4 protein-coding genes and 3 pseudogenes (1 of these 7 running past the window's edge) are annotated in these 57,671 nt (G+C 74.0%); all 7 read right to left on the bottom strand.

Annotation, left to right across the window (positions count from 1 at the left end; genetic code table 11):
* Positions 1-3,561 (bottom strand): annotated as a pseudogene (locus ACIBSV_RS42020) (acyltransferase domain-containing protein) (its annotated part extends 1,545 nt beyond the left edge of the window); the annotation flags it as partial.
* Between the two features lie 141 nt (positions 3,562-3,702).
* Positions 3,703-8,382: pseudogene (locus ACIBSV_RS42015) on the bottom strand (type I polyketide synthase); the annotation flags it as partial.
* Positions 8,379-18,536, bottom strand: a complete 10,158-nt coding sequence (locus ACIBSV_RS42010; RefSeq protein ID WP_395872828.1) for a type I polyketide synthase — start codon at positions 18,534-18,536, stop codon at positions 8,379-8,381. The gene ACIBSV_RS42010 and the pseudogene ACIBSV_RS42015, both read right to left, overlap by 4 nt.
* A 102-nt stretch (positions 18,537-18,638) precedes the next feature.
* Positions 18,639-25,256 (bottom strand): annotated as a pseudogene (locus ACIBSV_RS42005) (SDR family NAD(P)-dependent oxidoreductase); the annotation flags it as partial.
* An 81-nt stretch (positions 25,257-25,337) separates the two neighbouring features.
* Positions 25,338-40,640, bottom strand: a complete 15,303-nt coding sequence (locus ACIBSV_RS42000) for a type I polyketide synthase (protein ID WP_395872762.1) — start codon at positions 40,638-40,640, stop codon at positions 25,338-25,340.
* Positions 40,641-40,697: 57 nt separating this feature from the next.
* Positions 40,698-50,240, bottom strand: a complete 9,543-nt coding sequence (locus ACIBSV_RS41995; RefSeq protein WP_395872761.1) for a type I polyketide synthase — start codon at positions 50,238-50,240, stop codon at positions 40,698-40,700.
* Between the two features lie 70 nt (positions 50,241-50,310).
* Positions 50,311-57,671 (bottom strand): SDR family NAD(P)-dependent oxidoreductase (locus tag ACIBSV_RS41990; protein WP_395872760.1); only part of this gene is annotated, 7,361 nt, incomplete at its 5' end.

Raw genomic sequence — 57,671 nt, 5'->3', positions numbered from 1 at the left:
CTTCCATTCGACGGTGAACAACGCGTCGCGGGTGGCGTCCCGGCCGCCGATGATCTGGTCGACGGCCACGGGGCGCAACACGAGGGATTCGGCGCGCAGGACGGGGGCGCCTTCGCGGTCGGCGACCAGCACGGTGACCGTGTCGGTGCCTTCGGGGATCAGCCGTACGCGCAGCCGTTGGGCGCCCGAGGCGTGCAGCGAGACGCCGTTCCAGGCGAACGGCAACAGGATTCTGGCATCTCGGCCGCCGGAGCCGGCCAAGCCGTACGCCTGGAGCGCGGCGTCCAGTAGCGCCGGGTGCAGGCCGTACCGTCCGGCCTCGTCGCGCTCGCGTTCGCCGAGCGCGACCTCCGCGTACACCTCGGTACCGACCCGCCAGACCTGTTCCAGGCCCTGGAAGGCGGGCCCGTACGCGTACCCGGAGGCGCGGGCCTGCTCGTAGAAGTCGGCGGTGTCCAGCGGGACGGCGTCGGCGGGGGGCCATGCGGTCAGGTCGAAGCCGGCGGCCGGGGTGGTGGGGGCCAGGACGGCCCCGGCGTGGCGCACCCAGCCGCCGCCGTCCTCGGCCCGGTCGGCGGCAGGGCGGGAATGGATGGTGAGGGTGCGCCGGTCGGTCTCGTCGGGCGGGCCGACCACGATCTGGATCCGTACTCCGCCGGTCGGCGGCAGGATCAGCGGGGCTTCGAGCGTCAGCTCGTCGAGTCGACCGCAGCCCGCCTCGTCGGCGGCGCGGACCGCCAGGTCCACGAAGGCGGTGCCGGGCAGCAGCACGGTGCCGGCGACGGCGTGGTCGTTGAGCCAGGGATGCGTGCGCAGCGAGATCAGGCCGGTCAGGATCAGGTGGCCGAGTTCGGACAGGGTGGTGCCGGCGAGCAGCAGCGGGTGGTCGAGGGGGGCGAGCCCCAGTTCGGCGGCGTCGCCGGCGCCGGCTCGGCCGGTACCGGACTCCAGCCAGTAGCGCCGGTGCTGGAACGCGTAGGTCGGCAGTGGGACGCGCACGCCGAAGTCGGCGCCGAGGACCGCGGTCCAGTCGACCGGCAGGCCGTGTACGTGCGCTTCGGCGAGCGAGCCGAGGAAGCGGTCGACGTCCTGTTCGTCGCGGCGCAGGGTGCCCAGTGCCACGGCGTGCCCGCCCGTCTCGTCCAGCACCTCCTCGATGCCGGCGACCAGCACGGGGTGCGGGCTGACCTCGACGAAGGCGGTGTGTCCGGCTTCGACGAGGGCGCGCACGGTCTCCTCGAATCGCACGGTCTGCCGCAGGTTGCGGTACCAGTAGTCGGCGTCGAGGTCGGTGGTGTCCTGCCGGCCCGCGGTGACCGTCGAGTGGAAGGGGATGCGGGCCGGGCCCGGCTCGATGCCGCCGAGGACGTCGGCGAGCCGGTTGCGGATCTCCTCCACGTGGGCGCTGTGCGAGGCGTAGTCGACCGGGATGCGCCAGTGCCGTACGCCTTCGGCCGCGCAGTCGGCGGTCAGTTCGTCCAGCGCGGCGGTATCGCCGGAGACGACGGTGGAGCCGGGCCCGTTGATCGCGGCGACCGACAACCGTCCGATCCAGTGTGCCAGGCGGGCGGCGACTCGTTCGGCCGGTTCGCCGACGGAGAGCATGCCGCCGCGCCCGGACAGCGCGGTGATCGCCTGGCTGCGCAGGGCGACGACCTTGGCGGAGTCCGCCAGGCTGAGCGCGCCCGCGACGTAGGCGGCGGCGATCTCGCCCTGTGAGTGCCCGACCACGGCGGCGGGTTCGACGCCGCAGGCACGCCACAGCTCGGCCAGCGCGATCATCACGGCCCACAGCACCGGTTGGAGGACGTCGACCCGGGCGAACCAGCTCTGCGAGGCGTCCGCGTCTGCGCGCAGCACCTCTTCGAGGGACCAGTCCACGTACGGGTCGAGTGCCTGTTGGCAGGCGGCGATTTGCGCCGCGAACACCGGCGCGCTGTCGAGCAGTCCGACCGCCATCCGGACCCACTGCGAGCCCTGGCCGGGGAAGACCAGGACGACGCGTTCGCCGTGCCGGGCCTGACCTTGGACGACCTGGGCGGCCGGGGTGCCGGCGGCCAGGCCGGCCAGCCCGTGCAGCAGTTCGGCGCGGTCGGCGGCCCGCACGACGGCGCGGTGGTGCAGGGCCGAGCGGGTGGAGTGCAGCGAGTGGGCCAGGTCGACCGGGGAGACGCCGTGGCCGGCGTCGTTCTCCAGGTGGTCGGCCAGTCGCGCGGCCTGCGCACGCAGTCCCTCGGGGCTTTTCGCGGAGACGAGAAAGGGCAGCACGGTGACGTCGGGCAGCGCCGGCGCGTCCTGCTCGGGCGCCGGCGCCGCAGCGTCCGCGGCGGTCGCCTCGGGGGCCTGCTCCAGGATCACGTGCGCGTTGGTTCCGCTGATCCCGAAGGACGAGATCCCGGCGCGGCGCGGTTGTGCGCCGCCCGTCCAACTCCGGGCCTCGGTCAGCAGTTCGACGGTGCCCGCGGACCAGTCCACGTGCGGGGTCGGCTCGTCCGCGTGCAGCGTCTTGGGCAGCACGCCGTGGCGCATCGCCATCACCATCTTGATGATCCCGGCCGCGGCGGCTGCCGAGGTGGTGTGGCCGATGTTGGACTTCACCGAGCCGATCCACAGCGGCCGTTCGGGGTCGCGACCCCTGCCGTAGGTGGCGATCAGTGCCTGGGCCTCGATCGGGTCGCCGAGGGTGGTGCCGGTGCCGTGCGCCTCGACCGCGTCGATCTGGTCGGCGGCGAGGCCCGCGTCGGCGAGGGCGGCCCGGATCACCCGCTGCTGGGCGGGGCCGTTGGGCGCGGTCAGGCCGTTGCTGGCGCCGTCCTGGTTGATCGCGCTGCCGCGGATGACGGCGAGCACGGGGTGGCCGTTGCGGCGGGCCTCGTCGAGTCGTTCCACCAGCAGGATGCCGACGCCCTCGGACCAGCCCATGCCGTCCGCCGAGGCGGCGAACGGCTTGCAGCGTCCGTCCCCCGCCAGTGCCCGCTGGCGGCTGAACTCCACGAAGCCGCCCGGGGTCGAGGTCACCGACACGCCGCCGGCCAGGGCCAGCGAGCATTCGCCGCGCCGCAGCGCCTGGACGGCCAGGTGCAGCGCCACCAGCGAGGAGGAGCAGCCGGTGTCCACGGTCAGTGCCGGGCCTTCGAGGCCGAACAGGTAGGACAGTCGTCCGGAGATCACGCTGCCCGCGTTGCCGGTGAGCACGTAGCCCTCGACGCCTTCGGGCATCCGCGCCACGTCGGTGCCATAGCCGGTGGGGGTGCCGCCGACGAAGACGCCGGTGGGGCTGCCGTGCAACGAGTCGGGGGCGATGCCCGCCCGCTCGAACAACTCCCAGGTGGTCTCCAGGAGGAGGCGTTGCTGCGGGTCCATGGCGAGTGCCTCGCGCGGGCTGATGCCGAAGAAGTCGGCGTCGAAGTCCCCTGCGGCGTCCAGGAATCCGGCTTCGTTGGTGTAGAAGGTGCCGGGCCGATCCGGGTCGGGGTGGTAGAGCCCTTCGACGTCCCAGCCGCGGTCGGCGGGGAAGCCGCCGATGGCGTCGGTGCCGGCCGCGACCAGGTCCCAGAACTCCTCCGGGTTGGTCACGCCGCCGGGGAAGCGGCATGCCATCGCGACGATCGCGATCGGCTCGTCGTCACGGCCGGCCGCCTGCGGTACGGGCAGGGCCGCGTGGTCCTCCTCGCCGCTGAGCGCGGCCAGGATGTGTTTGGCGAGCACCTGCGAGGTGGGGTAGTCGAAGACCAGGGTGGTCGGCAGCGCCAGGCCGGTCTCGGCGTTGAGCCGGTTGCGCAGATCCACGGCGGTGAGCGAGTCGAAGCCGAGTTCGCGAAAGGCCCGGTCGGCGGGCACGGCCGCGGGGGCGGTGTGGCCGAGCACCTTGGCGACCTGGGCGCGTACGGTCTCCAGGACGATCGCGTCGCGTTCGGCGGCGGTGACCTCGGCGAGTCGGCGGGCCAACCCGCTGGTCGCCGCGGCGGCGGTGTCCGGTACCAGGGCTGCGCTCAACACGCGCTGTGCGTCCGGGAGTTCGCTGAACAGCGGGCTGGGGCGCAGGGCGGTGAAGCCGGTGATGAACCGTTCCCAGTCGATGTCGGCGGCCACGACGACGGTGTCGTCCAGCTCCAGCGCGCGGTCCATCGCGGCGAGGGCCGTGCGCGGGTCGATCATCCGGACGCCGCGGCTGGCCAGGATCTCGTGGGCTCGCTCGTCGTCGGCCATGCCCGCGCCGGCCCACGGGCCCCAGACCATGGAGGTGGCGGTCGCACCCCGGGCGCGGCGGTGCTCGGCGAGCGCGTCCAGGTAGGCGTTGGAGGACGCGTACACGCCCTGCATGCCGCTGCCCCACAGGCCGGAGATCGAGGAGAACAGCACGAACGCGTCGAGCGGACGGTCGCCCAGGACGCGGTCGAGCACCGCCGCGCCGGCCACCTTGCCCGCGGCGAGCCGGGCGCTCTCGGTCAGGTCGGTGTCGGCCAGCGCACTGGCCTGGCCCAGGCCGGCCGCGTGCACGACGACCCGCAGCGGCGGGCCGTCGGCGTCGATCTCGGCGACCAGCCGGACCACCGCGTCCTCATCGGCCATGTCGCAGGCCGCGACGGTGACCTGTGGGCCCAACGCGCGTAGCCGCTCGGCGAGTTCGTGGGCGCCGGGCGCCGCCGGTCCGGCCCTGCTGGTCAGCACGAGCCGCTCGGCGCCCTTCTCGGCGGCCCACTGCGCGACCTGCGCACCCAGACCGCCGGTGCCGCCGGTCACCAGCACGGTCCCGGTGGGTCGCGGGTCGCGGATCGGTGCCCGGTCGGCCGCCGAGGCGCGGATCAGCCGCCGGACCAGGACGCCGGAGTCGCGGATGGCGAGCTGGTCCTCGCCCGAGGTGCCGGGCAGCATGCCGACGGCGCGGGCCCAGGCCCGCGCGTCGGGCCGGGCGGGCAGGTCGATCAGGCCGCCCCACAGCCGGGGGAACTCCAGGCCGACGACTCGGCCGATGCCCCAGACCCGACCCTGGGCCGGGTGGGTCAGCGCGTCCCGACTCGCGACGGAGACCGCGCCCCGGGTCAGGCACCACAGCGGGCCACCCGATTCGGTGTCGGTGAGGGCCTGGGCGAGCGCGATCGTGGCGGCCATCCCCCGCGAGAGCGCGGGATGATCTTCTCGGGCCTGTTCCTCCAGGCCCAACAGGGAGATCACGCCGGTGAAGTCGGCGTCCGGCAGCCCCGCCCGCACCCGGGCGATCTGCTCGGCCAGCGGCCCGCGCTCGACGTCGGCCGCGGTGACCGGCAACCGCGCCACCCGCGCGCCGTGCGTGGTCAGCGCCTGGACGCACTGCGCCTCGAAGTCCGGGTCGTGCGCGTCCTCGGCGGACACCACGAGCCAGGTGCCGGTCAGGCTCGGGGTGGGGGCGCCGGTCAGCGGTCGCCAGACCACGCGATAGCGCCACTCGTCGACGGTGGCGTCCAGGCGGCGCCCGTCGCGCCACCCCGCCAGCGCGTCGATCGACGCCTCCAGCGCGGCGCGTCCGGATGCGCCGGTCGTCCCGAGCATCGCGGTAAGGGCGTCGATGTCGCGGCCTTCGACCGCTTCCCAAAAGCGCGCCTCACCCGGCTGCGCGGACCCGGCGGCGGGCGCGGCTTCCTCGGCGGGCGCGTCCGCCAGCCAGAACCGTTCGCGTTGGAAGGCGTAGGTGGGCAGGTCGGTACGGACCGCGCCCCGGTGGGCGAGCAGCGGACGCCAGTCCACGTCGACGCCGTTCGCGTACGCCTGGGCGAGCGCGGCGCAAAAGCCCGCCGTGCTGTCCCGGTCACGGTGCAGGGTGGCGAGCGAGAGCGCCGCGCCCTCGGCGGACTCGATCGTGCCCAGCAAGGCCGTGGTCAGTACGGGGTGGGCGCTGGCCTCGATGAAGGCGTCGTGACCCCGCCGGAGCAGCAGCCGGATCGTCTCCTCGAAGCGGACGGTTCGGCGAAGGTTGGTGTACCAGTACTGCGCGTCCAGGGCGGTGGTCTCCAGCAGGTCGGCGGTCACCGCGGAGTAGAACGGCACCGCGGCCGCGACCGGTCGGATGTCGGCCAGCTCGGTCAGCAGCCGCGCGCGGATCGACTCGACCTGGACCGAGTGCGAGGCGTAGTCCACCGGGACCCGCCGCGCCCATACGTCCGACCGTGCGCAACTCGCGAGCAGTTCGTCCAGGGCGGCCGACTCTCCCGACACCGTCACCGACGCCGGGCCGTTCACCGCGGCGACCGATATCCGGCCGTCGTATCCCGCGATCAGTTCGCGCACCCGCTCCACCGGAGCGGCGACCGAGGCCATGCCCCCGTCGCCGGGCAGATCCAGGATGGCCTTGCTCCGCAGCGCCACCACCTTCGCGCCGTCCGCCGCCGTCAGCGCGCCCGCGACACAGGCGGCGGCGATCTCGCCCTGGGAGTGGCCCACCACCGCGGCGGGCCGTACGCCGAAGGAGCGCCACAGCTCGGCCAGGGACACCATCACCGCCCACAGGACGGGTTGTACGACATCGACGCGGTCCAACCACTCCTCGGACTCCGACCGCAGCATCGACGTCACGGACCAGTCGACGAACGGCGCCAACGCGTCCTCGCACGCGGCGATTTGCTCGGCGAAGACCGGTGCGGAGTCCAGCAGGTCGGCCGCCATCCCCAGCCATTGCGATCCCTGACCGGGGAAGACCAGCACCGGGCGCGTCACCGGGCGCGCCACGCCCTGCACCACGCCCGCCACCGGCTCCCCCGCGACCAGCGACTCCAAGCCCGTGACCAACTCCGCGCGCTCCGCGGCCAGTACCACCGCGCGGTCGTCGAGCGCGGAGCGGTGCACGGCGAGGGTGAGCGCGATGTCCGCGAGCGGGGTCGCGGTCTCGACCCGCGCGTGGCGGGCCAGTTGTGCGGCGTGGGCGCGCAGGCCGGCTTCGCCGCGGGCGGACACGACGAAGGGCAGCGGGCCCGACCAGGCGCGGGACGCCGCACCGTCTTGGTCCGCCGGTTGCGCCGGGGCGGCGGCCGCCTCCTCGAGGATCACGTGCGCGTTCGTGCCGCTGGCCCCGAACGCGGAAACCCCGGCCCGGCGCGGTTCGCCCGCCGCGGGCGGCCAGGCGAGGCTGTCGGTCAGCAGTTCCACCGCGCCGGACGACCAGTCCACGCCCGGTGTCGGCGCGTCCACGTGCAGGGTCTTGGGCAGCGTGCCGTGGCGCATCGCCATGACCATCTTGATCACGCCGGCCACGCCGGCCGCGGCCTGGGTGTGCCCGAGGTTGGACTTCAGCGCGCCCAGCCGCAGCGGCCGATCCGGCGAGCGGCCGGGCCCGTAGGTGGCGATCAGCGCCTGGGCCTCGATGGGGTCGCCCAGCCGGGTGCCGGTGCCGTGCGCCTCCACCGCGTCGATGTCCGCCGGTGCCAGGCCCGCGTTGGCCAGCGCCTGTTCGATCACCCGTTGCTGTGAGGGGCCGTTGGGCGCGGTGAGGCCGTTGCTCGCGCCGTCCTGGTTGACCGCGGTGCCCCGCACGACGGCGAGTACGGGGTGGCCCTTGCGGCGCGCGTCGGAGAGCCGTTCGACCAGGAGCATGCCGACGCCCTCGGCCCAGCCGGTGCCGTCGGCCGCGGCTGCGAACGGCTTGCACCGACCGTCGGCGGACAGACCGCGCTGCCGGCTGAACTCGATGAACGCGGCCGGAGTGGCCATCACGGTCACCCCGCCGGCCAGTGCCATCGTGCATTCGCCGCCGCGCAGCGCCTGGACGGCCAGGTGCAGCGCCACCAGCGAGGACGAGCACGCGGTGTCCACGGTCACCGCGGGGCCTTCCAGGCCCAGCGCGTAGGAGACGCGGCCCGACAGCACGCTGCCGACGCTGCCGGTGAGGGCGTATCCCTCGACCCCCTCGGGCATCCGCTGCACACCGGCGCCGTAGCCGGTGGGGGTGCCGCCGACGAACACGCCGGTCGGGCTGCCCTTCAGGGTGCGCCGGTCGACCCCGGCGCGTTCGAACGCCTCCCAGGAAGTCTCCAGGAGCAGCCGCTGTTGCGGGTCCATCGCCAGCGCCTCGCGCGGCGAGATCCCGAAGAACGCCGGGTCGAACTCACCCGCGCCGTCCAGGAATCCGCCCTCGTGCGCATAACTGGTGCCGAGGTGGTCGGGGTCGGGGTGGTAGAGGTCGTCGACCTGCCAGCCCCGGTCGAGGGGGAAGCCGCTCACCGCGTCCACCTCGTCGGCGACCACCCGCCACAGGTCCTCGGGCGAACGAATGCCGCCGGGGTAACGGCAGGACATGCCGATCACGGCGATCGGCTCGGGGCGCTCCAGTTCCGCGATGCGAGCTCGGGCCCGCTGCAGGTCGACCGTCGCGCGCTTGAGATAGTCCCGCAGCCTGTCTTCGCTGCCGCTCATGAGTGGTCACCTTTCGGGGCCTGCCCGGGGGCTTCGAGATGGTGGTCGAGCAGGGCGAACAGTTCGTCGTCGGAGGCGGTCTCGACGCCCGCCCCGTTCGCGGTCGCGGTGTCCTCGCGGTCGAGGGAGCCGAGTCGATCCAAAAAGCGCCGCATGCGCAGCGCGACCCGGGCGCGAAGCTGCGGGTCCTCCTCCGCCACGCGACCGAACGCGTTTTCCAGGCCGTCGAGTTCGGCGAGCACCGGGGCCAGGACGGATGCGTCGCCGCCGGTCAGTTCGGTTCGCAGTCGAGCGGCCAGTTCGATGGGGGTCGGGTAGTCGAACACCAGCGTGCTCGGCAGTTCGACACCGGCCGCGCGGCTGAGCCGGTCCCGCAGGTCCACGGCGGTCAGCGAGTCGAACCCCAGGTCGCGGAAGGCCTGGTCGGCCTGTACCTGACCGGCCGAGGCATGGCCGAGTACGGCCGCCACCTCGCCGCGCACCAATTCCAGCAGGATCGTCTCGCGTTCCGCGGCTCCGGCGGTCGCCAGTCGGCCGGCCAGGTCGGGGTCCGCCGGGCGGGCACCGGCGCCCGGAGCGGCCCGCGCGGCGAGGACGGCGGCTACCTCGGGCAGGCCGTCGAGCAGGGGGCTCGGGCGCATCGAGGTGAAGCGGGGAGCGAAGGTGCTCCAGTCCACGTCGGCGACGACCACGTCCGTGTCGCCCAGGCCCACCGCGCGGGCCATCGTGTCCACGGCGGCCCGCGGATGCATCGCCCGCAGGCCGCGCCGGGCCAGCTGGTCCCCGTCGTCCTGTTCGGCCATGCCGTCCCCGGCCCACGGTCCCCAGGCGATCGACGTGGCGGTCAGGCCGCGGGCCCGGCGGTCCCGGGCCAGCGCGTCGAGGTGCGCGTTGGCTGCTCCGTAGACGCCCTGGGCGCCGCTGCCCCAGACGCCGGCTATCGAGGAGAACAGCACGAACGCCGCCAGCGGCCGGTCGCCGAGCACGGCGTCCAGGAAGGCCGCGCCCGCGGCCTTGCCCGCGGTGATTCGCGCGGCCTCGACCGGATCGGTGTCCGTGATCAGAGCCGCCTGGGTCACCCCGGCGGCGTGCACCACCGCCCGCAGCGGCGGCCCGGCGGCGTCGATGCGTTCGATCAGGCGCTGTACCGCGGTTCGGTCGGCCACGTCGCAGGCCTCGATCAGGACGTCGACGCCGAGGCCGGTCAGTTCGGCCGTGAGGGCCTCGGCCCCCGGGGTCGCCGCGCCGCGGCGGCCGGCCAGGACCAGACGCTCCGCCCCCGCGCCGGCCGCCCAGCGCGCCACGTGCGCGCCCAGACCGCCGGTGCCGCCGGTGATCAGTACCGTGCCTTCGGGCTGCCAGGAAGGGTCGCCGGTCTCGGCGGGTACCGACGCGCGGGCCAGGCGCCGTACCCGGACGCCGGCAGGCCGGATCGCCACCTGGTCCTCGGCGCCGTGCGCGATCACGTCCGCGAGGCTGGTCCACAGGTCGGCGACATCATCGAGGGCCCGGGCTTCGGACCCGTCCGGTATCGAGCCGGCCGCGAAGGCATCGGTGATGTCCACGAGGCCGCCCCAGACGCCGGGCAGTTCGAGCGCGGCACCCCGGCCGAGCCCCCAGATCTGCGCCTGCTCGGCATGCGTGACCGGTTCGGACGCCGCCGTGGACACCGCGCCGAAGGTCAGGCACCACAGCCTGCCCTCCGGGTTCGTGTCGGCGAGTGCCTGAACGAGTGCGAGGGTGGCCGCCAGGCCGTGGGTGAGCCCGGGCAGGTCGGCGCGCTCCCCCGGCAGGTCGGACAGGAGCGAGACCACGCCGTCGAGGGGGCCGAGTTCGCGCAGGCGGTCGGCGAGAACGCTGCGATCGCACGTCGCCGGGTCGACGTGGAGTGCCATCACGTGCGCGCCGCGCTGTTCGAGCCCGCGCCCGCACGCGTCGGCGTGCCGGCTTGCCGGATGGCTCACCACCACCCAGGTGCCGGACAGTTCGGCGCCCGATGCCGCGGCCGCGGAGCTGCCCGCCTCCGCCCGGCCGGCCCAGGGCGTCCACTCAGCGTGGTAGCGCCAGGTGTTCGGGTCGTCCGAATTGCCGCCGGCGGCGGTTCGTGGGTCGGGCAGCGGGTCCAGCCAGTAGCGTTGCCGCTGGAACGGGTAGGTCGGCAGGTCGACCCGGTCGCCCCGGCCCACGAGGAAGACGGGCCAGTCCACGGCTATCCCGTGCACATGCAGCGCGCCCAACGCGGCGGCGAGCGTTGCCCGTTCCGGCCGATTTCGGCGAACCAGCGCAACGGCGAGCGTGTCGGCGGCCGGGCCGAGGCATTCGCGGGCCATCGCGGTCAGCACCCCGTCGGGCCCGACCTCCAGCAGTACGGACCCGCCCTGGGCGCCGGCGGCGGCGACGCAGTCGGCGAAACGGACCGGTTCACGGACCTGGCGCACCCAGTAGCCGGGGTCGGTCAGTTCCTCGGCCTCGGCGATTCGGCCGGTGAGGTTGGCGACCACCGGGATCCGCGGGGCCGCGTACGAAACGCCTTCGAGAACCCTGCGGAACTCCGCGAGCATCGGCTCCATGCGCGCCGAGTGGAAGGCGTGCCCCACCCGCAGCCGCCTGGTCCTGCCGCCCTGCTCCGCGAACTGCGCGGCGACCGCCAGAACGGCTTCCTCGTCGCCCGAAATCACCACCGAGGTCGGCCCGTTGACGGCGGCGACGCCCACCGCCTCGGTACCTTCCAGCGCCGTCGTCACCTCGGCCTCGCCGGCCTGCACCGCGACCATCGCGCCACCCGCCGGGAGCGCCTGCATCAACCGGCCCCGCGCCGCAACGACCGCCGCCGCGTCCGCGAGCGACCACACGCCCGCCACGTGCGCGGCGACGAGTTCTCCGATCGAATGCCCGAGCAGGAAGTCAGGGCGTACTCCCAGGGATTCCACCAACCGGAACAGCGCCACCTCCACGGCGAACAACGCCGCCTGCGTGAACACCGTCTCGTCCAACAAACCCTCGGCACCCTCCGCACCGAACACCACATCCCGCACCGAATACGCGACATGCCCCACCAACCGACGATCCAACTCGACAACAGCGGCATCGAACGCCTCCGCGAACACCGGGAAGCGATCGTGCAGCTCACGCCCCATCCCGACCCGCTGACTTCCCTGCCCACCGAAGAGGAACACCGATCGGCGGTCCGCCCGCGCGACGCCGGCGGTCACTCCGGCGCCCCGGCCGTCCGCCGCGAGGGACGTGAGCCCGGCAAGCAGTTCGTCCCGGTCCGCGGCGGTGACCACGGCTCGGTGGTCCAGTGCGGTGCGGGTGCCGGCGAGCGCGGCGGCGAGGTCGGCGGGGGCGACGTCGGTTGCCTCAACGTACCCCCGCAGCCGCTCGGCCTGGGCCGCCAATGCCTGCGGGGTCTTGGCGGAGAGCAGGTACGGCAGCACGCCCGGCTCGGCCTGCGGCTGGGCGCGCGGGGCGTCGGCCGGCTCGGGTGCGCGGTATTCGAGCACGGTGTGCGCGTTGGTTCCGCTGATCCCGAACGCCGACACCGCGGCGCGGCGCGGCCGGCCGGTCTCCGGCCAGGGACGCGCCTCGGTCAGCAACTCGACCGCGCCCGCCGTCCAGTCCACATGCGGCGTCGGCGCGTCCACGTGCAACGTCCTGGGCAGCGTGCCGTGCCGCATCGCCATCACCATCTTGATCACCCCCGCGACACCCGCGGCGGCGGTGGTGTGCCCGATGTTGGACTTGAGCGCGCCCAACCACAGCGGCTGGTCCGCGGGTCGTTCCCGGCCGTACGTGGCCAGCAGCGCCTGCGCCTCGATCGGGTCGCCGAGCGCGGTGCCGGTGCCGTGTGCCTCGACGGCGTCCACGTCCGGCCCGCTCAACCGCGCGTTCGCGAGCGCCTGTCGGATCACCCGTTGCTGCGAGGGCCCGTTGGGCGCGGTCAGTCCGTTGCTGGCGCCGTCCTGGTTGACGGCCGAGCCGAGCACCGTCGCCAGCACGCGGTGACCATTGCGCCGCGCGTCGGAGAGCCGTTCGAGCAGCAGCATGCCGACACCCTCCGACCAGCCGGTGCCGTCGGCGGCGGCCGCGAAGGGCTTGCAGCGGCCGTCGGCGGAGAGCACCCGCTGTCGGCTGAAGTCCACGAAAAGGCCGGGGTTGGCCATCACCGTGACGCCGCCGGCCAGCGCCATGGAGCACTCGCCGGCTCGCAGCGCCTGGATCGCGAGGTGCAGCGAGACCAGGGATGAGGAGCAGGCCGTGTCGACCGTGACGGCGGGGCCCTCCAGGCCGAAGGTGTAGGCGAGCCGGCCGGACGCGACACTCGCGGCGTTCCCGGTGCCGAGGTAGCCGCCCAGTTCATCGGGCACCCGCATCCCGGCCAGGTAGCCGATGTTGGCGGCGCCGACGAACACGCCGGTGGCGGAACCGCGCAGGAGCGCCGGGTCGATGCCGGCCCGCTCGAACACCTCCCAGGAGACCTCCAGCAGCAGGCGCTGCTGCGGGTCCATCGCCAGTGCCTCGCGCGGCGAGATGCCGAAGAAGCCCGCGTCGAAGTCGGCCGCGTGCTCTACGAAGCCGCCCTCGCGTACGTAGCTGGTACCGGGGTGGTCGGGGTCGGGGTGGTAGAGCCCGTCCACGTGCCAGCCGCGGTCGGTGGGGAAGTCGGTCAGTCCGTCGCGCCCGTCGGCCAGCAGCTGCCACAGGTCCTCGGGCGACATCACGCCGCCGGGGAAGCGGCAGGCCATCGCGACGATGGCGATCGGTTCCCGGTCGGTGCCGGCCGTCGTCCCGGCGTGCGGTGCGCCCGTGGGCGTTGCGGTCTCGGCTCGGGTGCCCAGGAGTTCGGTGCGCAGGTATCCGGCGAGCGCGGTGGCGGTCGGGTAGTCGAAGACCAGGGTGGCCGGCAACCGCCGCCCGGTGAGCGCGGCCAGCCGGTTGCGCAGGTCGACCGCGATCAGCGAGTCGAAGCCGAGGCTCTTGAAGGCGCTGTCGACGTCGACGGCTTCGGCGTTGTCGTGGCCGAGCACCGCCGCGACCTGGGCCCGGACCAGTGCGGTCAGCGTCCGTTCCTGCTCGGGCGCGTCGAGGGCGAGCAGGTCGCGGACGAAGCGGTCGGCGACGCGGCCGCCGCTCGCGGCCGAGGCGGCCCGGCGCACGGGTCCGCGAACCAGGCCGCGCAGCAGTCCGGGCAGCACGCCGGCGTCGGCTTGGGCGCGCAGGGCGGTACGGTCCAGCCGGAGCGGCACCGCGAGTGGCTCGTCGGCGGCGGTCGCGCGGTCGAACAGGTCCAGGGCGGTCGCGGAGGACAGCGGGACGACGCCGGAGCGGGCCATCCGCCGCAGGTCTGCCTCGGCGAGCCGGCCGGTCATCCCGGTGGCCCGCTCCCAGAAGCCCCAGGCCAGCGAAAGTCCCGGTAGCCCCAATGAACGCCGGTGCTGGGCCAGGGAGTTGAGGAACGCGTTGGCGGCGACATAGTTGGCCTGGCCGGCGCTGCCGAGCACACTCGCGGCCGAGGAGAACAGCACGAACGCGGACAGGTCGCGATCGCGGGTCAGTTCGTGCAGATTGACCGCGCCGTCGACCTTGGGCCGCAGCACCGCGGCGAGTCGCTCGGGGGTCAGCGACTCGATCACGCCGTCGTCCAGGACGCCCGCAGCGTGCACGACCGCGCCGAGCGGTCGGGCTGCGGGGATCGCGGCGAGCAGCCGCTCCAGCGCGTCCCGGTCGGCGGCGTCGCAGCCGGCGATGTCCGCGGTGGCGCCCAACGCCGCCAATTCGGACCGCAGTTCGGCGCAGCCCTCGGCATCGGGGCCGGAGCGGCTGGTGAGCAGCAGGTGCCGTACGCCGTGTTCGGCGGCCAGGTGGGTGGCGATCAGTCGGCCCAGGGTGCCGGTGCCGCCGGTGATCAGGACGGTGCGGTCGGTGCGGAACGGCCGGGTCGCCGCGTCCGGGTCGCCTCGGTAGCCGGTGAGGCGGGCGGCGAGCAGGTCGCCGCCGCGTATGGCGACGGCCGGTTCGCCGCAGCCGGGGACTGCGGCCAGCGCCCGCCCCCGAGTCTCGGATGCCGAGGCGGCCGGGTCGGCCAGGTCGGCCAGGACGAACTGGTCGGGGTACTCGGTCTGCGCGGAGCGGACCAGGCCCCAGGCGGCGGCCGACGACAGGTCGGGCACGCCCTCACCGGGCGCGGCGGCCACCGCGCCGCCGGTCACCACGACCAGCCGGGACGTCTCGAAGCGGGGGGCGGTGGCCCAGGTACGCAGTACGGGCAGCAGGTCGGCGGCGGCCGCGTGCGCCGCCGCGGCCGGCGGCGCGTCGGGCGGTTGTACCGGGTACACCACCGCGTCCGGCACGGCGGCGCCGGAGTCCAGGGCGGCGCCCAGCGCGTCGAGGTCGGCGAACGCGCGCACGTCGGCGCCCGAGCCGCGCAGTGCGTCCGCCAGGCCGCGGGGGTCGGTGCCCAGCACGGCCCAGCCGACCTCGTCGGAGGCAGTGGCGTCGGCGGCGGAGCCGACGGACACCCACTCGACCCGGTACAGCGCTTCGTGCCGGCCCCGGTGGGCGGGGTCCGGCGCCGACGCGGCGCCACGGGTGGCCACGGTGTCGACGCGGGCCACCGGCTGCCCCGTGGGGTCGGCCAGCAGGAGGGCGTGGCGCGCGGTCCCCGCTGGGCCCTGGGTGCTGCGCAGCCGTACCCGCAGGGCAGCGGCCCCGGCCGCGTACAGCGTGATGCCGCCGAGCGTGTCGGGCGCGGGGGGTACGGCCAAGTCATCGTCGAACAGCCGCAGTCGCAGCGCGGCGTCGAGCAGCGCGGGGTGCAGGCCGTACTCGCCCGCGTCCTGCGCGTGCTCGTCGGGCAGGGCGACGTCGGCGAAGAGTTCCCCGTCCCGCCGCCAGACCGCGCGCAGCCCGCGAAAGGCCGGACCGAGAGTATGCCCGGCGGAGGCCAACCGGTCGTGGAGGCCGCTGAGTTCGACGGGCTCGGCGCCGGGCGGGGGCCAGGACTGCAAGCCGGCGTCCGGGGTGGGCCGACCCGGACGCAACAGGCCGGTGGCGTGCCGGGTCCAGGGCTCCTGGGCAGTTGCCTCGGACGGGCGGGAGAACACCGCGAGCGAGCGGCGGCCGTCCGGCTCGGGCGCGCCGACCGAGACCTGTAGGCGTACCGCGTCGGCGCCCGGTTCCAGAGGCGCCTCCAGGGACAGCTCGTCGATCCGGTCGCAGCCTGCCTCGTCGCCCGCGCGGATCGCCAGTTCGACCATGGCCGCGGCGGGCAGCCGTACGGTGCCGTCCACGGTGTGGTCGGCGGGCCAGGCCAGGGCGCGGGCGGACAGCCGTCCGGTCAGCAGCAGGCCGCCGCCGTCGGCCAGGGCCGCGGTGGCGCCGAGCAGTGGATGTCCGGCCGCCAGCAGGCCGAGTCCGGCGGCGTCGCGGGCGGTGTCGCTGGGGGCCTGGAGCCAGAAGCGGCGCCGCCGGAAGGGGTAGGTCGGCAGGTCGACGCGGCGCGGCGCGCCGGCGCGGCCGGCGAACAGGTGCCGCCAGTCGACGGTGAGCCCGTGCACATGCGCGGCGGCCAAAGCCTCGGCGAAGCGGGCGGGGCCGCCGGCGCCGCGCCTGAGGGTGTCCAGCGCGACCGCGACCGCGTCGGCGGCGCCGATGGTGTCCTCCAGCGCGACGGTGAGCACCGGATGTGCGCTGACCTCGACGAACGCGGTGTGGCCTGCGGCCAGCAGGGCGTCGACCGCGGTGTGGAAACGCACCTGTCGGCGCAGGTTGTCGTACCAGTAGCCGGCGTCCAGGGCGGCGGCGTCCAGCAGTGCGCCGGTCGTGGAGGAGTAGAACGGCACGGTGGAGGTGGTCGGCGCGATGCCGGCGAGCTCCTTGGCCAGCCGGTCGCGGATCGTCTCGACCTGCGCGGAGTGCGAGGCGTAGTCCACCGGTATCCGGCGGGCCCACACGCCCTGGCCCTCGCACACGGCGAGGAGTTCGTCGATCGCGGGCTGGTCGCCGGCGACCGTCACCGAGTGCGGGCCGTTGACCGCGGCGACGGTCAGTTCTCCGTCGAGCGGTCCGATCAGCCCGTGCGCGCGGGCGGCCGACAGCGAGACCGAGGCCATGCCGCCGGTGCCCGCCAGGTCCAGGATGGCCCGGCTTCGCAGGGCCACCACCTTGGCGCCGTCCGCCAGGCTCAGGCCGCCCGCGACGCAGGCCGCGGCGATTTCCCCCTGGGAGTGGCCCAGCACGGCGGCGGGTTGCACACCGTGTGCCTGCCAGAGCCGGGCGAGGGCGACCATCACGGCCCACAGCACGGGCTGCACGACGTCGACCCGCTCCAGCCAGTCCTCGTCCGGCGAGCGCAGCACGTCGGTGGTCGACCAGTCGACGTGCGGCGCGAGCGCGGCCTGGCAGTCCGCGATCGTTGCGGCGAACTCTGGTGAGGCGTCCAGCAGTTCCCGAGCCATGCCGGCCCATTGCGAGCCCTGGCCCGGGAACACGAAGACCGGGCGCCGGTCCGGTCCCGCCACGGCGCCGGCGCCCTCGCCGCCGGCCAGGGCGCGTAGCCGTTCGGCGAAGCCGTCGAGGTCCGCGGCGGTCACGGCGGCGCGGCACTCCAGCGCCGACCGGGTGGTGGCCAGTGCGTAGGCGACGTCGTCGGGAGCGAGGTCGGGTGCGGCGGCGACGAAGGACGCCAGCAGATCCGCCTGGGCGCGCAGTCCTTCGTCGTCGCGCGCCGACAGCACCCAGGGGGCGGGCGCCGCGCCCGGCCCGGGCGCGGACACCGACCCCGGCGCGGGCGTGAAATCGCGCTCGTCCGGCGCCTGTTCGAGCACGACATGCGCGTTGGTCCCGCTGATCCCGAAGGAGGAGACCCCGGCCCGCCGCGGCCGGTCCTCGGCATCGGGCCAGGGCTGCGGTTCGGTCAACAACCGTACGGTGCCCGCCGACCAATCCACGTGCGGCGACGGCTCGTCCACGTGCAGCGTGCTCGGCAGCAGGCCGTGCCGCAGGGCCATCACCGTCTTGATCACCCCGGCCACCCCCGCGGCCGCCTGGGTGTGGCCCAGGTTGGACTTGACCGCGCCGAGCCACAGCGGCCGCCGCGGGTCGCGGCCCTGCCCGTAGGTGGCGAGCAAGGCCTGCGCCTCGATCGGGTCGCCGAGCGTGGTGCCGGTGCCGTGCGCCTCGACCGCGTCGATGTCGTCCGCCGTCAGCCGGGCGTTGGCCAGGGCCCGCCGGATCACCCGGCGCTGCGAGGGGCCGTTGGGCGTGGTCAGGCCGCTGCTGGCGCCGTCCTGGTTGACCGCGCTGCCGCGCACCACCGCGAGCACCGGGTGACCGTCGCGCCGCGCGTCGGAGAGCTTTTGCAGCAGGAGCAGCCCGGCACCCTCGGACCAGCCGGTGCCGTCCGCGGCGGCGGCGAACGCCTTGCACCTGCCGTCGGGTGCCATCCCGCGCTGCCGGCTGAACTCGCTGAACATGCCGGTGTTGGACATCACCGTGACGCCACCGGCCAGCGCCATCGTGCACTCGCCGCCGCGCAGCGCCTGGACGGCGAGGTGCAGGGCGACCAGGGAGGACGAGCACGCCGTGTCGACCGTGACGGCGGGGCCTTCGAGCCCGAACACGAAGGAGAGCCGACCGGACAGGACGCTGATGATCGTCCCGGTGCCCAGGTAGCCGCCGACGCTCTCGGGCACCTGCCGAAAGCCGGTGCCGTATCCCGACGAGCCGGCGCCGACGAACACACCGGTACGGCTGCCGCGCAGCGCGGCGCGATCCAGGCCCGCGCGTTCGAACAGCTCCCAGCCCACTTCGAGCAGGACGCGTTGCTGCGGGTCCATCGCCAACGCCTCACGCGGACTGATGCCGAAGAACTCCGGGTCGAAGTCGGCCGCGTGGTCCAGGAAGCCGCCGTCGCGGGCGTAGCTCTTGCCGGGCGCGTCCGGGTCGGGGTCGTAGAGCCCTTCCAGGTCCCAGCCGCGGTCGTCCGGGAGCGGCCCGATCGCGTCGCCGCCGTCGGCCACCAGGCGCCACAGGTCCTCCGGCGAGGACACCCCGGCCGGGTAGCGGCAGGCCATCGCGACGATCGCGATCGGCTCGGTCTCCCGCTGCTCGGCGCGGCGCAGTTCCGCCTGGGTGTCGTGCAGTTCCGCGGCCACCCGCTTGAGGTAGCCGACCAGCTTGTCACTCTGCGGCGTGTCGCGGTCCGGCATCGTGGTGTCGGTCCTTCCTGAACTCGGCGAAGAGGGATCGAACGCAGGTCATGCCAAGCCGAGTTCGCGGTCGATGAAGTCGAGCACCTCGTCGGCGCTCGCCTCCTTGAGCTGCTCCGCGGCGGTTTGCGGTGCGCCGCCGGCCTGGGTCTCCTCCTGGTTGCGCCAGGCGGTCAGGAGCCGGTCGAGCCGGGTCGAGATCGCGGCCCGGTCGTATTCGTCCGCGCGCACCCCGGCGAGCCGGGCCGCCAGGCGGTCGAGTTCGTCGAGCACCGCGGGCACCGCTGCGGCGGAGGTGTCGGGAACGAGCTCCTCGAACAGGTGGTCGGCGAGGTCGGCCGGAGTCGGGTAGTCGAAGACGAGGGTGGCGGGCAGTCGCAGGTCGGTGGCGGCGTCGAGCCGGTTGCGCAGTTCGACGGCGGTCAGCGAGTCGAAGCCGATCTCGGTGAAGCCGCGTCGCGGGTCCACCGCGTCCGCGCCGCCCAGGGCGAGCACGGTGCCGGCGTGCCGGCAGACCAGGTCGGTGAGCAGCCTGCGCTGGTCGTCCTCGGTCAGCGCGGCCAGCCGCCGAACCAGGTCGACGGCGGGCTCCGGCCGGCCGGCGGCCTGCGCGCTGGGCCGCCCCGGGGCGCGGACCAGGCCGCGCAGCGCGGCGGGTACGGCGGCGCCGCCGGCGTCCCGTCGCAGGGCCGCGCCGTCGACGCGGACCGGCAGGACCAGGGGGTCGGGGAGGTCGGCGGCGGCGTCGAAGAGGGCCAGGCCCTGCGCCGCGGACAGCGGCAGCATCCCGGAGCGCGCCACCCGCGCCCGGTCGACCTGGTCCAGCCCGGCGGTGATCGCGCCGGCCTGGTCCCACAGCCCCCAGGCGAGCGAGGCGGCGGGTCGGCCCGCCGCCCGGCGGTGGTGGGCGAGGGCGTCGAGGAAGGTGTTGGCCGCCGCGTAGGCGCTCTGGCCCGCGCCGCCCAGGACGCCGGCCGCCGAGGAGTACAGGACGAACACGGCGAGGTCGGCGTCGGTGGTCAGCCGGTGCAGGTTCACCGCGCCGTCGATCTTCGGGCGCAGTACACGGCGGAGCTGATCGGCCGTCAGGGAGGTGATGACGCCGTCCTCGACCACGCCTGCGGCGTGCACGACGGCGGTCAGCGGGTGTTCGGCGGGGACCCGGGCCAGCACCTCGGCGAGCTGCGCCCGGTCGGCGACGTCGCAACCGGCGATCTCCACGTGGACGGCGCCGAGCCCGGTCAGTTCCTCGCGCAGTCGCGCGGCGCCGGGGGCCTGTTCGCCGGCGCGACTGGTGAGCACCAGATGCCGGGCGCCGTGCTCGGTCACCAGGTGCCGGGCCAGCAGTGCGCCGAGCGCGCCGGTGCCGCCGGTGATCAGCACCGTACCGTCGGGGTCGGGTGCGGCGGGGACGGTGAGCACGATCTTGCCGATGTGCTTGGCCTGGCTCATGTATCGGTACGCGTGTGCGGCCTCGCGGATGTCCCAACTGCGCACCGGGAGCAAGCGCAGGGCGCCGCTCTCGACGAGTTCGACGATCTCGGTGAGGATCCGGCCGATCCGCTCGGGGTCGGCGTCGGCGAACGGTTGGTAGCTCACCCCCGGGTACAGCACGGCCGTGTGACCTGGGTCGCGCAGGTCCGTCTTGCCGATCTCGATCAGCCGGCCGCCGGGTGCCAGCAGCCGCAGCGAGGCGTCCACGTAGTCGCGCGCCAGCGAGTTGAGCACCACGTCGACGCCTCGCCCGCCGCCCGCCGAGGCGAAGTCGTGCTCGAAGTCGAGCGACCGGGAGGAGGCGATGTGCGCGTCGTCCAGGCCCAGTTCGCGCAGGGTGTCCCACTTGCCGGGGCCGGCGGTGCCGTACACCTCGGCGCCGAAGTGCCGGGCCAGTTGTACGGCGGCCATGCCCACGCCGCCGGCCGCCGCGTGGATCAGCACGGACTCGCCGGGCTTGAGGCCGGCCAGGTCGAACAGGGCGCGGTAGGCGGTCAGGAAGGCGATCGGCATCCCGGCGGCCTCGGCGAAGGTCCAGTGCGCGGGGATGCGGACGACGGCCCGGTGGTCGGCGACCGCGACCGGGCCGAGCGAGGCGGGCAGCACGCCCATCACCCGGTCGCCGGACCGCCAGGCACCGGCCGCCGAACCGACCTCGGTGACCACCCCGGAGCCCTCGGTGCCCATGCCGACCTGGCCGGGCACCATGCCCAGACCGACCAGCACGTCGCGGAAGTTGAGGCCGGAGGCGCGCACGGCGATCCGGATCTCGTGCGGGGCGAGCGGTCGGGCGGCGGGCGGATAGGGCATCGGCGCGAGCCGGTCCAGGTCACCCGCGGAGGTGGTGTCGAGCAGCCAGGGTCCTTCCGGGGCGGCGGGCAGCAGCCGGTCGGTGTCGGCCCGGACGATCCGTGGGACCAGCGCCGCACCCGCGCGGACGGCCGTCTGCGGTTCGCCGGCGGTGAGCGCGGCGCGGATGGCGTCGGGCGGCGCGGTCGGCGAGCCGGCGTCCGCGTCCGCGTCGAGGTCGACGAGGAGGAACCGTTCCGGGTGCTCGGCCTGTACGGAGCGCAGCAGGCCCCAGACCGGCGCATGGGCCAGGTCGGTGACGCTCTCGCCGGCGCGGACCGCGACCGCGCCGCGGGTGAGCACGACCAAGCGGGTCGTCTCCCAGGCGGAGTGCGCCAACCAGCCCTGGACGGTGTGCAGCATCCGGTCGACGGCCCGGTCGGCAGCGGTCGGCAGCCCCGCCGGCGGTATCGGTGCGAGCGGGAGCAGGACGATGTCGGGGGCCGTGGACTCGTCGGCGAGCGCGGCGACATCGGGGTATGCGCGCGCCGTAATGCCTGCCTGCTCCAGCGCGTCGGACAGGCCGAAGGGGTCAGGGCCGAGTACGGCCCAGGGCCCCGTGGCCGGTTGCGGCTGCTCGGCCGGCGCCGGCGGGACCGGAACCCAGTCGAGCCGGAACAGCGAGCCGCCGACGGCCGCGGGGGCGGGGGCGGCGGGACGCATCACCAGTTCGCGTACCGAGACCACGGGGTTCCCCGAGCCGTCGGTGGCGGCCAGTTCGACCGTGTCGGGGCCGGTGATCGACATCCGCACGCGCAGCGCGGCCGCTCCGACGGCGTGCACGCTCACCCCGCCCCAGGAGAACACCAGCCGCGCCTGCCCGGTGTCCTGGCCGAGTCCGGTCAGGCCACTGGCGTGCAGGGCGGCGTCGAAGAGCGCGGGGTGCAGGAGGAAGTCCGCGGCGGCGGAGGCGTGTTCGTCGGGCAGGGTCACCTCCGCGTAGACCGACCCGTCGAGTCGCCAGGCGGCGCGCAGGCCCCGGAACGACGGGCCGTACCCGAATCCGCCGGCCGCGAGGTCGGCGTAGAAGTCGGCGACGTCGACCGGCTCGGCTCCGGGCGGCGGCCAGGCCGGCGAAGCGTCGGGAGCCGTGTCGGCGTCGGCCTCGGGCGTGAGCACGCCGGCCGCGTGCCGAGTCCACCCGGTGTCGTCCGCCGCGTCCTCGCGCCGGGAGTGCACCTCCACCCGGCGGCGGCCGTCCTCCTCGACCGGTCCCACCACGACCTGCAGGCGCACGGCGGTGTCCGGGGGAATGGCGAGGGGTGTTTCCAGCATGAGTTCGGCCAGGTGCGGGCAGCCCGCACGGTCGCCGGCCTGGACGGCGACCTCCACGAACGCGGTACCGGGGAAGAGGACACTGTCGCCCACCGCGTGGTCGGCCAGCCACGGGTGGGTGTGCAGGGACAGTCGTCCGGTGAGGACCAGTCCGCCGCTGCCCGCAAGGCGCAACTCGGCGCCCAGCAGCGGGTGGCCGGTTGCGGCCAAACCCAGACCGGCGGCGTCGGGCGCCGCCGCGCCGCCGTCGAGCCAGTAGCGCTTGCGTTGGAAGGCGTAGGTGGGCAGTTCGACGCGGCGGGCGTCGGTGCCGGCGAAGAACCGCTCGCCGTCGATCCGGCCACCGGACAGGTGGAGCGCGCCGAGGGCGTGTACCGCGGTGATCGGTTCCGGCCGGTCGCGGCGCAGGGCCGGGACGCACACCGGGGTCGGGCCGGCCGAGGTCCGGCGGGCGGCCAGGCAGTCCCGGGCGAGTGCGCTCAGCACCCCGTCGGGGCCCAGTTCGATCAGGGCGGTGGCGCCCGCGTCGGCGAGCGCGGCGACGCCGTCGGCGAATCGGACCGTCTCGCGGACGTGCCGGGCCCAGTAGTCCGCGCTGCCCAGTTCCTCGACGCCGGCGGGGCGGCCGGTCAGGTTGGAGATCACCGGGATCCGGGCGGGCGCGGCCGTGATGTTCCGCGCCACGGCGCGGAACCGGTCGAGCATGCCGTCCATGTCCGCGCTGTGAAAGGCGTGACTGGTTCGCAACCGCCGGGTCTTGCGGCCCTGCGCCTCGAACTGCCGGGCTACCGCGAGCACCTGCTCGGCGGCGCCGGAAAGCACCACCGCGGACGGGCCGTTGACCGCCGCGACGGCGACGGCACCGGCGTGTTCGGCGATCGCGGCGCCGACCTCTTCCTCGCTCGCGGCGACCGCGATCATCGTGCCCGCGGACGGCAGTTCCTGCATCAGGGCGGCCCGGGCCGCGACCAGCGCCGTCGCGTCGGGCAGCGACCACACTCCGGCAAGGTGCGCGGCGCTCAGCTCGCCGATCGAGTGGCCCAGGAGCAGGTCCGGGCGCACCCCCCAGGATTCGTACAGGCGGAACAGGGCGACCTGGAGCGCGAACAGGCCGGTCTGTGCGTAGACGGTCTGCCCGAGCAGTTTCCCGGTGCTCGGGTCGTCGGGGGTCAACACCACCTCGGCCACCGGCCGGCTGACCTGCCCGGCCAGCCGGGCGTCGAGTTCGGCGGTCGCGGCGTCGAAGGCGTCGGCGAAGGCCGGCCAGGCCGCGTACAGTTCCCGGCCCATGCCCGGGCGTTGGCTGCCCTGTCCGGTGAACAGGTAGGCCAGGCGACCGCCTTGACCGGCCCGGCCGCGGACGGCGTTCGCCGCGTCCTCGCCGAGGGCCAACGCGTCGAGCCCGGCGAGCAGGTCGTCGGGGCCGGTGCCCACGACGACCGCGCGGGAGTCCAGGGCGGCGCGCGAGGTGGCCAGCGAGTAGCCGACGTCGACGGGCCGCAGGCCGGGCCGGGCCCGCACGTGCGCGGCGAGCCGGGCGGCCTGGTCGCGAAGCGCCTCGTCGGTACGGGCGCCGAGGACCCAGGGCAGGGCGCGGTGGGCGGCGGGGGCGTCCGTGCCGGGTGCCGTGGCCGCACCGTCGGCGCCGGCCGGCTCCCCCGCGATGTGCTCCGCCGCCGGTTCCGGCGCCTCCTCCACGATCACGTGCGCGTTGGTGCCGCTCACCCCGAAGGAGGAGATCCCGGCCCGGCGCGGGCGCCCGTTGCGCGGCCACGGACTGGGGTGGGTGAGCAGTTCCACCCCGCCGCCCGACCAGTCGACATGCGGCGTCGGCTCGTCCACGTGCAGGGTCTGCGGCAGCAGTTCGTGCCGCATCGCCTCGATCATCTTGATCATGCCGGCGACGCCGGCCGCCGCACCGGTGTGGCCGATGTTCGACTTGACCGCGCCCAGCCGCAGCGGCTGCCCGGCGGGTCGGTCGCGGCCGTAGGTGGCCATGAGGGCCTGCGCCTCGATCGGGTCGCCGAGCGTGGTGCCGGTGCCGTGCGCCTCGACCGCGTCGACGTCTCGGGCGGCCAGCCGCGCGGAGTCCAGGGCCTGGCGGATGACCCGTTGCTGGGCAAGGTCGTTGGGGGCGGTCAGGCCGTTGCTGGCGCCGTCCTGGTTGACCGCGCTGCCGCGCACCACGGCCAGCACCGGGTGACCGGCCTGCCGCGCGTCGCTCAGCCGCTCCAGCAGCAGTACGCCCGCGCCCTCGGCCCAGCCGGTGCCGTCGGCCGCCGCCGCGAACGCCTTGCAGCGCCCGTCGGGGGCGAGGCCGCGCTGACGGCTGAATTCGATGAAGATGCCCGGCGTCGACATCACGGTCACGCCGCCGGCCAGCGCCATCGTGCACTCGCCTTGGCGCAGTGCCTGGGCGGCGAGGTGGATCGCGACCAGCGAGGACGAGCAGGCGGTGTCGATCGTGACGGCCGGACCTTCCAGACCGAGCGTGTAGGCGATCCGCCCGGAGGCGACGCTGGTCATGCTGCCCGTGCCGAGGTAGCCCTCGACCTCTTCGGGGACACTGGTGAGCCGCTCGGCGTAGCCCGAGGAGATCGCCCCCGCGAACACGCCGATCCGGCTGCCCTTGAGCGAGGTCGGGTCGACGCCGGCACGCTCGAACGCCTCCCAGGCGGTCTCCAGGAGCAGCCGTTGTTGGGGGTCCATGGCCAGCGCCTCGCGCGGGTTGACGCCGAACAGTTCGGCGTCGAAGTCGGCCGCGCCGTCCAGGAAACCGCCGCGCCGGGCGTACGTCTTCCCGGACCGCTCGGGGTCCGGGTCGTAGATGCCGTCCACGTCCCAGCCGCGGTCGTGCGGAAAGTCGACGAGCGCGTCGACGCCGTCGACGACCAGCCGCCAGAGCTCCTCCGGCGTGCGCACCCCGCCGGGGTAGCGACAGGCCATCGCGACCACGGCGATCGGCTCGTACGCGGCCGCCTCGATCTCGCGCAGCCGTTGCCGGGTCTGGCCGAGGTCCGCCGTGGCCCTCTTGAGGTAGTCGAGGAGCTTTTCTTCGTTGGTCGACACGCGAGCCCACTTTCACCGGGTGGCCGAAGGGAAGCCGGAGGCGGTATGTACACGTCGGGGTCAGGCGGTGCCCAGCTCCCGGTCCAGCAAGTCGAAGATCTCTTCGGCGGAGGAGGCGGCGAGGGCGTCCTCGCCCAGGGCCGGGTCCGCGCCGGCGTCCGACGGGGCACGCCACTTCCAGAGCAGGCTCTCCAGGCGCCGGGTGACCGCCGCCCTGGTCTCCCGGTCGGCCGGCAGTCGGGACAGGGCGTGCTCCAACCGGCCGAACGCGACCGGCGCGGGACCGGCCGCGGCCGCCGTCTCCAGCCCGAGCTCGGTGCCCAGATGGGCGGCCAGGGCCGCGGGGGTGGGGTGGCTGAACACCAGGGTCACCGGCAGCCGCAGGCCGAGCGCGGCGCCGAGTCGGCCGCGCAGTTCGACTGCGGCCATCGAGTCCAGGCCCAGGTCGCGCAGCGGCTTGTCCGCGGCCACGTCGGCCGCGGCGTGGCCCAGGACGGCCGCGACCTGATCGACCACCAGATCGCCCAGTGCGCGCTGCCGGTCCTCCTCGCTCAGGGCGGCCAGCCGGCGCAGCAGTGCGGCGGCGGTGGCTTCGGGTTCGGCTTCCGACGCGGTGTCCTGGGCCGGGCGGGCCGAGCCGGGCCGCAGCAGCGGGACCGAACCGGCGCGCGGGGTCGCCGACTCGGACTCGGTGAGCGCGGCTCGGAGCCGGTCCGGCGAGACGGCGCGCAGCGCGAGCGAGCGCACCGTGAAGGCGGTCGCGCCGGTCCCGGTCGCGGCGACCAGCGAGAGCGTGTCGGGCGAGTCGCCGCCCGCCTCCAGCCGTACGCGCAGTGAGGTCGCGCCGGGGGCGTGCAGGGTGACCCCGGACCACGCGAACGGCATCCGGACCTCGGCGCCGGCCTCGGGTTCCGCGGTTCCTTCGGCCGCCGCGCTCTCCCCGGCCGCCACGCCGACCGCCCGGAGGGCGGCCGTCAGGAGCAGCGGGTGCAGTCCGTAGCCGGCGGCGCCCTGGCGCTGGTCGGCGGAGAGGGCGACTTCCGCGTACAGGGTCTCGCCGGACTTCCAGATGCCGCGCAGCACTTGATCGGCGCGCGGCTCGGCGTCGTCGGTGTGCGGCACGGGTACGGGTACGGCTCCGGTCGGCGGCCAGACGGCCAGGTCGTCCTCGGGGTCGGGTGCGTCCTGCGCCCCGTCCGCGACGGGGGCGAGCAGGCCGTCGGCGTGGCGGGTCCACGTCCCGGCCGCCTCGGCGTCGTCCGGGCAGGAGTGCACGGACACGGGGTGACGCCCGTCGGGCCGCGCGGCGCCCACCGACACCTGGATCTGCGCGCCGCCGCGCTCGGGCAGCGGCAGCGGCGCCTGGAGGGTCAGTTCCTCGACCGTGCCGAGACCGGTCAACCGGGCTGCGTGCAGGGCGAGTTCGACGAAGACGGCGCCGGGCAGGAGCGCCGTGCGCGCGGAGATGTATTCGGCCAGCCAGGGGTGGGTGCGCCGGCTGACCCGCCCGGTGAGCACCACTCCTTCCGCGTCGGCCAGGTCGACCGCCACGCCCAGAACCGGGTGCCCGGTGGCGATCAGCCCCAGCCCCTGCGTGGCGGCCGCGCCGGCGGACGCGCCCCGGAGCCAGTACCTCTCCCGCTGGAAGGCGTAGGTGGGCAGGCCGGTCGACTGCGGCTCGATGTCGGCGAAGGCGACCCGCCAGTCGACGTCGACGCCTTGGGCGTACGCCTGGGCGAGGGCGGCGGTGAAGCGGTCGGGGCCGCCCTCGCCGCGCCGCAGGGTGCCCAGGACCGGGGCCCGCGACCCGGCCGCCTCGACGGTTTCCAGGACGGCGGTGGTCAACACCGGGTGGGCGCTGGTCTCGATGAACGCGTCGTGGCCCTGGTCGAGCAGGGCCCCGACCGCCTCGTCGAAGCGGACGGTCTGCCGCAGGTTGGTGTACCAATACTCGGCGTCCAGGGCGGTGGTGGCCAACAGGCCACCGGTGACGGCGGAGTAGAAGGGGATGCTCGCGGCGCGTGGTTCGACGCCCGCGAGGGCCACGAGCAACGCGTCCCGGATCGACTCGACCTGCGGGGAGTGCGAGGCGTAGTCGACCGGGACGCTCCGCGCCCAGGTGCCCTGGGCCTGACAGCGCGTCAGCAGCTCGGACAGCGCGTCCGGGTCACCGGAGAGGGTCACCGAGTGCGGGCCGTTGACGGCCGCGAGCGAGATCCGGTCGCCGAACGGCGCCATCAGCTCGGTGACTTCCTCGGCGGACAAGCCCACCGAGGCCATCGCGCCCTTCCCGGCCAGGTCCAGGATCGCCTTGCTGCGCAGCGCGACGATCTTCGCGCCGTCGTCCAACGAGAGCGCGCCGGCGACGCACGCGGCCGCGATCTCGCCCTGGGAATGGCCCACCACGGCAGCGGGCCGCACACCGTACGACCGCCACAATTGGGCCAACGAGACCATCACCGCCCACAACACCGGTTGCACCACATCCACCCGCTCCAGCCACGCGTCCGATTCAGAGCTCAGCACGGAGGTCAACGACCAGTCGGCGAACGGCGCGAGCGCCTCCTCGCACGCCCCGATCTGTGCGGCGAATGCGGGTGACGCCGAGAGCAGCCCGCCGGCCATCGCGACCCACTGGGAACCCTGACCGGGGAAGACGAACACCGGACGGGTGCCAGCCTGTGCCACCCCCACGACCGCGTCGACCCCAGAGCCCCCGGCCGCCAACCCCGCAAGGGCGGCGAGCAACCCCTCCCGGTCGGCCGCCGTGACGACGGCGCGGTGTTCGAGCCGGGCCCGGGAGACGACCAACGAGTACGCGAGGTCGGCCAACACCGGCTCGGCCGACACCGTTTCGGCCGACACCGTTTCGGTCGGGTCCGATTCGGTCGGGACCGGTCCGGGCAGCGCCTCGACGTGCTCGGCGAGCCTGCGGGCCTGCGCGCGCAGCGCCTTGGCGGAGTGCGCGGAGAGCAGGAACGGCAGGACGGGCAGGGGGGTGCCGGGGTCACCGGTGGGGCGGGGTTCGCCCGCCCGCACCGGCGCGGCGGGCGGCTGTTCGAGCACCACGTGCGCGTTCGTACCGCTGATGCCGAAGGCCGACACGGCCGCGCGACGCGGCCGGTCGTGGTCGGGCCAGGCGCGGGGCGCGGTGAGCAACTCCACGGTGCCGGCCGACCAGTCCACGTGCGGGGTCGGCTCGTCCACGTGCAGGGTCGCGGGCAATACGCCCTCGCGCATCGCCAGCACCATCTTGATCACGCCCGCGACGCCCGCCGCGGCCGTGGTGTGGCCGATGTTGGACTTGACCGAGCCCAGGTACAGGGGGGTGGCGTCCGGCCGGTCGCGGCCGTAGGTGGCGAGCAGCGCCTGGGCCTCGATGGGGTCGCCCAGCGCGGTACCGGTACCGTGCGCCTCGACCGCGTCCACGTCGCGGGCGGTGAGCCGGGCGTCCGCCAACGCCTGCCGGATGACGCGCTGTTGGGAGGGACCGTTGGGCGCGGTCAGGCCGTTGCTGGCGCCGTCCTGGTTGACCGCGCTGCCTCGGACCACGGCCAGGACGCGATGGCCGTTGCGTACCGCGTCCGAGAGGCGCTCCACCAGCAGCAGGCCGACACCCTCGGACCAGCCGGTGCCGTCCGCGGCGGCGGCGAACGCCTTGCAGCGGCCGTCCGGGGAAAGCCCGCGCTGGCGGCTGAACTCCACGAATCCGGTCGGGGTGGCCATCACGGTCACGCCGCCGGCCAGCGCCATCGTGCATTCGCCGCGCTGGAGGGCGCGGCCGGCCAGGTGCAGGGCGACCAGTGACGAGGAGCACGCCGTGTCGACGGTGAGTGCGGGGCCTTCCAGGCCGAAGGCGTAGGCGACTCGCCCCGAGATCACGCTGCTGATGCTGCCGGTGAGCGCGTACCCCTCAACGCCGTCCGGAAGGTCGCCGGCGCCGGCGCCGTACCCGCAGGCCGCGCCGCCGACGAAGACACCGACCGGATGGCCCTTGACCGAGGTCGGGTCGATGCCGGCGTTCTCGAACGCCTCCCAGGAGGTCTCCAGGAGCAGCCGCTGCTGCGGGTCCATCGCCAGCGCCTCGCGCGGCGAGATCCCGAACAGCCCCGCGTCGAACTCGGCGGCGGTGTCCAGGAATCCGCCCTCGCGCACATAACTGGTGCCGGGGTGTTCGGGATCGGGGTCGTACAGGGCGTCGAGGTCCCAGCCCCGATCGGCCGGGAAGTCCGTGACGGCGTCACCGCCTTCGGCGACCAGCCGCCACAGGTCCTCGGCGCCGCCGACCCCGCCGGGGTAGCGGCAGGCCATCGCGATGACGGCGATCGGCTCGCCGTCGACGGCCGTGCCCGGTATCGGGTCGGCGCCCGTGGGCTGTGCGCCCGCCAGTTCGTCGAGCAGGAAGCCGGCCAGCGCGGTCGGCGTGGGGTAGTCGAAGACCAGGGTGGTCGGCAACTCCAGTCCGCTGCTGTGCGCCAGTCGGTCGCGCAACTCGACCGCGGTGAGCGAGTCGAAGCCCAGGTCGCGGAAAGCGCGGTCGGCCGAGGGCAGTTCACCGGCCGACAGGGCGAGTACGGCGGCGGCCTCCCGGCGGACCAGGTCGAGCAGGAGCTGTTCGCCCTCGCCGGCGCCGGCCTCGGCCAGCTGCCGGGAAAGCACCGGGTCGCCCGAAATCGCGGCCTCGGAGCCGAGTTGGGCTCGGTACTGGGCTTGGTCGGCCAGATACGCGCGGGTCTCCGGCAGGTCGCCGAGGAGGGCGCTGGGCCGCAGCGCGGTGAAGCGGCGCAGGAACTGCGGCCAATCCACGTCCGCGAGGACGCCGACGGCCTCGGGGCGGGCAACGGCTCGGGCCATCAAGGCCACCGCCGTCCGCGGGTCCATCGCGCGCAGGCCGCGGCGGGCCAGTTGCTCGCCGCTCTCGCCCGCCGCCATGCCGGCGCCCGCCCACGGGCCCCAGGCGACGGCCGTCGCGGCAAGTCCTCGCGAGCGGCGGTGCCGAGCCAGGGCGTCGAGGTACGCGTTGCCCGCCGCGTAGGCACCCTGGGCTCCGCTGCCCCACACGCCCGCGATCGAGGAGAACAGCACGAAGGCGTCGAGCCGCCGGTCCCCGAACAGCGCGTCCAGGTGCGCGGCGCCGAGCACCTTGCCCTCGGTGATCCGGGCACAGGCGGTGAGGTCGGTCTCGGTCACGGTGGCGGCCTGGCCGATCCCGGCGGTGTGCACCACGGCCCGGATCGGCGGTCCGTCCGCCTCGGCCTCCGCCACCAGCCGGGCGAGCGCGCCACGGTCGGCGACATCGCAGGCCGCCACGGTGACCCGGACGCCGTGGGCGGTGAGTTCGTCGACGAGTTCGTCGGCCCCCGGGGCCAGCGGACCGCGCCGGCCGGTCAACACCAGGTGTTCCGCGCCTCCTGCGGCGGCCCAGCGGGCCACCTGGGCACCGAGGCCGCCGGTACCACCGGTGATCAGGATGGTGCCGGCGGGCACCCAGCCGGGGCCCGGGCCCTGGCCGTCCGTGGTGGTGCGACGCAACCGGGGGACCCAGGCGCCGGTGGCGCGCAGCGCGATCTGGTCCTCCGCGCCGTCCGCGGCGACGGCTTGGGCCAACCGGGACCACACCCGGTCGTCGGCGCCGGTGGGCACGTCCACCAACCCACCCCAGGCGGTGGGTAATTCCAATGCCGCAGCCCGGCCGAAGCCCCAGACCTGCGCGGGCGCGGCCCCGGATGCGGGGTCGCCGCCGACGGCTACGGCTCCTTCGGTCACGCACCACAGCGGAGCGGTGCGGCCCGCGTCGGAGAGGGCTTGGACCAGCGTCACGGTGTCGGTGAACCAGGTGGTGAGGGAGGGGTGTTCGGGGTGCGTCCCGGGATCGCCGGTAAGCAGCGTCACGACCCCGGCGAGCGGACCCGCCGTACGGATCCGCTCGGCCAGTGCCTCGCGCTCCCGTTCGGCGTGGGTCGGTATCAGCGTCTCGACCTGTGCGCCGGCCTCGGTGAGCGCACGGGCACACCGCTGAGCCGCCACCGCGTTCGGGCCGTCCGGGTCGTTCGCGTCGTCCCGGCCGTCCGCGGTGACCGGCTCGGCTTCGGCTCGACTGATCAACAACCAGGTTCCGCTGAGGCGTCGTCCGCCCTCCGGCGTCCACGGCCGCCACGTCGTTTCGTAGCTCCAGGTGTCCTGCAGGGTGCGTTCGCGCCGGCTTCGCCGCCAGGAGGCGAAGGCGGGCAGCAGTGCGGTGAGTGATCCGCGCCGCGCCTCGTCGCTCAGGTCGAGTGCGTCGGCCACCTGATCGCCGTCGCCGCGCTCGACGGCGGCCCAGAACGCCGGGTCAGCGTCGGCCGGTGCGCCGGAGGCGGCCGGCCCGGGGGTGACCGGTTCGAGCCAGAAGCGGCGGCGCTGGAAGGCGTAGCCGGGGAGTTCGGTGGTCCGCGCTCCGGTGCCGGCAAAAAAGGCCGACCAGTTCACCGCGATTCCGGCGAGGTGCGCGGCGCCGAGCGCACCGATGAGCGCGGCCGGCTCCGTCCGTTCGGAACGCAACACGGGCACCACGGCGATGCCGGGCTTCACGGGAAGGCTTTCGCGGGCCATCGCGGTGAGGACGCCGTTGGGCCCCACCTCCAGAACCGCTGTGACCCGGGCGGCGGCAAGCGCGGCGACTCCGTCCGCGAAGCGGACCGGTTCGCGGATGTGGCGCACCCAGTAGTCCGGGTCGGCCAGTTCCTCGACCTCGGCGATTCGGCCGGTCAGGTTGGAAACGATGGCGATCGTGGGCTCGCCGAAGGACACCGTCTCCAGGACGGTACGGAACTCGGCGAACATTGGCTCCATAAGCGCCGAATGAAAGGCGTGGCCGACCCGCAGCCGCCTGGTCCTGCGGCCCTGCTCCGCGAACTGCGCGGCGACCGCCAGAACGGCGTTCTCGTCGCCCGAAATCACTACGGACGTCGGTCCGTTGATCGCGGCCACACCGACCGTGTCGGAGCCTTCCAGGGCGGTACGAACCTCGGCCTCGGCGGCCTGCACCGCGACCATCGCACCACCCGCCGGGAGCGCCTGCATCAACCGGCCCCGCGCGGCCACCACCACGGCCGCGTCCTCCAACGACCACACCCCCGCCACATGCGCGGCGACGAGTTCTCCGATCGAATGCCCCAACAGGAAGTCCGGCCGCACACCGAACGATTCCACCAACCGGAACAGCGCCACCTCCACGGCGAACAACGCCGCCTGCGTGAACACCGTCTCGTCCAACAAACCCTCGGCACCCTCCGCACCGAACACCACATCCCGCACCGAATACGCGACATGCCCCACCAACCGACGATCCAACTCGACAACAGCGGCATCGAACGCCTCCGCGAACACCGGGAAGCGATCGTGCAGCTCACGTCCCATCCCGACCCGCTGACTCCCCTGCCCACTGAACAACAACGCCAGCCGACCGTCGGCGCTCGCCGGGCCCGTCACCACGCCCGATGCGGTCTCCCCGCGCCCCAGTGCCTGGAGGCTGTGCAGGAGTTCGGCCGAATCCGCGGCGGTCAGCACGGCCCTCTCCGGCAACGTCGCGCGTGCGGTCGCGAGCGTGTGTGCGACATCGGGCAGCGCGAGCCCGGACTGTTCCCGCAAGAACGTCGCGAGGTTGCGCGCCTGCGCGTACAGCGCCTCGGCGGTGTGGCCGGAGAGCACCCAGGGCAGCGCGGCGACGTTCGTCCGAGCCGCGACCCGGGTGGCGCCTGAGGGCGGTTGGTCGCCCGGCAGGTCGGCGGGCGCGGTGTCGGGGGCCTGTTCCAGGACGACGTGCGCGTTGGTGCCGCTTATGCCGAACGAGGAGACCGCCGCCCGACGCGGGCGACCGGTGACCGGCCACGGCATGGCCTCCGCGAGCAGCCGTACGGAGCTCGCGGCCCAGTCCACGTGCGGTGTCGGCTCCGCCACGTGCAGCGTCGGCGGCAGCACGCCCTCGCGCATCGCCTGGACCATCTTGATCACGCCGGCCACGCCCGCCGCGGCCTGCGTGTGCCCGATGTTCGACTTCACCGAGCCGAGGTGGACCGGGTGTTCCGCCGGCCGGTCCCGACCGTAGGTCGCGATCAGGGCCTGGGCCTCGATCGGGTCGCCGAGCGCGGTACCCGTCCCGTGGCCCTCGACCGCGTCGACATCCCGCGGCGACAGGCCGGCGGCGGTCAGCGCCTGCCGGATGACGCGCTGCTGGGACGGGCCGTTGGGCGCGGTCAGGCCGTTGCTCGCGCCGTCCTGGTTCACCGCGGAACCGCGGATGACGGAGAGCACGCGATGCCCGTTGCGCACGGCGTCCGACAGGCGCTCCACGACCAGGACGCCGACGCCCTCGGCCGGGCCGAATCCGTCGCCGTCCGCCGAGAACGCCTTGCAGCGGCCGTCCGCCGCCAGGCCGCGTTGGCGGCTGAACTCGACGAACAGTCCCGGTTCCGACATCACGGTCACGCCGCCGGCCAAGGCCATCGAGCACTCCCCGCCGCGCAGCGCCTGCACCGCCAGGTGCACCGCGACGAGCGACGAGGAACAGGCGGTGTCCACGGTGACCGCGGGCCCCTCGAAGCCGAAGGTGTACGCGACCCGGCCGGAGCCGATGCTCGGCGTATTGCCGGTGCCCAGGTAGCCCTCCAACTCCTCCGGGGCCCGGTCGAGTCGACTTGCATACCCCTGCGCGACCAGCCCGGTGTACACGCCGGTCCGGCTGCCGCCGAGGGTGTCCGGCGAGATGCCGGCGTGTTCGAGGGCCTCCCAGGAGGTCTCCAGGAGCAGCCGCTGCTGGGGATCCATCGCCAGCGCCTCGCGCGGGTTGATGCCGAACAGTTCGGCGTCGAACCGGTCGGCGTCGTGCAGGAAACCACCGGAGCGGGTGTAGCTGGTGCCCGCGTGATCGGGCTGCGGGTGGAAGAGGCCCGCGAGGTCCCAGCCGCGGTTCGCGGGAAACTCGGAGATCGCGTCCCCACCCGCCATGACCAGGCGCCACAGATCGTCGGCGGAGCGAACGTCCCCGGGAAAGCGGCAGGCCATGCCGATAATCGCGATCGGCTCGTCGGCGCCGGCCGCCCCCGGCGCCGATGTCGCGGCGACCACGTTCGGCTGCACACCGGGCAGTTCGGCGCCGAGGTGCCGGGCCAGCGCGGTCGGGGTCGGGTAGTCGAAGACCAGGGTGGCGGGCAGCCGCAACCCGGTGTCGGCGGTGAGGCGGTTGCGCAGTTCGACCGCGGTCAGCGAGTCGAAGCCGAGGTCCTTGAACCCGCGGTCGGCGGCGACGGCCGCCGGGTCACCGTGGCCGAGCACGGCGGCGACATGCGTACGGACCAGTTCGAGGAGCACGCGGAAGCGGTCGACCGGCGCGAGCGCGGCGGTCCGCCGCTGCCAGGTCGACCCGCCCGTACCGGCGTCGGTCGCCGCGACCCGGCGAGCCGGGCCGCGAACCAGGCCGCTGAACACGCCCGGCAGCGCGCCCGTCCCGGCCAGGGCGCGCAGCGCGGCCGGGTCCAGGCGCAGCGGCACCAGAAGCGCCTGCGGGAGGGCGCGAGCGGCATCGAAGAGCCGCAGTCCGAGTGGCGCGGCGAAGGGCAGGATGCCGCCGCGCGCCATCCGGTTCAGGTCGTCACGGCCGAGGTGGCCGGTCATCCCGGTGGCCTCTCCCCACAGTCCCCACGCGAGCGAGGTGCCCGGCAGACCCGCGCCCTGCCTGTGGGTGGCGAGCGCGTCCAGGAAGGCGTTGGCGGCGGCGTAGTTGGCCTGGGCCGGTCCGCCGAAGACACCGGCGATGGACGAGAAGAGGACGAAGGCGGAGAGGTCGTGGTCGGCGGTGAGTTCGTGCAGGTTGACCGCGCCGTCGACCTTGGATCGCAGGACCCGCTCCAGACGCTCCGGGGTCATCGACTCGATCAGGCCGTCGTCGAGCACACCCGTGGCATGAACGACCGCGGTGAGCGGGGCTGTGACAGGTATCCGCGCCAAGGCCCCGGCGAGGGCCTCCCGATCGGCCGCGTCACACGCCTCGACAACGACCCGGGCACCCAGACCGCCGAGCTCGGCCACCAACTCCCCCGCGCCCGCGGCGTTCGGACCGCTACGACTGAGCAACACCACACTCCGCACACCGTGTTCCGCAACCAGACGACGGGCCACCAGAGCACCCAACGTGCCCGTGCCACCCGTGACCAGAACGCTCCCGCCCGGATCGAGCGGCACCGGCATCCGCAACACGACCTTCCCCACATGCCTCGCCTGCGACATCAACCGAAACGCCTCCGGCGCCCGCCGCACATCGAACGACCGCACCGTGATCGGCACCAACACACCCGACCCGAACAACGGCATCAACACCGCGAACAACCCCGCGATCCCATCCGCGCCCGCCGCCTCCACCAAGTCGAACGCGTCATACGACCCCACCCCCGGATACGCGGACCGCACCACCCCCGCATCCCGCACATCGGCCTTGCCCATCTCCACGAACCGACCACCAACGGCCACCAACCGCAACGAGGCGTCCACGAACTCACCCGCGAGAGAGTTCAACACCACATCCACACCACGCCCACCGGTCGCCGAACGAATCCGCTCCTCGAACCCCAACGTCCGGGACGAAGCGATATGGGCGTCATCCAGACCCAACGACCGCAGAGTGTCCCACTTGCCCTCACTCGCCGTCGCGAACACCTCGGCACCCAGATGACGCGCGATCTGCACCGCCGCCATCCCCACCCCACCCGCACCGGCATGAACCAACACCGACTCACCCGACCGCAGACCACCCAACTCCACCAAGCCGTAATACGCCGTCAGAAACACCACCGGCACCGACGCCGCCCGCTCGAACGACCAGTCACCCGGCGTCAAAGCCACGGTCCGCACATCGGCCACCGCCGTCGGACCGAACGACGGGAACATCCCGAACACCCGATCACCCACCGCGAACCCGGACACCCCCGGACCGACCTCGATCACCACACCCGCGCCCTCGCCACCCATCGACGCGGCACCCGGATACACACCCAACGCGATCAACACGTCCCGGAAATTGAGACCGGCGGCCCGCACCGCGATACGGATGTGCCCCGCATCGAGTGCGGTTTCCTCCGCGTCCCGCGGCACCGGGACGAGCGACAGGTTCTCCAGCGTCGCGGTCCCGGTCGTGTCCAAGCGCCAGGCACCGGGCGGCGGGACCAGCACGTCGGCAGACCCACCGACCCGCGCCAACCGGGGAGCGAGCATCTCGCCGTGCCGCAGCGCGATTTGCGGTTCCCCACTCCACGCGGCAGCCTCCGACAGCGTCCCGGACGCCGGAGTGTCGTCCGTGTCCACCAGGACGAACCTGCCGGGATGCTCGCTCTGCGCCGACCTGATCAGACCCCACACAGGCGCGTGCACGAGGTCCGCCACCACGTCACCCGGACCCGCCGCCACCGCGCTGTGCGTCACGACGACCAGCCGCGACCGGGTCTCCCCTTCGGCCGCGAGCCACTCCTGGATCCGCCCCAACACGTCGGCCGTCGCCGCCGACACGGCATCCGCGAGGCCGTCGCCGATCGGGGTCACCGAGGGGGTGCAGTCGAGCCAGGCCACCTGGTCGGTGTCGGCGCTCGGCTGTTCGGCCGCCGGGGAAGGAACCGGGATCCAGTCCAGGTGATAGAGGCTGTCGGTCGTCTCGTCGGCGGCGGGCGCCAGGTGGTCGGCGGCGACCGGCCGCAGGGTGAGCCCCATCGCGGAGAACACCGGTCCGCCGGTGCTGTCGGTGGCCTCGACGGCCACGGAGTCACCGTCGTTCACCGACAGTCGGACACGCAGTGACGACGCGCCAAAGGCCCGCAGCCGGACGTTGTTCCAGGCGAACGGGAGGCGGACCGCGGTGCCGCCCGCGCCGACGCCGGTCAGCGCCACCGCCTGTAGCGCGGCGTCCAGGAGGGCCGGATGCAGCCCGAAGCGGTCGGCGCTGTCCCGCTGTTCGGCGGGGAGGGCCACTTCGGCGTACACCTTGTCGGCCACGCGCCAGGCGGCGCGCAGCCCCTGGAAGGACGGGCCGTAGGCGTAGCCGACGTCGGCCAGGTCGGCGTAGAAGCCGTCCAGCGGGATCGGCTGCGCACCGACGGGCGGCCACTCGGTCGGATCGAAGTCGGCGGCGCTCGGCGGCGCGGCGACCGCAGCGGACTCGGGCCGCAGCAGCCCGACGGCGTTCCTGGCCCAGGCCCGCTCGGTGTCGTCGTCGGTCCGCGAGAACACGGAGACCGTCCGACCGCCGTCGACGTCCGGTGCCGCGACCACGACCTGGATCTGAACTCCGCCGTGCTCGGGCAGCACCAGCGGTGCTTCCAGGACCAGTTCGTCGAGGAGGCCCCAGCCCACGGAATCTGCGGCCCGGATGGCCAGTTCGACGAAGGCGGTGCCGGGCAGCAACACCGTCCCGGCGACCGCGTGGTCCTGGAGCCAGGGGTGCGAGGACAGCGACAGCCGCCCGGTGAGCAGGAGTCCCTGCCCATCGGCCAGGGACACCGAGGCGCCCAGCAGGGGGTGGCCCTCGCCGGTGAGCCCGAGTCCGGCCGCGTCATCGGCGCCGCCCGTCGAGACGTCGCGCAGCCAGTACCGCCGGCGCTGGAAGGCGTAGGTCGGCAGGTCGACGTCGACAGTGGGGCGATCGCCCAGCAGCGGCGACCAGTCCACGGCGAGGCCGTTGACGTACGCCTCCGCGAGCGCGGCGGTGAAGCGGTCGAGTCCGCCCTCGCCTCGGCGCAGCGTTCCGAACACCACCGCGCGGGCTTCGGCGGCTTCGATGGTGCTCTCGATCGGCGTCGTCAACACCGGGTGGGCGCCGGCCTCCACGAAGGCGTCGTACCCCTGCCGGAGCAGCAGCCGGATCGTCTCCTCGAAGCGAACGGTTTGCCGCAGGTTGGTGTACCAGTAGTTCGCGTCGAGCGCGGTGGTCTCCTCCACCCGCTCGGCGATGACCGTCGAGTAGAACGGCACCGTGGCCGCAAGCGGTTCGATGTCGGCCAGTTCCGTCGAGAGCCGATCACGGATGGCCTCCACCTGCACCGAGTGCGAGGCGTAGTCCACCGGTATCCGCCGTGCCCAGACGCCCGACCGTTCGCAGTCCGCGAGCACTTCGTTCAAGGCGGCCGGCTCACCGGACACGGTCACCGAGGACGGACCGTTCACCGCCGCGACCGAGATCCGACCCTCGTACGCCGCGATCAACTCGGCGGCACGATCAACCGGGACGCCGAGCGACACCATCCCGCCCGCACCCGCCAACTCCAGAATCGCCCGGCTCCGCAGCGCCACGACCTTCGCGCCGTCCGCCAGGGACAGCGCCCCGGCCACGCAGGCGGCCGCGATCTCCCCTTGCGAGTGGCCCACCACCGCGGCCGGCCGTATACCGAACGAGCGCCACAGTTCGGCCAGGGAGACCATCACCGCCCACAGCACGGGCTGCACGACGTCCACCCGGTCCAGCCACTCGTCCGACTCCGACCGCAGGATCGACGTCAACGACCAATCCACGAACGGCGCCAACGCGCCCTCGCACGCGGCGATCCGCTCCGCGAACACCGTTGCGGAGTCCAGCAGATCCGCGGCCATCCCCAACCACTGCGAACCCTGCCCCGGGAACACCAGTACCGTCCGGCCCGAGGACCGCGCCGCACCGGACACCACACCCGCGGCGGACTCCCCCGCGGCCAGCGCGGCCAGCCCCGCAGTCAACTCCGCGCGCCCCGAGGCCAGTACGACCCCCCGGCACTCCAGCACCGACCGCGACGCAGCCAGCGCCGACGCGATCACCGTCGGGTCCGACTCGGCATGCGCCGCGACGAATTCGGCCAGCCGACCCGCTTGCGCTCGCAGTGCCCCCGGCGACTTGCCCGACACCACGAACGGCACCGTCATGGGCGGGAGCGTCTCGGGTGCCCCCTCCCCCGCGACCGCCTCGGCCTTCGGTGCCGGTGCCTGTTCGATGATCACGTGCGCGTTCGTACCGCTGATCCCGAACGATGAGACCGCGGCGCGGCGCGGACGGTCGGCCGCGGCGGGCCACTCCCGCGCCTGGGTCAGCAACTCCACCGCGCCCGCCGACCAGTCGATCCGCGTCGAACGCTCGTCGGCGTGCAGGGTTTTCGGCAGGGTCCCGGCCCGGATCGCCAGGACGGTCTTGATCAGGCCCGCGACGCCGGCCGCGGCGCCGGTGTGGCCGATGTTCGACTTCACCGAGCCGAGCCAGAGCGGGTGGTCCGCCGGGCGGCTCCGACCATAGGTGGCCAGGAGTGCCTGCGCCTCGATCGGGTCGCCGAGCCGGGTGCCGGTGCCGTGTGCTTCCACCGCGTCCACGTCGGCCGCCGACAGACCGGCGTTGGCCAGCGCCAGCCGGATCACCCGTTGCTGCGAGGGGCCGTTGGGCGAGGTCAGGCCGTTGCTGGCGCCGTCCTGGTTGACCGCGCTGCCGCGCACCACCGCAAGCACCCGGCGGCCGTTGCGCCGCGCGTCGGCCAGCCGCTCGACCAGGAGTACACCCACGCCGTCGGCGAGGCCCATCCCGTCGGCCGCCTCCGCGAACGCCTTGCAGCGGCCGTCCTCGGCCAGTCCGTGCTGGGCGCTGAAGCCGAGGAACTGGCCGGGGGACGACAGCACCGTGACGCCGCCGACCAGAGCCAGCGAGCACTCGTCGTTGCGCAGCGACTGCACGGCCAGGTGCAGGGCCACCAGCGAGGACGAGCACGCGGTGTCCACGGTCACGGCGGGGCCTTCGAGCCCGTACAGGTAGGACAGTCGGCCGGAGAGCACGGCGGCGGCGGTGCCGGTGGTCAGGTGTCCGGCGTACTCGTCGGGCACCCGGCCGGCCGTCCAGCCGTAGTCCAGGGTGTTGGTGCCCATGAACACGCCCGTCGTGCTGCCGCGCAGGGTGGCCGGCAGGATCCCGGCGTTCTCGAAGACCTCCCAGGAGGTCTCCAGGAGCAGCCGCTGCTGCGGGTCCATCGCGACGGCCTCGCGCGGGGAGATCCCGAAGAAGTCGGCGTCGAAGCCGGCCACGTCCACGATGAAGCCGCCGGACGCGGCGTAGCTGGTGCCGGGGTGTTCCGGGTCGGGGTGGTAGAGCCGGTCCAGGTCCCAGCCGCGGTCCCGGGGCAGCGGGCCGATCGCGTCCTCGCCGCGGTCGACCAGTTCCCACAGGTCCTGCGGTGAGGCGACACCGCCGGGGAAGCGGCAGGCCATGCCGACGATCGCCACCGGCTCGCCGGTCGCGGCCTCGGCCTCGGCCTCGAACTCCTCGATCCGCTGCCGCGCGTCGTGCAGTTCGGCCGTGGTCCACTTCAGGTACTCGCGAAGGGTCTCTTCATTGGCCACGGCAGTCCTCCGGTACTGGGGTCACGGTGTTCGGCGAGCCGGGACGGTTCACGGCGTTCATCCCGCCGAGGTGCTGCGGCGCAGCCGGGTGTTGATGAACGCCAACATCTCGTCGTCCGAGGCCGCTTCGAGTTCCTCTGCGACGCTGTGCCCGGCGGGTGTCGCGCCGCCGGTGTTCGTGCCGGTGCCGCCGTTCCAGGTGGCGAGCAGGGTTTGGAGCCGCTTGGTGATGCCGGCTCGATCCGTCTCACCGACGGTGGCCGACGCCAGGCCGGTGGCCAGGCGGTCGAGTTCGGCGTGGACGAAATCGGCGCCCGCCATGCCGTCCTCCAGGAGTTCGGCGAGCAGCAGGTCGACGAGGGCGAGCGGGGTCGGGTAGTCGAACACGAGCGTGGCCGGCAGGTTCAGGCCGGTGAGCCGGTTCAGCCGGTTGCGCAGGTCGACGGCGGTGATGGATTCGAAGCCGAGTTCGCTGAAGGCGCGTTCGGCCCGGATCTCCTCGACGCAGTCGTGCCCCAGCGCGGCGGCCGTGTGCGCGCGGACCAGCTCCAGCAGGCGGTGCGCGCGGTCCGCCGGAGACAACTCGACGAGTTGGCGCCGGAGTTCGTCGGCCTGGTCGGCGGCGGCGCGGGTCTGCTCGTCGAGTGCGGCGAGGGCGGTGCGGGCCTCGGGGACGGTGTCGATCAGTCGGCTGGGACGCAGGCCGGTGAAGGCGCCGGTGAAGACCGGCCAGTCGACGTCGGCGACGGTCACGCAGGTATCGTCGTGGTCGAGGGCCTGCTGGAGTGCGGTCAGGGCGAGTTCGGGGTCGAGCAGGCGCAGGCCGCCGAGGTCGATCCGGCGGATGGCGCGGGTCGCTTCGGGGTCGCCGGCCGGGTACGCGTCGGCTGACAGGTCCCAGACCGGCCAGGCCACGGACAGGGCGTGTCGGCCCTGTGCGCGGTGCCGCTGGGCCAGGGCGTCCAGGTGCGCGTTGGCGGCCGCGTAGGCACCGTGTTCGCCGCTGCCCCAGGAGGCGGCGACCGAGGAGAAGTAGACGACGGTGCGCAGTTCGTCCGGGTCGAGCAGCTCGTCCAGGAGTTGGGCGCTGTACGCCTTGTCGGCCAGCACGTCGGCGAGCGCGGCCGGGTCGGTGTCGAGCAGCGGGGCCAGGCCCGGGTCTCCTGCGGTGTGCATCAGGTCGGTGATCCGGTGGCCCGCCGCGGTGAGCCGCGCCAGGAGGGCGGTCACCTCCTGGCGGTCGGACATGTCGCATTCGGCGGTGGTGAATCGGGGGCTCGCGCTGCCCGCCTCCGCGTCGAGGCGGGCGGCGGCTTCGGGATCGATCCGACCGGCCAGGACGAGGTGTTCGGCGCCGCGCTCGGCCAGCCGGTGGGCGAGCCGGATCTCCAACGGCCCGGTGCCGCCGGTGATCAGGACGGTGCCGGACGGCCGCCAGTCCCGGACGGCGTCGCCGGCGGGCAGTGGAGCCCGGACCAGCCGGCGGACGGAGGTCCCGGCCGCGCGGAGGGCGAGCTGGTCCTCGTGCGCGGCGTTGACCAGTGCTTGGCGCAGCCGGTCGGCGCCGGCCGCGTCGAGGTGTTCCGGTAGGTCGATCAGGCCGCCCCAGCGGTCCGGCAGTTCGAGTGCGGCCACCCGCCCCAGGCCCCAGATCCGGGCCTGTTGCGGGTCCCGGGGCGCCGGTTCGCCGTCGACGGCGACGGCACCGCGCGTGAGGCACCACAGCCGGGTGTCGGCGGTGAGGTCCGCGGCGGCCTGGGCCAGGAGCAGGGTGCCGACGAGGCCGGCCGGGGCCGCCCCGGTATGCGGGTGCGCGGTGCCGTCGAGGCCGAGGAAGGACAGGATCCCGATCGGTCCGGGGCCCTGGGGTCGGGCCTCCTCCAGGCTGCGGACCAGTTCGGCCCGGGTGCCGCGGGCCGGGTCGACAATGAGGGTAGTGACGGTCGGGCCGCGGTCGGCCAGGGCCGCGATCAGGGCCGTGGTTTCCTCGTCCGCCGCCAGGACCGCCGGTACGACTGCCAGCCAGGCGGTGGGGGCGGCGGGGTCGCCGGGCAGGTCGAGGGCGGGCTGCCAGCCGGCGCGGTAGCGCCAACCGTCCGCCGTCCGCTGCTCGCGGGCCCGGCGCCGCCAGGAGTGCAGGGCGGGCAGTACCGCCTGCCAGGGCTGCCGGTCGGGGGCGTCGAGCAGGTCGGCGAGGGCCTGCGGGTCCTGGGTTTCGACCAGTTCCCAGAACCGGGTCTCGGTCGGGTCGCCGGTCGCGGCGCCGTACGCGGCGGCCGTGCCGTCGGCCGCGTCGAGCCAGTAGCGCCGCCGGTGGAAGGGATAGGTCGGCAGGTCGACGACGCCGGGGCGCCGGCCGGCGAAAACGGTGCTCCACCGCGGCGCAACGCCCCGCACGGCCGCCTCGCCCACCGAGAGCAGGAAGCGTTCGAGGCCGCCGTTGTGGCGGCGCAGACTGCCGATCACCGCGTGCTCGGCGCCGAGGGCTGCCGCGTTCTCCTCGATCGGGTTGACCAGGGTGGGATGCGGGCCCACTTCGATGAACGTGTCGTAGCCCTGCTCCAGCAGGCCGCGGACGGTCTGCTCGAACCGGACGGTGCGGCGCAGGTTGGTGTACCAGTACTCGGCGTCCAGTTCTGCCGGGTCCAGCGGGCCGCCGGTCACCGTCGAGTGGAAAGGCACCCGGCCGGTCACGGGGGTGATCTCCGCGAGGTCGGTGCGCAGTCGGTCGCGGATCTCGTCGACGTGCGCGGAGTGGGAGGCATAGCTCACCGGGAGGATCCGCGCGCGTCCAGCCTCGGCGGCCATGGTCCGTACCGCCGCGGGCTCTCCGGAAACAACGACCTGGCCGGGGCTGTTGACCGCGGCGAGGGACAGTCCGCCGCCGAGCGCCGCGATCCGCTCGGTCGCCTCGGCTTCCGACATGGTGACGGACGCCATCAGGCCGCGGTCGGACAGGTCGAGCAGTGCCCGGCTGCGCAGCGCGACAATCTTCGCGCCGTCCTGGAGGGTCAACGCGCCGGCGACGCAGGCCGCCGCGATCTCGCCCTGCGAGTGGCCGACGACGGCGGCGGGTCGGACGCCGTACGCGCGCCAGAGTTCGGCGAGGGAGACCATCACGGCCCACAGGGCGGGCTGCACCACGTCCACCCGGGCCAGGCCGGCGCCCTCGGGGTCGCGCAGCACGTCGGTCAGCGACCAGTCGACGTATGGGGCCAGGGCCGCCGCGCAACGCTCGATGTGCTCGGCGAACAGCCGTTCCTCGTCCAGGAGTTCGGCGGCCATGCCGGCCCACTGCGAGCCCTGGCCGGGGAAGACGAATACGGCGCGTTCGCGGGCGGGGCCGGTTCCTTCGGCGACGCCCGTGCGTGCCTCGCCTGCGGCCAGGCCGTCCAGTGCGCGCAACAGGCCGTCCCGATCCCGGGCCACGGCAACCGCGCGGTGGGCGAGCCGGGTTCGGGTGGTGGCCAGCGAGAAGGAGACGTCGGCCAAGTCGAGTTCGGGGTGCTGCCCGAGGTGGTTGCGGAGCCGGTCGGCGACGGTGCGCAGGTCGCTTGCGGTGCGGGCGGACAGCGGGTACGGCAGCGGGGCGGTGGCCGGGGCCTCGTCCCCGGGGGTGTCCGGGTCCGTCGGGGCGGTGGCGTCCGGGTACGTGGGCTCGGGGGCGTCCGGGAACGTCGGTTCGGGGGGCGCCTGTTCCACGATCACGTGCGCGTTGGTGCCGCTTATTCCGAACGAGGAGACGCCGGCCCGGCGCGGCCGGTCGGTGTCCGGCCAGGGCGTCTGCTCCGTCAGCAGCTCGACCCCACCGGCCGACCAGTCGATGTGCGGTGACGGCGCGTCCACGTGCAGCGTCTTGGGGAGCACGCCGTGCCGCAGCGCCATGACCGTCTTCATCAGTCCCGCCATGCCGGCCGCGGCCGCCGCGTGCCCGAGGTTGGACTTCACCGAGCCGAGCCGCAACGGCCGGTCGGCGGGCCGGTCCCGCCCGTAGGTGGCGATCAGCGCGTGCGCCTCGATGGGGTCGCCCAATGTGGTGCCGGTGCCGTGCGCCTCCACCGCGTCCACCTGATCGGGTGTCAGCTCGGAGTCGGCCAAAGCGAGTCGGATCACCCGCTGCTGCGACGGTCCGTTCGGCGCGCTCAGACCGTTGCTGGCGCCGTCCTGGTTGACGGCGCTGCCGCGGACCAGCGCCCACACCCGGTGCCCGTTCCGGCGGGCGTCCGAGAGCCGTTCGAGCAGCAATACGCCGGTGCCTTCGGACCAGCCGGTGCCGTCGGCCGCCGCCGCGAACGACTTGCAACGGCCGTCCCCGGCCAGCCCACGCTGGCGGCTGAACTCGACGAAGCCCGTCGGGACCGCCATCACGGCGACGCCCCCGGCGAGGGCCGCCTCGCATTCGCCGCGCCGCAGCGCCTGGACGGCCAGATGCAGCGCCACCAGCGAGGACGAACACGCGGTGTCCACGGTCACCGCCGGGCCCTCGAGGCCGTAGGTGTAGGCCAGTCGACCGGACAGCACGCTGCCCGCGCTGCCGGTGAGCGCGTAGCCCTCCGCGCCGTCCGTTCCGCGCGCGCCCATCCCGTAGCCGGAGGGTGAGCCGCCGACGAAGACGCCGGTGGAGGTGCCCCTGAGCGCTGTCGGGTCGAGCCCGGCGCGTTCGAACGCCTCCCAGGAGGTCTCCAGGAGCAGCCGCTGTTGCGGGTCCATCGCCAGCGCCTCGCGCGGCGAGATCCCGAAGAAGCCGGGGTCGAACTCGGCGGCACCGGGTAGGAATCCGCCGTGTCGGGTGTACGAGGTGCCGGGACGGTCCGGGTCCGGGTGGTAGAGGCCGTCGAGGTCCCAGCCCCGGTCGGCCGGGAAGGGGCCGATCGCGTCGGCGCCGTCGGCGACCAGCCGCCACAGGTCCTCGGGGGAGGCGACACCGCCGGGAAACCGGCAGGCCATTCCGACGATCGCGATCGGCTCGTGCGGCGCGGCCCGGGCGGCGGCCGGGACCGACGAGCCGATGAACCGTTGTTCACCGGCCAGTTCGTCGCACAGGTGCGCGGCCAGCGCGGCCGATGTCGGGTGGTCGAAGACGGTGGTGACGGCCAGCGGGAAGCCGATCAGGACGCTGAGCCGGTCGCGCAGTTCGACCGCGGTGAGCGAGTCGAAGCCGAGGTCGCGGAACGCGCGGTCGACGTCGACCGTCCGCGCCGAGGCGTGCCCGAGTACCTGCGCGACCTGGGCGCGTACCGCGTCGAGCGCGAGAGCGGGCCGGTCGGCGGGCGGGGCCGCGGCGAGACGGCGGCCGAGTTCGGAGTCCGTCGAGGTCTCGTGCCTGCCGCCCTCCGGAATTTCGGTGGCCGGGGCGAGGTCACTCAGCAGCGGGCTGGGTCGCAGCGCGGTGAAGGCGGCGGCGAACCGTTGCCAGTCCATGTCCACGACGGCCACCGTCGCCTCCGGGCCGCCGGCCGCGCGGGCGAGCGCGGCCAGGCCGTCGGCCGGGTCGAGCGGGCGCAGGCCGCGCCGAGCCAGCCGTTGCACGTCGCGCTCCGCGCCGACCATGCCGTCGTCGGCCCAAGGACCCCACGCGATCGAGGTCGCGGCCAGGCCGCGGCCGCGGCGCTGCTCGGCCAGCGCGTCCAGGGCGGCGTTCGCCGCGGCGTAGGCGCCCTGGACGCCGCCGCCCCAGACGCCGGCGACCGAGGAGAACAGCACGAAGGCGTCCAACGGCCGTTCGCCCAGCACCGCGTCGAGATTCGCGGCACCTACCGCCTTGCCCGCGAGGATGTCCGCGCAGCTCTGCGGGTCGGTGTCGAGGACGGCGCAGTCCTGAGCGAGCCCCGCGGTGTGCACGACGGCCCGGATCGGATCGCCGTCGGCTTCCGCCTCGGCGACGAGCCGGGCCAGTGCGGCCCGGTCGGCGAGGTCGCAGGACACCACGATGGCCCGCGCGCCGAGATCGGCGAGGTCGGCCGTCAGCCGGTCCACGCCGGGGGTGTCCGCGCCCCGCCTGCCGACCAACACCAGTTCGTCCGCGCCACGTTCCGCGGCCCACCGGGCCACCCGGGCGCCGAGGCCGGTGGTCCCTCCGGTGATCAGGATCCGACCGGCGGGCTGCCAGTCGGCGCAACGGCCCGCCGGCCGCGCGGCGGACAGCCGCCGTACCCGCACCCCGGCGGCGCGTACGGCGACCTGGTCCTCGGCGCCGTCGGCGATCATCGCCGCCGTCCGGGACCAGGCCGGCGCGTCGGGCGCGTCGGGCAGGTCGATCAGACCGCCCCACAGGGCGGGGTGCTCCAGCGCGACGGTACGGCCCAGGCCCCAGATCTGGGCCTGTTCGACATACCGCAGCGGATCCGAGGGGCCGGTGGTCACCGCACCCTGGGTCAGGCTCCACACCCTGGCCGCCGAACCCAGGTCACACAGCGCCTGGACGAGGGCGAGGGTGCCGGCCAGGCCGGTGCTCAGCCCGGGGGTGTCGGGGTCGGGGGCCGTTTCGCGGCCGAGGAGCGAGACGACACCGGTAACGTCGGCGTGATTCCGGAGCAGTACGGCCAGCGCCTCGCGGTTCAGCGCGCCGGGCTCGACGGTGACGTGCTCGACGTGCGCGCCGCGCTCTTCGAGCGCGCGCCCACACGCCGTGGTGAACGTGGTGTCGCCCGCGCGCGACGAGATCAGCATCCAGGCGCCGGACAGCCTGGCAGTCGGCGGTTCGGCGACCGGCCGCCACCGCACCGTGTACCGCCGGCCGGCCTCGGGGTCGATCCCGGCGGTCTCTCGGGCGGCAGCGGTGCGTACGGCGGGGTGCTCGGTCGCGAGCCAGTAGTGCCGCCGCTGGAAGGCGAAGGTCGGCAACTCCACGCGGCGGCCGCCGCGCCCGGCCAGGATGCCGGACCAGTCGACCCGGATTCCCGCCGTGTGGAGGGTGGCCAGCGCGGTGATCGATGTCGCCGTGTCCGCGTGGTCCCGGCGCAGGAACGTCACGACGGTCGGGCCCGCCTGCGGATCGGTGTTCTCCCGTGCCATCGCGCCGGCCACAGCGTCGGGGCCGATCTCCGCGAAGGCGGTGGTGCCTTGGGCGGAGAGCGAGCCGATCCCGTCGGCGAAGCGGACCGGTTCGCGAACCTGGCGCACCCAGTAGCCGGGGTCGGTCAGTTCCTCGGCCTCGGCGATTCGGCCGGTGAGGTTGGCGACCACCGGGATCCGCGGGGCCGCGTACGAAACGCCTTCGAGAACCCTGCGGAACTCCGCGAGCATCGGCTCCATGCGCGCCGAGTGGAAGGCGTGCCCCACCCGCAGCCGCCTGGTCCTGCGGCCCTGCTCCGCGAACTGCGCGGCGACCGCCAGAACGGCTTCCTCGTCGCCCGAAATCACCACGGACGTCGGTCCGTTGATCGCGGCCACACCGACCGTGTCGGAGCCTTCCAGGGCGGTACGAACCTCGGCCTCGGCGGCCTGCACCGCGACCATCGCACCACCCGCCGGGAGCGCCTGCATCAACCGGCCCCGCGCGGCCACCACCACGGCCGCGTCCTCCAACGACCACACCCCCGCCACATGCGCGGCGACGAGTTCGCCGATCGAATGCCCCAACAGGAAGTCCGGCCGCACACCGAACGATTCCACCAACCGAAACAGCGCCACCTCCACGGCGAACAACGCCGCCTGCGTGAACACCGTCTCGTCCAACAAACCCTCGGCACCCTCCGCACCGAACACCACATCCCGCACCGAATACGCGACATGCCCCACCAACCGACGATCCAACTCGACAACAGCGGCATCGAACGCCTCCGCGAACACCGGGAAGCGATCGTGCAGCTCACGCCCCATCCCGACCCGCTGACTCCCCTGCCCACTGAACAACAACGCCAGCCGACCGTCGGCGCGCACGCTGCCCTGCCGAACTCCCGGACCGGGAGCGCCCTCGGCCAAAGAGGCGAGTCCGGCGAGGAGTTCCGCGCGGTCCGCGCCGAGGACGGCGCCGCGGACGTCCAGCGCCGAGCGGGTCGCGGCGAGCGAGTAGGCGAGGTCGAGCGGGGTGAGGTCGGGGTGCGCCCGGATGTGGTCCAGCAGACGGCGGGCCTGCGCGCGCAGTCCGGGTTCGGAGCGGGCGGAGACGAGCCAGGGTAGGAGGCCGGGCGCCGCTTCGGACACCGCCGCTTCGACCCCACCCGCGGACCCGCCGCCGCCTTCGGCTCGGGGCGCCTCCTCGGCGGGCGCGGCCTGCTCGATCACGACATGCGCGTTCGTACCGCTGATCCCGAAGGAGGAGACGGCCGCACGGCGCGGCCGGCCGGTCTCCGGCCACAAACGGGCCTCGGTCAGCAACTCGACCGCGCCCGCCGTCCAGTCCACGTGCGGCGTCGGCGCATCGACGTGCAACGTCCTGGGCAGGATGCCGTGCCGCATCGCCATCACCATCTTGATCAGCCCCGCCACACCCGAAGCGGCGGCCGAATGGCCCAGGTTGGACTTGAGCGCACCGAGCCACAGCGGCAGCGCCGGGTCGCGGTCCCGGCCGTACGTGGCCAACAGCGCCTGCGCCTCGATCGGGTCGCCGAGCGCGGTGCCGGTGCCGTGCGCCTCCACCGCGTCCACCTGATCCGCCGTCAGCCGGGCGTTCTCCAGCGCCTGACGGATCACCCGCTGCTGCGAAGGGCCACTGGGGGCGGTCAGCCCACTGCTGGTCCCGTCCTGGTTGACCGCGCTGCCACGCAGCACGGCGAGCACCTGGTGGCCGTTGCGCCGCGCGTCGACCAGCCGCTCGACCAGCACCACGCTCACGCCCTCGGACCAGCCGGTGCCGTCGGCCGCGGCGGCGAACGCCTTGCAGCGCCCGTCGACCGCGAGGCCGCGCTGCCGGCTGAACTCGACGAACAGGGCCGGGTCCGACATCACCGTCACCCCGCCGACCAGCGCGAAGGAGCACTCCTCCTGTCGCAGGGCCTGCGCGGCCAGGTGCAGCGCGACCAGCGAGGACGAGCACGCCGTGTCCACGGTTATCGCAGGCCCCTCGAACCCATAGGTGTAGGAGAGCCGGCCGGACAGCACGCCGGCGACGTTCCCGGTCATCGAGTAGCCTTCGACGGCCGGTGGCAGGTCGCTCAGGTTCTCGATGTAGCGGGTCGCGCCGGCCCCGACGAAGACACCGGTACGGCTGCCCCTGAGCGTGGCCGGATCGATCCCCGCCCGCTCGAACGCCTCCCACGACGTCTCCAGGAGCAGGCGCTGCTGCGGGTCCATCGCGAGCGCCTCGCGCGGCGAGATACCGAAAAACTCCGCGTCGAAGTCGGCCGCGTCGTGGACGAAACCGGCCTGGCGCACATAGCTCTTGCCGGTCGCGTTCGGGTCCGGGTCGTAGAGCCCCTCGACATCCCACCCCCGGTCGGTCGGGAAGTCGGAGATCACGTCGGCCTCGGCCGCCACCAGCCGCCACAGATCCTCGGGCGAGCGAACTCCTCCGGGAAAACGGCAGGACATGGCCACGATGGCGATCGGCTGCCGGCCGCGCGCCTCGACGGCGGCCAGCCGCCGCCTGGTCTGCTGGAGCTCCTCGGCCGCGCGCTTGAGGTAGTCGCGGAGTTTCTGCTCCGTGTCGGTGTCGTTCATCGTCCACGCTTTCCAGAGGGCGGAGGGGTCCGGATCGGTCGGCGGCCGACGGGTGCGGCCGGCCGCAGGGTCAGTCGAGCCCCAACTCCTTGTCGAGCAGGGTGAACATCTCGTCGTCGGTCGCGGCGTTCAAGCCGCCCGGCCGGTCGTCGCCGGCGGCGGGTGCCGCCTCGTCCGGTACTTCCTCGAACCGCCACAGCAGCGTCTGGAGCCGGCGCAGCACCGCGGCCCGGTCCTCGCCCGGGCCCGGGAGCGAGGCGGCGAGCGCCGCTTCGAGCCGGTCGATCTCGCCGACCAGCGGTGCCACCGGGTCCACTTCCCGCACCAGGCCCAGCCCGTCCTTGAGGTGCCGGGCCAGTGCCTGTGGGGTCGGGCAGTCGAAGATCACCGTGGCGGGCAGTCCCAGCCCGGTGGCGGTGCCGAGCCGGTTGCGCAGTTCGACTGCGGTGAGCGAGTCGAAGCCGGACTCCAGGAAGCCGCGCTCGGACGAGATCGCCTCCATCGAGGCGTGCCCGAGCACCGCGGCGCAGTGGCCGCGGACGAGGTCGACCAGGATGCGCTCCTGCTCCGCCTCGGACCGGCCCCCCAACTGCCGGGCGAGCGTCGACGACTCCGCGGGTCCGGCGGACGCAGCGGCCCGACGCAGCGGCGCGCGCACCAGGCCGTGCAGAGGCGCGGGCAGGTCACCGGACTCGGCCGCCTTCCGCAGCGCACCGAGGTCGAATCGAACCGCGGCCGGATTCGCCTCGGCGACGTTCAGGGCCGCGTCGAGCAGCCCGAGGCCCTGTTCGGCCGTCATCGCGGCGATGCCGGAGCGGTGCATCCTGGCGAGGTCCTGCCGGCCGAGTTGCCCGGTCATGCCACTCGTGGCCGCCCACAGCCCCCACGCCACGGAGGTGCCGGGGAGGTCGGCGGCCTGCCTGCGGACGGCCAGCGCGTCCAGGAAGGCGTTCGCCGCTGCGTAGTTGGCCTGCCCGGGGCCACCCAGCATGCCGGCGATCGAGGAGAAGAGAACGAAGGCGGAGAGGTCGTGCTCGGCGGTGAGTTCGTGCAGGTTGACCGCGCCGTCGACCTTGGATCGCAGGACCCGCTCCAGACGCTCCGGGGTCATCGACTCGATCAGGCCGTCGTCCAGGACACCGGTGGCATGGACAACCGCCGTGAGCGGCGCGCCGACGGGGATCCGCGCCAGGACCGCGGCGAGGGCTTCCCGATCGGCCGCGTCGCACGCCTCGACCGCGACTTCGGCGCCGAGGTCGATCAACTCCGCCACCAGCGCGTCCGCCTCGGGGGCGTCGGGGCCGCGCCGGCTCGCCAGTACGAGGTTGCGCACGCCGTGTCGGGTGACCAGATGGCGGGCCACCAGGCCCCCCAGGGTGCCCGTGCCGCCGGTGATCAGGACGGTCCCACCCGGATCGAGCGGCACCGGCATCCGCAGCACGAGCTTCCCGGTGTGCCGGGCCTGCGACATGAACCGGAACGCCTCCGGCGCCCGCCGCACATCCCACGACCGCACCGGAACCGGCGCCAGCACGCCTGATCCGAACAGCGGCATCAACTGGGCGAAGAGCGCCCGGATGTGCTCCGGGGCGACCGTCATCAGGTCGTACGGGCGGTACGTGGTGCCCGGGTGGGCGGTGTGCACCGCGTCCGGGTCACGGATGTCGGTCTTGCCCATCTCCAACAACCGGCCACCATCGGCCAGGAGCCGCAGCGAGGCGTCCACGAACTCACCCGCGAGAGAGTTCAACACCACATCCACACCACGCCCACCGGTGGCCGTACGGATGTGCTCCTCGAAGTCGAGCGTGCGGGAATCGGCGATGTGCGCGTCGTCCACACCGAGCGACCGCAACGTCTCCCACTTGCCCTCACTCGCCGTCGCGAACACCTCGGCACCCAGATGACGCGCGATCTGCACCGCCGCCATCCCCACCCCACCCGCACCGGCATGAACCAACACCGACTCACCGGCCCGCAGACCACCCAACTCCACCAAGCCGTAATACGCCGTCAGGAACACCACCGGCACCGACGCCGCCCGCTCGAACGACCACTCGTCCGGCAACTTCGTCACCATCCGGTGGTCGGCGACGGCGTGCGGCCCGAACGCGTCCGGGAAGAGCCCGAACACCGAGTCACCGACCGCGAGTTCGGAGACCGCAGCGCCCACCTCGGTGACCACACCGGCACCTTCGCCGCCCATCGACGCGGCACCCGGATACACACCCAACGCGATCAACACGTCCCGGAAGTTGAGACCGGCCGCCCGGATGGCGATCCGGATCTCGTGCTCGCCGAGCGGCCGTTGTGCGGTGTCGTCGGGGGGAAGAAGGGCCAGGCCCTCCAGGGTGCCGGTGCCCCTGGTGCGCAAGGCCCAGTCGCCGCGCGGCGGGACCAGGGCGCCGCCATCGCGGCCGGTCGGGCCGGAGCGGACCAGTCGGGGTACCAGCGCCTGTCCGTCGCGGAGCGCCGACTGCGGTTCGCCGCTGCGCACGGCGGCTCGGAGCAGCATCGCGGACTCGGGACTGTCGTCCGTGTCCACCAGCATCAACCTGCCGGGGTGCTCGCTCTGGGCCGAACGCACCAACCCCCACACGGAGGCATGCGCGAGATCCGGCACCGTGTCGCCGGCCGCCGCAGCCACCGCGCCATGCGTCACCACGACCAGCGGTTCCGGACCGCCCTCACCCGCGAGCAACTGCTGAACCCCCGCCAGTACAGCGGCGGTTGTCGCCGACACCGAGTCCGCGAGCCCGTCGCGGTCCGTGGCCGGGGAGGGCACGCAGTCGAGAATGGTCGGCTCGCCGGGGTCGATGGAACCCGCGGGCACCGCGGTCACGTCGACCGGCACCCAGCTCATCCGGTAGAGGGCCCCGCCCGTGTCCTCGCGCACGGCGCCGAGTTGCTCGGGAGAGACGGTACGCAGCGCCAACTGCCCGACGGCGAGCACCGGACGGCCGGCTCCGTCGGCGGCCTGGATGGCGAGCCGCTCGGGGCCGGCGACGGACAGCCGCAGTCGTAGCGCCGAGGCGCCGGTGGCCAATAGGACCACGTCGGTCCAGGCGAACGGCAACCGGACGAGACCGTCCTCGACGCCCGCGCCGGTGAGTTTCGCGGCGTGCAGGGCCGCGTCGAGCAGCGCCGGGTGCAGGCCGAATCGGCTTGCGGAATTAGCGAGTTCGTCGGGGAGCGCGACTTCGGCGTACACCTCGTCGCCGAGGCGCCACGCGGCGCGCAGGCCCCGGAACGCCGGGCCGTAGCCATATCCGCTCTCGGCCAGGTGCGGGTAGAAGCCGTCCAGTTCCACGGGCCGGGCCCCGGCCGGTGGCCACGCGGCGAGGTCGAAGTCGAGGTCCGGGGCGTCGGCGCCCGGATCGGCCGCTGCGGCCAGCGTGCCGGTCGCGTGCCGGGTCCAGACCGCCCCGTCGCCGGGATCGGCGTTGGCGTCGTCCTCCGGCCGGGAGTACAGCTCGACACTGCGGCTACCGTCGCCCTGCACGCCGCCGATCGCGACCTGCACCTGTACGCCTGCCCGTTCGGGCAGCACGAGCGGTGCCTCCAGGGTCAGTTCGGCGACCCGGGCGCAGCCGACGGTGTCGGCGGCGTGCACGGCCAGTTCGGCGAGTGCCGAGCCGGGCAGCAGGACGGTGCCGGCGACCGCGTGATCCGCGAGCCAGGGGTGGGTACACAGCGAGAGCCGCCCGGTGAGCACGACCTGGTCGGTGCCGGCGAGCCGAACCGCCGCGCCGACCAGCGGGTGCCGGCCGGAGGCGAGTCCGAGGTCGGTGGCGTCCGTGTGCGGGGCAGAGGCGCTGTCGAGCCAGTAGCGCCGGCGCTGGAAGGCGTACGTCGGCAGTTCCACGCTCGCGGTCGCCGTTCGCACTCCCGTTTGCCCTCCGGTTCCGGCTCCGGCTTCCGTTCCGGTTCCCACGCCGGCTCCCGTCGCCGTGAAGAGAGCCGACCACCGCACGGGCACGCCCGCCACGTGCACAACGCCCAGCGCGCCGACGGTCGTCTCCACCTCGGGGCGTTCGCGGCGCAGTACCGGTACGGCGGTGACGTCGGTGCCCGCGTCCAGGCAGTCGCGCACCATCGCGGTCAGCACGCCTTCCGGGCCCAGTTCGAGAAAGGCCGTGACGCCCTCGGCGTCGAGTGCCGCCACGCCATCGGCGAATCGCACCGCCTCGCGCACCTGCCGCACCCAATACTCGGGGGTGCGCAGTTCGTCGGGCTCGGCGATCGCGCCGGACAGGTTGGAGACCAGCGGCACGGTGGTCGCACCGAAGGTGACGGTGGCCAAGACCTGCCGGAACTCCGCCAGCATCGGTTCCATCCGCGCCGAGTGGAACGCGTGGCTGACCTGGAGCCGCCGCGTCTTGTGCCCCGCCAACGCGAATCGGGCGGCGGCCCGCGACACCGGCTCCTCGTCGCCGGACAGGACTACCGAGGTCGGGCCGTTGACCGCAGCCACGGTCACGCTCCCGCGCTCGTCGTCCCGTTCCGCGGCGGCCAGGCCGTCCAGCGCCTCCTGTTCGGAGACCGAGACGGCGACCATCGCGCCGCCGGCGGGCAGCGCGTGCATCAGCCGGCCGCGGGCGGCCACCACGACCGCCGCGTCCGGCAGCGACCAGAGGCCCGCGACGTGGGCGGCGGCGAGTTCGCCGATCGAGTGGCCCAGCAGGTAGTCGGGTCGCACCCCGAACGACTCGGCGAGCCGGTAGACGGCGACTTCGAGGGCGAACAGACCCGCCTGGGTGAAGACCGTCTCGTTCAGCAAGCCCTCCGTGCCGTCGGCTCCGAACACGACATCGCGCACCGAGTAGGCCGCATGCCCGGACAGCTGCCGGTCGAGTTCGAACACCACGGTGTCGAACGCCTCGGCGAAGACCGGGAACGCCTCGTACAGCTCGCGGCCCATTCCCATCCGCTGGCTGCCCTGGCCGGTGAACAAGAACGCCACCCGGGAATCGGGGCGGGCCGAACCCACCACCAGGCCGGACGCGGGCCAGTCCTCGGCGAGCGCGTCGAGCCCGGCCAGCAGCTCGTCACGGCCGCGCCCGACGACGACGGCACGCTCCTCGAACACCGCGCGGGATGTCGCCAGGGCGTGCCCGATGTCAGCCGTTCCGAGCGCGTCGTCACCACGCACCAGAGCGGCGAGGCGCAGCGCCTGACCGGCGAGGGCCTCCTTCGTCCGGGCGGACAACAGCCAGGGCAGGACGCGCTCCGGGGCCGTGGGTCCTCCGCGCCCGGCAGCGGGCACCGGTTCGGGTCCCTGCTCCAAAACGACGTGCGCGTTGGTCCCACTGGCACCGAAGGACGACACACCGGCCCGGCGGGGACGGCCCGTATCGGGCCACGCGCGGGCTTCGGTGAGCAGCTCGACCGCACCCGCCGACCAGTCCACGTGCGGGGAAGGCTCATCGACGTGCAGCGTCTGCGGCAACACGCCCGCACGCATCGCCATCACCATCTTGATCACGCCCGCCACGCCGGCGGCGGCTTGCGCGTGACCGATGTTCGACTTCAACGAACCGAGGTAGAGCGGACGTTCGTCGGTACGGTCCTGGCCATACGTGGCGATGATCGCCTGCGCCTCGATCGGGTCACCCAGTGTCGTACCGGTGCCGTGGCCTTCCACCGAGTCCACGTCCTGCCGACCGAGACCCGCATTGGCCAGGGCCTGCTGGATGACGCGTTGTTGGGACGGGCCGTTGGGCGCGGTGAGACCGTTGCTGGCGCCGTCCTGGTTGACCGCGGTTCCGCGCACGACGGCAAGGACGCGATGGCCGTTGCGTACGGCGTCCGACTGCCGCTCCACCAGCAGTACCCCGACACCCTCGGACCAGCCCGTGCCGTCCGCGGCGGCCGAGAACGCCTTGCACCGCCCGTCCGGCGACATTCCGCGCTGACGGCTGAACTCGACGAACAGGCCCGGGTTGGTCATCACGGTGACCCCGCCGACGAGGGCCATCGAGCACTCGCCGCTGCGCAGCGCCTGACCGGCCAGGTGCAGCGCCACCAACGACGACGAGCACGCCGTGTCGACGGTCACCGCCGGGCCCTCGAACCCGAAGGTGTACGCGACCCGGCCCGACACCACGCTCGCCGACGAGCCGGTGCCGAGGTAGCCCTCCACTTCCTCGGGAACGTCGGCGAGACGGGCCGCGTAGTCGTGGTACATGACGCCGGCGAAGACGCCGGTCTGGCTGCCCCTCAACCCGGCCGGGTCGATCCCGGCCCGCTCGAACGCCTCCCACGACGTCTCCAGAAGCAACCGCTGCTGCGGATCCATCGCCAACGCCTCACGCGGCGAGATCCCGAAGAACCCGGCGTCGAACTGCCCTGCGTCGTAGAGGAATCCACCCTCGGAGGCGTAGCTCTTCCCCGATGCCGCGGGGTCGGGGTCGTACAGATTCTCCAGGTCCCAGCCCCGGTCGTCGGGGAACCCGGAGATCGCGTCCCGTCCCGATGCGACGAGGTCCCACAGGTCTTCCGGCGAGGCGACCCCGCCCGGGTAACGGCATGCCATCCCCACGATCACCACGGGATCACCGTCGACCGCCGCCGTAACGGACGACGGGCTCACGACGACAGCGTCGGAACCGAGCAACTCCCCCCGCACAAAGGCGGCGATCGCCGCCGGAGTCGGATGGTCGAAGACCAACGTCGCCGGCAACCGCAGACCCGTCACCGCACTCAACCGGTTCCGCAGATCCACCGCCAACATCGAATCGAACCCCAGATCCTTGAACGCCCGGCCCGCGCCCACCGCCTCCCCCGACTCGTGACCCAACACGGCGGCGACGACTCGGCGCACCAACTCGACCAACTCGCGCTCCTGTTCGACGGGCGGCAGAGCCGCGATCCGGCGGGCGAGAGCGGATGCCTCTTGGTCGTCCCCGCCGACAGGAGCGTCGATGCGGCGCCTGGCCGCGCGGACCAGGCCGCTCAACAGCGGCGGCAACAGCCCGGCGGCGGCCTGGGTGCGCAGCGCGGCGGCGTCGAGGCGGATCGGTACGGTCAGGGCGCCGGTCGACGGCGCGAGTGCGGCATCGAAGAGCGCGAGACCCTGTTCCTCGGTGAGCGGCACGATCCCGGTTCGGGCCAGGCGGGCCGTGTCGCCGTTGTCCAGGTGCCCGGTCATCGCGCTGGCCTTGGCCCAGAAGCCCCAGGCCATCGAGACGGTGGGGAGCCCGGTGGCTCGGCGGACGTGGGCGAGGGCGTCGAGATATGTGTTCGCCGCCGCGTAGTTCGCCTGCCCCGGACCGCCCAGGATGCCCGCGGCGGAGGAGAAGAGGACGAAGGCGGAGAGGTCGAGATCGCGGGTCAATTCGTGCAGGTTCACCGCGCCGTCGACCTTGGCGCGCAGCACACTGTGCAACCGGTCCTCGGTCAACGCCTCGACCAGACCGTCGTCCAGGAGCC

It is taken from the genome of Embleya sp. NPDC050154 (assembly GCF_044460165.1).
Taxonomy (GTDB): domain Bacteria; phylum Actinomycetota; class Actinomycetes; order Streptomycetales; family Streptomycetaceae; genus Embleya.
This window is presented reverse-complemented; position numbering and strand designations above follow the sequence as displayed.

Coding starts and splice junctions, on each gene's coding strand:
- ACIBSV_RS41995 (WP_395872761.1), bottom strand. CDS start 50,240: ATGAACGACACCGACACGGAGCAGAAACTCCGCGACTACCTCAAGCGC.